This window comes from Pseudonocardia sp. P-1, from assembly GCF_058111925.1.
In genome coordinates, this window is sequence record NZ_CM176614.1 from 739,613 (window position 1) to 797,283 (window position 57,671).

Annotated in this window: 45 protein-coding genes, 3 rRNA genes and 3 pseudogenes (2 of these 51 running past the window's edge); 4 read left to right on the forward strand and 47 right to left on the reverse strand. The window is 73.7% G+C overall.

Annotation, left to right across the window (positions count from 1 at the left end):
* From AC0GKK_RS03540 to AC0GKK_RS03595, 12 genes and pseudogenes are all read right to left on the reverse strand, one after another.
* Window positions 1-656, reverse strand: partial view of a quinone oxidoreductase family protein gene (locus AC0GKK_RS03540; protein ID WP_489883158.1) — the 5' portion only. It extends 325 nt beyond the left edge of the window; 656 of the gene's 981 nt are visible here — the first part of the coding sequence; it begins with the start codon at window positions 654-656; the stop codon falls past the left edge of the window.
* Entirely contained in the window at window positions 656-2,068 is a 1,413-nt protein-coding gene (der, locus tag AC0GKK_RS03545) for a ribosome biogenesis GTPase Der (RefSeq protein WP_208824014.1), read from the reverse strand. Before der ends, AC0GKK_RS03540 begins: the two co-directional genes overlap by 1 nt.
* An 83-nt stretch (window positions 2,069-2,151) precedes the next feature.
* Window positions 2,152-2,847 carry a lysophospholipid acyltransferase family protein gene (locus tag AC0GKK_RS03550; RefSeq protein ID WP_208823969.1) on the reverse strand — a complete coding sequence of 232 codons (696 nt, stop codon included), beginning with the start codon at window positions 2,845-2,847 and terminating at the stop codon, window positions 2,152-2,154.
* Window positions 2,844-3,518 (reverse strand): (d)CMP kinase, encoded by a 675-nt coding sequence (gene cmk / locus AC0GKK_RS03555; RefSeq protein ID WP_224402974.1) that lies wholly within the window; start codon window positions 3,516-3,518, stop codon window positions 2,844-2,846. The genes AC0GKK_RS03550 and cmk overlap by 4 nt, the downstream gene beginning before the upstream one ends.
* Before the next feature lie 102 nt (window positions 3,519-3,620).
* Window positions 3,621-3,983, reverse strand: coding sequence for a chorismate mutase (gene aroH / locus AC0GKK_RS03560; RefSeq protein WP_062394311.1), 363 nt, complete (start codon window positions 3,981-3,983; stop codon window positions 3,621-3,623).
* Window positions 3,983-4,744, reverse strand: coding sequence for a pseudouridine synthase (locus tag AC0GKK_RS03565; protein ID WP_489883159.1), 762 nt, complete (start codon window positions 4,742-4,744; stop codon window positions 3,983-3,985). Before AC0GKK_RS03565 ends, aroH begins: the two co-directional genes overlap by 1 nt.
* A gap of 5 nt (window positions 4,745-4,749) precedes the next feature.
* Window positions 4,750-6,180 (reverse strand): SMC-Scp complex subunit ScpB, encoded by a 1,431-nt coding sequence (gene scpB / locus AC0GKK_RS03570; RefSeq protein WP_489883160.1) that lies wholly within the window; start codon window positions 6,178-6,180, stop codon window positions 4,750-4,752.
* Between the two features lie 355 nt (window positions 6,181-6,535).
* A pseudogene (locus tag AC0GKK_RS03575) lies at window positions 6,536-7,399 on the reverse strand (segregation and condensation protein A); the annotation flags it as partial.
* Between the two features lie 2 nt (window positions 7,400-7,401).
* A complete protein-coding gene (locus AC0GKK_RS03580) occupies window positions 7,402-8,295 on the reverse strand; it encodes a ParA family protein (RefSeq protein ID WP_482637328.1) in 894 nt (297 codons plus the stop codon).
* 190 nt (window positions 8,296-8,485) lie between these two features.
* On the reverse strand, window positions 8,486-9,160 hold the full coding sequence (locus AC0GKK_RS03585; RefSeq protein ID WP_489883161.1) for a DUF4097 family beta strand repeat-containing protein: 675 nt from the start codon (window positions 9,158-9,160) through the stop codon (window positions 8,486-8,488).
* Between the two features lie 55 nt (window positions 9,161-9,215).
* On the reverse strand, window positions 9,216-10,139 hold the full coding sequence (locus tag AC0GKK_RS03590; protein ID WP_178375003.1) for a site-specific tyrosine recombinase XerD: 924 nt from the start codon (window positions 10,137-10,139) through the stop codon (window positions 9,216-9,218).
* Between the two features lie 2 nt (window positions 10,140-10,141).
* The gene (locus AC0GKK_RS03595; protein ID WP_224402739.1) at window positions 10,142-11,134 is read right to left on the reverse strand and encodes an LLM class F420-dependent oxidoreductase; all 993 of its coding nucleotides are present in this window, start codon (window positions 11,132-11,134) and stop codon (window positions 10,142-10,144) included.
* Between the two features lie 345 nt (window positions 11,135-11,479).
* Between AC0GKK_RS03595 and AC0GKK_RS03600 the strand changes: the two genes are divergently transcribed.
* Both AC0GKK_RS03600 and AC0GKK_RS03605 read left to right on the forward strand, forming a co-directional pair.
* Window positions 11,480-11,797, forward strand: coding sequence for a hypothetical protein (locus AC0GKK_RS03600; protein ID WP_208823957.1), 318 nt, complete (start codon window positions 11,480-11,482; stop codon window positions 11,795-11,797).
* Between the two features lie 19 nt (window positions 11,798-11,816).
* The gene (locus AC0GKK_RS03605) at window positions 11,817-12,824 is read left to right on the forward strand and encodes a DUF1707 domain-containing protein (RefSeq protein WP_489883162.1); all 1,008 of its coding nucleotides are present in this window, start codon (window positions 11,817-11,819) and stop codon (window positions 12,822-12,824) included.
* Window positions 12,825-12,954: 130 nt separating this feature from the next.
* On the opposite strand, the gene AC0GKK_RS03610 is transcribed toward AC0GKK_RS03605, so the two are convergent.
* From AC0GKK_RS03610 to argC, 24 genes and pseudogenes are all read right to left on the reverse strand, one after another.
* Window positions 12,955-13,587 (reverse strand): NUDIX domain-containing protein, encoded by a 633-nt coding sequence (locus tag AC0GKK_RS03610; protein ID WP_489883163.1) that lies wholly within the window; start codon window positions 13,585-13,587, stop codon window positions 12,955-12,957.
* Window positions 13,588-13,755: 168 nt separating this feature from the next.
* The gene (gene pyrG, locus AC0GKK_RS03615) at window positions 13,756-15,534 is read right to left on the reverse strand and encodes a CTP synthase (protein WP_083474023.1); all 1,779 of its coding nucleotides are present in this window, start codon (window positions 15,532-15,534) and stop codon (window positions 13,756-13,758) included.
* A gap of 22 nt (window positions 15,535-15,556) precedes the next feature.
* Complete coding sequence (locus tag AC0GKK_RS03620; RefSeq protein WP_489883164.1) at window positions 15,557-16,480, reverse strand: copper transporter; 924 nt, start codon at window positions 16,478-16,480, stop codon at window positions 15,557-15,559.
* Window positions 16,477-17,664 (reverse strand): putative cytokinetic ring protein SteA, encoded by a 1,188-nt coding sequence (steA, locus tag AC0GKK_RS03625; RefSeq protein WP_489883165.1) that lies wholly within the window; start codon window positions 17,662-17,664, stop codon window positions 16,477-16,479. Before steA ends, AC0GKK_RS03620 begins: the two co-directional genes overlap by 4 nt.
* 173 nt (window positions 17,665-17,837) lie before the next feature.
* On the reverse strand, window positions 17,838-19,811 hold the full coding sequence (gene recN, locus AC0GKK_RS03630; RefSeq protein ID WP_489883166.1) for a DNA repair protein RecN: 1,974 nt from the start codon (window positions 19,809-19,811) through the stop codon (window positions 17,838-17,840).
* A gap of 90 nt (window positions 19,812-19,901) precedes the next feature.
* Window positions 19,902-20,828, reverse strand: a complete 927-nt coding sequence (locus AC0GKK_RS03635; protein ID WP_476654512.1) for an NAD kinase — start codon at window positions 20,826-20,828, stop codon at window positions 19,902-19,904.
* Window positions 20,825-21,658, reverse strand: coding sequence for a TlyA family RNA methyltransferase (locus AC0GKK_RS03640; protein ID WP_251787150.1), 834 nt, complete (start codon window positions 21,656-21,658; stop codon window positions 20,825-20,827). The genes AC0GKK_RS03635 and AC0GKK_RS03640 overlap by 4 nt, the downstream gene beginning before the upstream one ends.
* Before the next feature lie 2 nt (window positions 21,659-21,660).
* The gene (locus tag AC0GKK_RS03645; protein ID WP_062402852.1) at window positions 21,661-21,867 is read right to left on the reverse strand and encodes a hypothetical protein; all 207 of its coding nucleotides are present in this window, start codon (window positions 21,865-21,867) and stop codon (window positions 21,661-21,663) included.
* Between the two features lie 70 nt (window positions 21,868-21,937).
* A pseudogene (locus AC0GKK_RS03650) lies at window positions 21,938-22,944 on the reverse strand (HAD-IIA family hydrolase).
* Window positions 22,941-24,455, reverse strand: coding sequence for a tetratricopeptide repeat protein (locus AC0GKK_RS03655; RefSeq protein WP_489884085.1), 1,515 nt, complete (start codon window positions 24,453-24,455; stop codon window positions 22,941-22,943). Before AC0GKK_RS03655 ends, AC0GKK_RS03650 begins: the two are co-directional and overlap by 4 nt.
* 225 nt (window positions 24,456-24,680) lie before the next feature.
* Window positions 24,681-25,997 (reverse strand): annotated as a pseudogene (locus tag AC0GKK_RS03660) (hypothetical protein); the annotation flags it as partial.
* 158 nt (window positions 25,998-26,155) lie between these two features.
* Window positions 26,156-26,272 (reverse strand): 5S ribosomal RNA (gene rrf / locus AC0GKK_RS03665).
* A 141-nt stretch (window positions 26,273-26,413) separates the two neighbouring features.
* Window positions 26,414-29,495, reverse strand: a 23S ribosomal RNA gene (locus AC0GKK_RS03670).
* Window positions 29,496-29,819: 324 nt separating this feature from the next.
* Window positions 29,820-31,339, reverse strand: a 16S ribosomal RNA gene (locus tag AC0GKK_RS03675).
* Together the 16S, 23S and 5S rRNA genes form the textbook arrangement of a ribosomal RNA operon.
* Before the next feature lie 435 nt (window positions 31,340-31,774).
* The gene (gene tyrS / locus AC0GKK_RS03680; protein WP_489883167.1) at window positions 31,775-33,058 is read right to left on the reverse strand and encodes a tyrosine--tRNA ligase; all 1,284 of its coding nucleotides are present in this window, start codon (window positions 33,056-33,058) and stop codon (window positions 31,775-31,777) included.
* 37 nt (window positions 33,059-33,095) lie between these two features.
* Complete coding sequence (locus AC0GKK_RS03685) at window positions 33,096-33,761, reverse strand: DNA-3-methyladenine glycosylase (protein WP_405417486.1); 666 nt, start codon at window positions 33,759-33,761, stop codon at window positions 33,096-33,098.
* Window positions 33,762-33,763: 2 nt separating this feature from the next.
* Window positions 33,764-34,987 carry an aspartate aminotransferase type Ic gene (locus AC0GKK_RS03690; protein ID WP_405417489.1) on the reverse strand — a complete coding sequence of 408 codons (1,224 nt, stop codon included), beginning with the start codon at window positions 34,985-34,987 and terminating at the stop codon, window positions 33,764-33,766.
* Window positions 34,984-36,429, reverse strand: coding sequence for an argininosuccinate lyase (argH, locus tag AC0GKK_RS03695; RefSeq protein ID WP_178375044.1), 1,446 nt, complete (start codon window positions 36,427-36,429; stop codon window positions 34,984-34,986). The genes AC0GKK_RS03690 and argH overlap by 4 nt, the downstream gene beginning before the upstream one ends.
* A complete protein-coding gene (locus AC0GKK_RS03700; RefSeq protein ID WP_062402841.1) occupies window positions 36,426-36,983 on the reverse strand; it encodes an arginine repressor in 558 nt (185 codons plus the stop codon). The genes argH and AC0GKK_RS03700 overlap by 4 nt, the downstream gene beginning before the upstream one ends.
* Entirely contained in the window at window positions 36,976-37,899 is a 924-nt protein-coding gene (argF, locus tag AC0GKK_RS03705; protein WP_251786452.1) for an ornithine carbamoyltransferase, read from the reverse strand. The genes AC0GKK_RS03700 and argF overlap by 8 nt, the downstream gene beginning before the upstream one ends.
* The gene (locus AC0GKK_RS03710; protein WP_489883168.1) at window positions 37,899-39,092 is read right to left on the reverse strand and encodes an acetylornithine transaminase; all 1,194 of its coding nucleotides are present in this window, start codon (window positions 39,090-39,092) and stop codon (window positions 37,899-37,901) included. Before AC0GKK_RS03710 ends, argF begins: the two co-directional genes overlap by 1 nt.
* Window positions 39,089-40,009, reverse strand: coding sequence for an acetylglutamate kinase (gene argB, locus AC0GKK_RS03715; RefSeq protein ID WP_062404726.1), 921 nt, complete (start codon window positions 40,007-40,009; stop codon window positions 39,089-39,091). The genes AC0GKK_RS03710 and argB overlap by 4 nt, the downstream gene beginning before the upstream one ends.
* A gap of 34 nt (window positions 40,010-40,043) precedes the next feature.
* A complete protein-coding gene (argJ, locus tag AC0GKK_RS03720) occupies window positions 40,044-41,216 on the reverse strand; it encodes a bifunctional glutamate N-acetyltransferase/amino-acid acetyltransferase ArgJ (RefSeq protein WP_489883169.1) in 1,173 nt (390 codons plus the stop codon).
* Window positions 41,213-42,247 carry an N-acetyl-gamma-glutamyl-phosphate reductase gene (gene argC / locus AC0GKK_RS03725; RefSeq protein ID WP_489883977.1) on the reverse strand — a complete coding sequence of 345 codons (1,035 nt, stop codon included), beginning with the start codon at window positions 42,245-42,247 and terminating at the stop codon, window positions 41,213-41,215. The genes argJ and argC overlap by 4 nt, the downstream gene beginning before the upstream one ends.
* A 166-nt stretch (window positions 42,248-42,413) precedes the next feature.
* On the opposite strand from argC, the gene AC0GKK_RS03730 reads away from it, so the two are divergent.
* Window positions 42,414-43,244 (forward strand): hypothetical protein, encoded by an 831-nt coding sequence (locus AC0GKK_RS03730; protein WP_489883170.1) that lies wholly within the window; start codon window positions 42,414-42,416, stop codon window positions 43,242-43,244.
* A gap of 39 nt (window positions 43,245-43,283) precedes the next feature.
* On the opposite strand, the gene pheT is transcribed toward AC0GKK_RS03730, so the two are convergent.
* From pheT to uvrA, 7 genes are all read right to left on the reverse strand, one after another.
* On the reverse strand, window positions 43,284-45,791 hold the full coding sequence (pheT, locus tag AC0GKK_RS03735; RefSeq protein ID WP_489883171.1) for a phenylalanine--tRNA ligase subunit beta: 2,508 nt from the start codon (window positions 45,789-45,791) through the stop codon (window positions 43,284-43,286).
* A gap of 38 nt (window positions 45,792-45,829) precedes the next feature.
* Window positions 45,830-46,885, reverse strand: coding sequence for a phenylalanine--tRNA ligase subunit alpha (gene pheS / locus AC0GKK_RS03740; RefSeq protein WP_226356502.1), 1,056 nt, complete (start codon window positions 46,883-46,885; stop codon window positions 45,830-45,832).
* A 37-nt stretch (window positions 46,886-46,922) separates the two neighbouring features.
* Complete coding sequence (locus AC0GKK_RS03745; RefSeq protein WP_062404719.1) at window positions 46,923-47,789, reverse strand: TrmH family RNA methyltransferase; 867 nt, start codon at window positions 47,787-47,789, stop codon at window positions 46,923-46,925.
* A gap of 16 nt (window positions 47,790-47,805) precedes the next feature.
* Window positions 47,806-48,189, reverse strand: a complete 384-nt coding sequence (gene rplT, locus AC0GKK_RS03750) for a 50S ribosomal protein L20 (protein WP_020623392.1) — start codon at window positions 48,187-48,189, stop codon at window positions 47,806-47,808.
* Window positions 48,190-48,266: 77 nt separating this feature from the next.
* Entirely contained in the window at window positions 48,267-48,461 is a 195-nt protein-coding gene (gene rpmI, locus AC0GKK_RS03755; protein WP_020623393.1) for a 50S ribosomal protein L35, read from the reverse strand.
* 94 nt (window positions 48,462-48,555) lie between these two features.
* A complete protein-coding gene (gene infC, locus AC0GKK_RS03760) occupies window positions 48,556-49,098 on the reverse strand; it encodes a translation initiation factor IF-3 (protein WP_405421851.1) in 543 nt (180 codons plus the stop codon).
* A gap of 314 nt (window positions 49,099-49,412) precedes the next feature.
* Entirely contained in the window at window positions 49,413-52,415 is a 3,003-nt protein-coding gene (uvrA, locus tag AC0GKK_RS03765) for an excinuclease ABC subunit UvrA (RefSeq protein ID WP_489883978.1), read from the reverse strand.
* 368 nt (window positions 52,416-52,783) lie between these two features.
* On the opposite strand from uvrA, the gene AC0GKK_RS03770 reads away from it, so the two are divergent.
* On the forward strand, window positions 52,784-53,458 hold the full coding sequence (locus AC0GKK_RS03770; RefSeq protein WP_405417507.1) for an MBL fold metallo-hydrolase: 675 nt from the start codon (window positions 52,784-52,786) through the stop codon (window positions 53,456-53,458).
* Between the two features lie 51 nt (window positions 53,459-53,509).
* On the opposite strand, the gene AC0GKK_RS03775 is transcribed toward AC0GKK_RS03770, so the two are convergent.
* The 4 genes from AC0GKK_RS03775 to AC0GKK_RS03790 form a co-directional block, all read right to left on the reverse strand.
* The gene (locus AC0GKK_RS03775; protein ID WP_405417510.1) at window positions 53,510-54,208 is read right to left on the reverse strand and encodes a hypothetical protein; all 699 of its coding nucleotides are present in this window, start codon (window positions 54,206-54,208) and stop codon (window positions 53,510-53,512) included.
* A gap of 443 nt (window positions 54,209-54,651) precedes the next feature.
* The gene (locus tag AC0GKK_RS03780; protein ID WP_405417513.1) at window positions 54,652-55,137 is read right to left on the reverse strand and encodes a hypothetical protein; all 486 of its coding nucleotides are present in this window, start codon (window positions 55,135-55,137) and stop codon (window positions 54,652-54,654) included.
* Complete coding sequence (locus AC0GKK_RS03785) at window positions 55,134-56,447, reverse strand: hypothetical protein (RefSeq protein WP_345647554.1); 1,314 nt, start codon at window positions 56,445-56,447, stop codon at window positions 55,134-55,136. Before AC0GKK_RS03785 ends, AC0GKK_RS03780 begins: the two co-directional genes overlap by 4 nt.
* Window positions 56,444-57,671: the end of a hypothetical protein gene (locus tag AC0GKK_RS03790; RefSeq protein ID WP_489883172.1), read on the reverse strand. 1,691 nt of this gene lie beyond the right edge of the window; only the last 1,228 of its 2,919 coding nucleotides appear in the window; its start codon lies off the right edge, out of view; its stop codon occupies window positions 56,444-56,446. Before AC0GKK_RS03790 ends, AC0GKK_RS03785 begins: the two co-directional genes overlap by 4 nt.

Here is a 57,671-nt window from a genome sequence, read left to right on the forward strand (position 1 = left end):
GCCAGGTGGTCGCCGCCGACGAAGTCCAGCACGACGTCGACGGGCCCGTCGAGGTCGCCCAGCGCGTCGACCCCGACGAGCGGGACCGCCCCCGCGTCGACGAGCGCGGCGCGCTTGGCGGGCGAGGTCGTCGTCGCGAGGACCGGTGCGGCCCCCAGCGCGGCGGCGAGCCGGATCGCGACCTGCCCGACCCCCGTACTGCCGCCGAGCACCAGCACGGCGCCGCCGTCGGCGCCGAACCCGGCCTGGGTGACCAGCGCGTCGTGCGCGGTCTCCAGCGCGACCGGCAGCGCGGCGGCGTCGGTCCAGGACAGGCCGGACGGGACCGGCAGGGCGCGGCGGGCGTCGACGACGGCGTACTCGGCGAACGCGGCGGGCGCCGACGCGAACACCCGGTCCCCCGGCCCGCGGCCCGGGGCACCGGTGACGCCCGGACCCGCGTCGACGACCTCACCGGCGAGCTCCATGCCCGCGGTGAACGAGCCGTCGTCGTCGGCGTGCGGGACGGGATAGCCGCCACCCAGCGCGAGCAGGTCGGCCCGGTTCACCCCGGCCGCCCGGACCCGCACGAGCAGCTCCCCCGGGCCCGGGACCGGGGTGTCGATCTCGTCGACCTCCCAGGTCCGGGCACCGGGACGGCCGCGCAGGGCCCGCATCACTTCTTCCGGGGGCGCTTCTCGCGGACCCGGACCGAGACGCGGATCGGCGTGCCGCCGAACCCGAACTCCTCGCGCAGCCGGCGCTCGACGAAGCGCCGGTAGCCCGCCTCGAGGAACCCGCTGGTGAACAGCACGAACGTCGGCGGGCGGGTCTGCGCCTGCGTCGCGAACATGATCTTCGGCTGCTTGCCGCCGCGGACCGGCGGCGGGGTCGCGGCGACGAGGTCGTTGAGCCACTGGTTGAGCCGCCCGGTCGGCACCCGGGTGTCCCAGGACTCCAGCGCGCGGTTCAGCGCGGGCGCGATCCGCTGGGTCGACCGCCCGGTCAGCGCGGAGACGTTGACCCGCTCCGCCCAGCGCACGCTGATCAGGTCGCGCTCCAGCTCACGGGTGAGCTGGTGGCGGCGCTCCTCGTCGACCTTGTCCCACTTGTTGAACAGGATGACCAGGGCGCGCCCGGACTCCACCACCATCGTCAGGACCCGCTGGTCCTGCTCGGCGATCGGCTCGGAGGCGTCGATCAGCACCAGCGCGACCTCGGCGGACTCGATCGCGGAGCTCGTCCGCAGCGAGGCGTAGTACTCCATGCCCGAGGCCATCTTGACCCGCTTGCGCAGGCCGGCGGTGTCGACGAAGCGGAACACCTGGCCGTCGAGCTCGACCAGGGAGTCGACCGGGTCGACGGTGGTGCCCGCGACGTCGTGGACGACCGACCGCTCCTCGCCCGCCAGCTTGTTCAGCAGGCTGGACTTGCCGACGTTCGGCTTGCCGACGAGCGCGACGCGGCGCGGACCGCCCCCGGAGGCACCGAAGTCGTCGCGCGGGGTCTCGGGGAGGATCTCCAGGATCGCGTCGAGCAGGTCACCGGAGCCGCGGCCGTGCAGGCCGGACACCGGGTGCGGCTCGCCGAGCCCGAGCCGCCACAGGTCGGCGGTGTCGGAGGTGAGCCGGTCGTCGTCGACCTTGGTGGCGCACAGCATCACCGGCACGTCGGCGCGGCGCAGGACCCGCGCGACGGCCTGGTCGGTCGCGGTGGCGCCGACCGAGGCGTCGACGACGAGCAGCACGGCGTCGGCGAGGCGCATCGCGGTCTCGGCCTGCTTCGCGACGAACCCCTGCAGGCCGGCGGCGTCGGGCTCCCAGCCACCGGTGTCCATCAGCTTGAACCGGCGACCGTTCCACAGCGCGTCGTAGACGACGCGGTCGCGCGTCACCCCCGGCACGTCCTGCACGACCGCCTCGCGACGGCCCAGCATGCGGTTGACCAGGGTCGACTTGCCGACGTTCGGGCGGCCGACGACGGCCAGGGTCGGGGTCGCCAGCATCTCGTCGGGGTCGATCCCCGCGGTGACGACGCCCTCCTCGTCGACGGCCACGAACTCCGTCGGGTCCAGCCCGAGCCGGTCCATCTCGGCCCGGTCGGCCGCGTCACCGATCTCGACGCCGCTGCGGTACGCCCCGCCGAGGCTCGTTCCGCGTTCGCTGCTCTCGCTCACTGCTCTCTCACGTCCCCGGCCGCGTCGGGCCGTGTCACTTGCCTGTGTTCGTTGTCCAGTTCGCGGACCAGTGTCCGCAGGGCCTCCGTGACCTCGGTGGTCGCGGCGGCCAGGCCGTTCCGTCCCGGCGCCGTCGGCGCCGGCAGCGGGTCGCCGACCAGCACGTCCACCCGGGGGCGGAGGCGGCGGGCCGCACCCGCCGGGCGGTGCGTACCGCGCACCGCCACCGGCAGCAGCGGCGCCGATGCCGAGCGGGCCAGCCAGGCCGCGCCCTGCCGGGCACTGCCGATGTCGCTGCCGACCTCGCCGGTGCCGCGGGTGCCCTCCGGGAAGACGGCGACCATGCCGCCGTCGCGCAGGACCTCCAGCAGGGTCGTCAGCGGCCGCCGGTCGACGACGTCACGCCGCACCGGCACCTGTCCCAGCCACCGCAGCAGTGTCCCCACGATCCCGGAGAACATCTCCGCCTTCACCAGGAACACCACGCGGCGCCCGAACATGCCGAAGAGCAGAGGTCCGTCGACGAACGCGCTGTGGTTCGCGACGAGCACCACCGGACCGGTCGCCGGGATCCGCTCCCGGTGCCGGATCCGCACCCGGAAGAACGGGACCCACAGCCAGGTGCCGATCCAGCGGCCGAGGTCGTGCAGCCACCCGAGAGCGTCCTCCGGCAGCGCACGCGCCCGGCTCACCCGTCCAGCCCCCGCGCGGACACGAGCTCGCGCAGCTTCGCCAGCACCGCGTCCGCCGACAGGTGGTCGGTGTCGAGCACCAGCGCGTCCGCCGCCGCGTAGAGCGGGGAGACGCGGCGCGACGAGTCGAGCCGGTCCCGGCGTTCGACGTCGGCGAGGGTGACGTGCAGGTCGGCCTTGCGGCCCGCCTTCTCGTCCTGCCGCCCGCGCCGCGCCGCGCGGACCTCCGGCGACGCCGTCAGGTAGACCTTGAGGGGCGCGTCCGGCACCACGACGGTACCGATGTCGCGTCCCTCGACGACCATCCCGCCGTTGCTCTCGACCGCCGCGCGGATCAGGGCGTGCTGGCGGGCGACCATCTCGGCCCGGACCTGCGGCACCGCGGAGACGGCCGAGACGAACCCGGTCACCTCGGGGCCGCGGATCGGGCCGGAGACGTCCTCGCCGTCCAGGGTGATCGTCGGGGCGACCGGGTCGGTGCCCGACTCCAGACGGGCCCCGATCGCGGCGCGGGCGATCTCGTCCTCCGCCGCACCCTCGCCCAGGCCGGCGCGCAGCGCGGCCAGCGTCGCGGCGCGGTACATGGCCCCGGTGTCCAGATAGGCCGCCGAGCAGGCCTGCGCCAGCCGTCGGGAGACGGTCGACTTGCCCGTCCCGGACGGACCGTCCATCGCGACGACGCCCCGCAAGGCCACCTTGTTCCCCCACCGTGTTCGAGTTGCTGCGTCCGGCATTGTCGCCGGTCGGCCCCCGACACGACGGGGCGGGGTGTCCTACTGGGGCAGATCGGTGCGCAGCGCCCGCGCCCCGTGCAGGTAGACGTGCCGCATCGCCGAGCGCGGCTTCGGGGTGTCGACGTGGGCGAGCAGCCGCAGCACCCGCGGCAGCGCGCCGGGCACCGACATCTCGGTGGCGCACATCAGCGGCACGTCGGTCAGCCCGAGCAGCCGTGCCGCGTACGCCGGGAACTCGGCGGTGAGGTCCGGGGTGGCGGTGAACCAGATCGAGATGATGTCGTCGGACACCAGCTCGTTGCGCTCAAGCACCGCGGTGACCAGCTCGGCGGAGCGGTCGAGGATCTGCCCGCGGTCGTCGGCGTCGACCTGGGTCGCGCCCCGCAGGGCCCGCACGGCCATCAGAGACCCACCGCCTTGTACAGGGAGCCCACCTCGACGCGGTCGAGGGGACGCAGCTTGCCGGGACGCTGGTTGCCCAGGGCCACGGTCCCCACGTGGGTCCGGACCAGGCGCTGCACCGGGTGGCCGACCTCCGAGAGCATCCGCCGCACGATGTGCTTGCGGCCCTCGTGCAGGACCAGCTGCACGGTGGCCCGGCCGGGGACGGCGTCGACGAGCTTGAACGAGTCGACACGGGCGATGCCGTCGTCCAGCTCGATGCCGTCGCGCAGGCGTCGCCCGAGGTCGCGGGCGATCTTGCCCTCGATCTCGGCGAGGTAGGTCTTGGGCACCTCGTAGGACGGGTGCATCAGCCGGTGGCCGAGCTCGCCGTCGTTGGTGAGCAGCAGCAGCCCCTCGGTCTCGGCGTCGAGCCGGCCGACGTGGAACAGCCTCTGCGCGGTGTTCATGATCTCGACACGGTCGGCGAGCAGGTCACCGACGCAGGGCCGGCCCATGTCGTCGGACATCGTGGAGTGCAGCCCGAACGGCTTGTTCAGCGCCAGGTAGACCTGGTCGTCACGCAGGGTGACCCGGGCGCCGTCGACGTGGACGACCGCGGTGTCCGGGTCGATCCGGCGGCCCTGCTCGCGGACGGTCTCGCCGTCGACCTGCACGCGTCCCTGCGCGATGAGGTCCTCGGCCGCGCGCCGGGAGGCGACGCCCGCGCGGGCCAGCACCTTCTGGAGCCGGACGCCGTCGGGGTCGTGTGTGTTGCTCATGGTGCCTAGCTTTCCAGGTCGTCGATCGCGTCGATGTCGGGCAGCAGCGGTGCCAGCGGGGGCAGCTCGGCCACGGAGGAGATCCCGAGCCGTTCGAGGAACAGCTCGGTCGTCCGGAACAGTGTCCCCCCTGTGTGTTCCTCGGTGCCGGCCTCCTCCACCAGTCCACGGGTGAGCAGGGTGCGGAGCACGCCGTCGCAGTTGACGCCGCGGACCGCGGAGACCCGTGCACGGGTGACCGGCTGGCGGTAGGCGACGACCGCGAGGGTCTCCAGCGCGGCCCGGGTCAGCCGGGCGCGCTGGCCGTCCATCAGCATCTTCTCGACGTAGGGGGCGTAACGGTCGCGGGTGTAGAATCGCCAGCCCTCCCCCGCGCGGCGCAGGTCGATGCCGCGCCGGTCGGCGGTGTAGGCCAGCGACATCCGGTGCAGCGTCTGCCGGATCCGCGACGGCGTCTGGTGCAGCGCCGTGGCCAGGGACGGCTCGTCGACGGGGGCGTCGACGACGAGCAGCAGCGCCTCCAGTGCGTGCTCGAGCTCGGTGTCGTCGGCGAGCTCGTGGAACTCGGGCTCCTCGGGTTCCGGCTCGTCCCGGGTTCCGGGTTCCTCGGTTCCGGGTTCCTCGGTTCCTGGGTCCGCTGTTCGCGGGCCCTCGGCTCCGTGGGCTGTGTTCTCCGGCCCGGCCGCGTTGGCCGGCCCGGCTGCGTTGGCCGGCCCGGCCGCGGCGCCGGTCGCGGTCCCGGCTGCCGGGACAACCGTTGTGTCACCGGGCCCCGCCGCGGGGTGCTCGGTCGCCGGGGCGGCGTGGCCGGACTCGCGCCCGCCGGGGCGCCCGGACCAGTCGCCGTCGGCGTCGAGCGTTGCGAATGCGTCGTCGCGAGCACGGTTTCGCAGCGCTCGATGGTCCGCCGACGTGTCGGAGGCGGTGGCATCGCCGACGGTGAGGTCTCCGAACCCATCGAGATGCACGTTTCCGCCCTCGGCAGGGCCGGAACGCGCGTCTCGATCGCCCGGACGGGGCGTCACAGGTGTGGCGGTGGCGGGCTCGGGCTGCTCCGAGGTGTGCGCCCCGGCCGCCCCGGTGGCGGCGCCGGCATCTGTGTGATGTGCCCCGGCTCGATCAACAGCGACGCCGTCGGCAGCCGCGCGATCGGCGACGACGCCATCTGCCACGGCGCCGTCGCTGTCGGCCGACGGATCCACGTCGTCGGCGGGCTCCGCGGTGCGGGCGAGCTCGGCGTCGGCAGTGGTCGCGTCCTCGTCGGCGGCGTCGGCCGTGGCCTCCGGCTCCGGGGCGGCTCGCTCGTCCGCGCCCGGCGCGACCTGCGGCGACGCGGTGGCGTGCGGGCTGCGCGGCACCGTACGGCCGATCAGGCGCAGCAGCTCGGACGGGTCCTCCGGGTCGTCGGAGCCCGGCCGGTCGTCCGGCTCAGTCACCGGTGGTTCCGGTCCTCTCGTCGTCGGGTTCGGGACGGTGCGCGTGCAGATCGTCGAGGTCCTCGTCCGGGCCGACCGGATCCGCCTCGTCCGGGCGGTCGAGGTCGGAGTCCGGACCGCCGAGGTCGTCGAGGTCCGTGTCCGTGTCCGTGTCCGTGTCCGTGTCCGTGTCCGTGTCCGTGTCCAGATCGTCCGCGTCCCGAGCATCCGGGTCCGCTCCGGAACCGGAGTCCGCATCGGGATCGGAGTCCGGGTCGGAGTCGGCGACGGAGTCAGGGGCGGAGCCGGGGCCGGACGCGACCGACTCGTCGACGCGGTTCCTCTTCCGGCGGCGCCGGTTGCGCGCCCGCACCGCCTCCTCGGCGGCCGCGGCCTCGTCCTCCAGCGCGGCGGCGTAGGCGACCGGGTCGTCCTCGCGGTCCGCGGTCCAGGTGACCGTCAGGTCGGCGAACGCCTCCGGCTGCTCCAGGGCGACCGAGCGCTCCCGGTACAGCTCCAGCAGCGCCATGAACCGGGCGATGACCTCCAGCGTCGCGACGCAGTCGGCGGTCAGGTCGGCGAAGGTGGCCGTCCCGGCGAGCGCGAGCCGCTCCCGCAGGATCGCCGCGTGCTCGGGCACCGACACGTGCACCGCGTGCAGGTGGTCGACGCCGACCTCGTCGGGCGGGCGGGGCCGGAACACCGCGGCGGCGAGCTCGGCGAAGGCCTGCGCGTCGACGCCGAGCAGCACCTCGGGCAGGAGCTCGGCGTAGCGGTCCTCGATCGCGACCGAGCGCGGGAAGCGGCGCATCGCGCCGTTCTCGAGCTCGACGAACAGCGCCGCGGCCTCCTTGTAGGCGCGGTACTGCAGCAGCCGGGCGAACAGCAGGTCACGGGCCTCGAGCAGGGCGAGGTCGTCCTCGTCGTCGACCTCGGCGCCGGGCACGAGCCGCGCGGCCTTCAGGTCGAGCAGGGTCGCCGCGACGACCAGGAACTCGGTGATCTCGTCGAGGTCGGCGTCGTCGCCGAGGTCGGTGAGATGGGCGATGAAGTCGTCGGTGACCTTGTGCAGGGCCATCTCGGTGAGGTCGAGCTCGTGCTTGCCGATCAGCTGCAGCAGCAGGTCGAACGGGCCCTCGAAGTTGTACAGCCGGACGGTGAAACGACGGGTCCGCGGCGCGGCGACGTCGTTGTCGTCGAGACCGTCGCCCAGACCTTCGGGAGCACCGTCGGCGAGCAGTGTCACCGGGCGATGACCTCGCGGGCGAGCATCCGGTACGCCTCCGCGGCGTACGACGTGGGCGCCCACGTCGTGATCGGCTCACCGGCGACCGTGGTCTCCGGGAACTTGATCGTCCGGTTGATGACGGCGTCGAACACCTTGTCCCCGAACGCCTCCACCACGCGGTCGTGGACCTCACGGGTGTGCAGCGTGCGGGTGTCGAACATCGTCGGCAGCACGCCGAGCAGGCGCAGGTCCGGGTTGAGCCGCTCGGTGACCTTGTCGATGGTGTCCATCAGCAGTGCCACGCCGCGCAGCGAGAAGAACTCGCACGCCAGCGGGATGAGGACCTCGTCGGCGCAGGCGAGCGCGTTGATCGTGAGCAGGCCCAGCGACGGCTGGCAGTCGACGAGGACGATGTCGTAGTCGGGCAGGAACCGCTTGAGGGCACGGCCGAGTGCCTGCTCCCGGCCGACCTCGGTGACGAGCTGGACCTCGGCCGCCGACAGGTCGATGTTCGACGGCAGCAGGTCCAGGTTCTCGACGCCGGTGTCCTGGAGCACCTCGTCGGCCTCGACGCCGCGTTCCATCAGCAGGTTGTAGACGGTGGACTCGAGCTGGTGGGGCTGCACGCCGAGGCCCACCGACAGCGCGCCCTGCGGGTCGAAGTCGACGAGCAGGACCCTGCGGCCGTACTCGGCGAGCGCGGCCCCGAGGTTGATCGTCGACGTCGTCTTCCCGACGCCGCCCTTCTGGTTCGCCACCGCGATCACGCGGGCCGGGCCGTGCACCGACAGCGGTGCGGGCTCGGGAGCGCGCGCGCTGGTGGTCTGGGTGCCTCGCCCGTGATCCGGCGTCGGCTCGTCGCTCGGGTCGTCGAGCCTGCCCTGGGCCTCCGGCCGCGTCGGGTTCATGCGGTCTCCGGTCTCGTCGCGGGTACCGTGCCGGGTCCCGGGTCCCGGTCAGGGCCTGAGACCGCACTGCAGGAGATGTCCCCACGTGCGGCGACGTCCCCGTCGGGCCACGTCGCGGTATGGATTTCCAGGTCACCCTACCTGCGGGCGGGCGCCGTCCGGCCGACGGTGCGCCCCGGCGTGTCGCGCCTCAGCGGGCGGGCAGGACCGAGACCCCGCCCGCGCTGCTCTTCGCGGTGATCCGGTGGTCGGCACCGGGCTGGTCGGGGACGCCGACCTCGGTCGATCCGGCGGAGCTCTCGGCGGTCACCTCGTAGGCCGGACCGACCGGGACCCGGATCCCGACGCCGCCGGCGCTGGACTCCGCGGTCACGTCCGCGGCCGCCGCGGCGAAGGTCAGCTCGACCGCGCCGGCGCTGGACCTCGCCCGCACGTCGCCCGGTCCGGCACCGGTGGCGCTGACCTCGCCCACCGACGACGTCAGGTCCAGCGCCCCGGTCAGCCCCTGGACCTCGATGCCGCCCGCACGCACGTCGACCAGCGCCGACGACGCGGCGGGCGCGGTCACCACGAGACCGGCCTGGCAGCGGTCGCTGCCCTGGTCCGGGCAGCGGACGGTGATCCGCAGGACGCCGCCGTCGACCTTCTGCTCGACCTGCGGGCGGGCCTCGCCGGTCCACCGCAGGTCCTGCTCGACCGACGCCTTCTCCCCCGCGACCAGGCGCAGCGCCCCGGCGTCGGAGTCGACCTCGACCCGGGTGACCGTCCCGTCGACGGGCTCGTTCACCGCCTCCTGCCGCTCCTGCCCGGCGGCGACACCACCGCATCCGGCCAGGAGGAGTCCGGCCGCCGCCAGTGTCGTCACCCGTGTCGCCCACGCTCCGTGCCGCATGGGTCCCGGAACGTAGTGCCCGCGCCCCTCAGCCGCGGGCGCGGGGGTGCGCGGTGGCGTAGACCTCGCGCAGCGTGTCGACGGTGACGTGGGTGTAGATCTGCGTGGTCGCGACGCTCGCGTGCCCGAGCAGCTCCTGCACCACCCGCACGTCGGCGCCGCCGGAGAGCAGGTGGGTGGCGAAGCAGTGCCGCAGGGTGTGCGGGGAGACCGCGGCGACGACGTCGCCGGGCAGCCCGGACGCCTCGGCGGCGGCGCGCAGCACGTGCCAGGCGCTCTGCCGGGACAGCCGGTTGCCGCGGGCGTTGAGCAGCAGCGCCGGGCTGCCCGTGCCCCGTCCGGCGAGGTCGGGCCGGGCCCGGACCCGGTAGGCGTCGACGGCGGCCAGCGCGGGACGCCCGACGGGCACGATCCGCTGCTTGTTCCCCTTGCCGTGCAGCAGGATCGTCCGCGCGTCCGGGTCCAGGTCGTCGAGGTCGGCGCCGACGACCTCGGAGATCCGGGCGCCGGTGGAGTACAGCAGCTCCAGCAGGGCCCGGTCGCGCAGCCCGACCGGGCCGTCGGACACGCAGCCGGCGAGGAGCTGGTCGACCTGGTCGACCGACAGCGCGGACGGCAGCCGCGAGCCCAGTGCCGGCGGCGCCACTCCGGCCGCGACGTCGGTCGGGGTGAGTCCCTCGTGCAGCGCGAACCGGTGCAGCCCGCGCACCGCGGCCAGCGCCCGCGCCGCCGAGGACGCGGCCAGCGGGCGCTCCCCCGTGCGCAGCGCCGTGACGAACGCGGCGACGTCGGCCTCGGCCACCTGGGTCAGCTCCGCGCGTCCCAGGTGGTCGAGGTGGTCGAGGTAGCGCCCGAGGTCGAGCCGGTAGGAGCGCAGGGTGTTCTGCGCCCGCCCCCGTTCGACGGCCAGGTGGTCGAGGTAGTCCTCGGCCACCCGGCGCACGGTCGGCACCGTCAGTCCCGCAGGGCCGGGACGACCTCGCGCTCGAACAGCTCGATGCCCGACCGGTCGTAGGCGGCCTCGGGAAAGTAGAAGATGCCGTAGCTCATGCCGACGGCCTGCAGCGCGGAGAGCTTGTCCACGATCTGCTCCGGGGTCCCGACACCGGGCATCCCGCGGAACGCACCCAGCGCGCCCTGGGCCTTCTCCGCACCGACGATCGGCTCCAGCCGGGCGACGAGCCGGGCGAGCCGCTCCTCCACCTCGGCCTCGGTGTGCCCGATCGCGACGTTGTAGTTGGCCGAGCGGACGATGGCGTCGTAGTCGGTGCCGACGTCGCGGCAGTGGTCGGCGAGCAGCGCCGACTTGTGCCGGAAGCCGTCGAGGGTGCCGTCGAAATTGGTGTACTGCGCGTACTTCGCGGCGATCTTGAGGGTCACCTTCTCGCCGCCGCCGGCGATCCACAGCGGGATGCCGCCGTCCTGGAGCGGGCGGGGCGCGACGATGGCGTCGTCGACGGTGTAGTGCTTCCCGTGCAGGGTGGCCCGGCCCTCGCGCCAGGCCTGGGCGAAGATCTGCACGCCCTCGTCGAGCATGCCGAGCCGCTCGCCGGGCCGGGGGAAGCCGTAGCCGTAGGCGCGCCACTCGTGCTCGTACCAGCCGCCGCCGATGCCCATCTCGACGCGGCCCTTGGAGATGACGTCGGTGGTGGCGGCGACCTTCGCCAGGTACGCGGGGTTGCGGTAGGCCATGCAGGTGCACATCTGGCCCAGCCGCACCCGCTCGGTCGTCGCGGCGAAGGCGGCCATCAGGCTCCACGCCTCGTGGCAGGCCTCGTCGGTGGGCGCGGGGACGGTGTGGAAGTGGTCGTAGACCCAGACCGACTCCCAGACGTCGCCGCGGTCGGCGTGCTCGGCGAGGCCGCGCATCACGTCCCACTGGGCGGCGGGGTCGATGCCGACGAGGTCGAGACGCCAGCCCTGGGGCACGAAGAGTCCGAAACGCATGCGCAGAGCCTAGGACGGCCGTCGCGCGGCGGCCCGTGAGGGCAGTCTGCACAGTGGTCGGCCCCGGGACGGGCACATCGCCCCGTGACTCTCTGACCTGCACCTACCGTTCTCGCAACCAGGCGGGAGTCGGCCCTGAGCCAGTTCCTGCTCGGCTCGACACCCGGTCTCGGGATGGGTTCTGGGACGCCTTCGTCGCCGTCACCCTCGGCGCGGTGATCCTGGAGCTGGTCTCGATCCGCGTCGGGGTCATCGGCTGCGAGGAGGGCCTGAACACCTCGCTGCCGGCCCGCTGGACCGGCTGCGGCCACGGCGGCGGCGCGCTGATCGGCGTCGCGATCGGGGGTGAGCCTCGTCGACTGGTTCGGCGTGCGGTCCGGGGTCTCGGCCGAGGGCCTGGTCACGCTGATCGGCGGGCTGCCGGTCCGGGCGTGGTCGCTGGTGTTCGGCCTGGTCGTCACCATGATCGTGCTGTGGGGCTTCGGCTCGACCGGGGTGGTACGGGTGCACCGCGGGGCGGGCGGGCCGGCCCGCACCCTCGGCGAGGCCGGGGACGCGGCCCGGCCCGAACGGGTACGCCACGTGCTCGGCGCCGACCTCGCCGACCCGGACGAGCGCCTCGCCCTGCATCGCGCGTGTCGCAGCGTGCTGTTCCACAGCTGATCGCGGCTACGGTCGGGGTATGAGCGCGGACCCGATCGGCTACGCCGAGCAGGAGGAGACGGTGCGGGCGCTGTCCCGCCACTACACGGGCGGGGCGCTGGACGTCGACGCGTTCGACGCGCGGGTGCGCCGGGCCCGGGCGGCGACGACGCGGTCGGAGCTGGCGGCCCTGTTCACCGACCTGCCCGAGCCGCACCCGGCGTCGCTCACCGGGGTGGCGCCGTCCCCGTCCGCGGCCGGCGACGACCCGGGCGGCGGTCCCGCCGGTGCGGGTCCCGCGACCACCGGTCCCACCGGCGCGGATCCCACCTCCGCAGATCCGGCCACCACCGGCGCGACCGCGCGCACCGGGACGTCCACCGGCAGCGGCTCCGCGGACGCCCACGACGACGGGCACGGCGGTGACGCCGAGCGCACCGCGCGCTTCGCGGTCCCCGGCCCGACCCGGGCCACCCCGTACCCGGATCCGTCGGGTCACCCCGCGGCGGGCCCCTACCCGGACCCGTCGCCGACGACCGCCGGTCCCCGCCCGCCGTGGCCGGCCCCCGGGGCGCCCGGGTACCCGGGCGCGGGGTACCCCGGCGGGACGTACCCGTCCGGGCCGTACCCGGACGGCGGCCCCGCGGGCATGTCCCCCGGCGGCGGGTTCCCCGGCGGGTCGGCGTGGGCGGCCGGTGCGCCGGGCTGGGCGTCCGGGCAGCCGCAGCACCCGGGCGCGGCCTACCCGCCGCACCCCGGGCCCCCGTCCTACGGCTCCTACGGCTACGACCCGTCCGCGCCCTACGGCCGCGAGCCCTACTCGGGGCTGCCGTACTCGGACAAGCAGAAGATCGTGGCGGGGCTGCTGCAGCTGTTCCTGCCGTTCGGCATCGGCCGGTTCTACTCGGGCCACACCGGGCTGGCCGTTGCGCAGCTGCTGGTCACGTTCCTGACCTTCGGGATCGGTGCGATCTGGTCGTTCGTGGACGGGATCGTGGTGCTCGCCGGATCGCCCCGGGACCCGGCGGGTCGTCCGCTGCGGCCCTGACCACCGCCCGGCGCGGTCACCCGTGGGCGCCGCCGGGCGGACACCCGCCGGCCCGGCAGGCCGTCACCCGGAGACCCGGCGCGGTGACGCGTCGCCGCGGCCCGCGGTCACCCGTCGGCGCGGCGGAGGATCACTCGTCGGCGCGGCGGGCGAAGCGGAACGGGCGGTCGGCCCACTCGGCGTCGACCGGGCGCGGGTCGAACTCCCCGGCCAGCACCGCGCGGGCCGCGAGCAGCCCGGCGCAGGACACCGCGTTGACGATCTCGCCGGAGAACACCATCCCGACGGCCTCGGCGATCGGGATCCAGCGCAGCTCGAGGTCGGCCTCCTCGTCGTCGCCCAGGTCGGGGCGGGGCTTCTCGACGAGCTCGCGGGCGAGGAAGATGCGGACCGACTCGTCGGAGAACCCGGGTGAGGGCACGACGTCGAGCAGCACCGACCAGTCCGACGCCGACAGCCCGGCCTCCTCGGTCAGCTCCCGGTCGGCGGTGACCGCGGGGTCCTCCCCCGCCACGTCGAGCAGGCCGGCGGGGAGCTCCCACAGCCGTCGCCGGACGGCGTGGCGGTACTGGTGCAGCATCCGGACCCGCCCGGCCTCGTCCACCGCGACGACGGCGACCGCCCCCGGGTGCTCCAGGATCTCGCGGGTCGCGACCCGGCCGCCGGGCATGATGACGCGGTCCGACCGCAGCGCCATGACGCGGCCGGAGTAGATGTCGGTGGCCGAGCGGACCGGGAAGTCGTGCTCACCGGGGCGGGTCACCGGGTCACCGCCCGGCGGATGCGCAGTTCGATCACCCGTCGGACAGTAGTCGCCGGGCCCGGCCCGTGCGGGGCGCGCGGGCCGTGCGGGCCGCGTGCCGCGCCCGGCGGCAGGGCCCCGGGCCGCCGTGCCGGACCGGGCCACCGTCGGCGGCCCGGTCCGGTCGGGTCAGCGGGCGGAGGTGCTCTCGGCCCGGGCCACGCCGTTGCCGCCCGCGCCGACGGCGACGTCGTCGCCCTCGACCGTCTCGGCATCGTCGGCGTCGGTGTTGTCCCGGCCGGGCAGGTGCACCGGCAGCCGGTCCTCGGCCCGGTAGCGCAGCGCCGCCTTCACGAACGCCGCGAACAGCGGGTGCGGCCGGGTCGGGCGGCTCTTGAGCTCGGGGTGCGCCTGGGTCCCGACGAAGAACGGGTGCTGCGACGACGGCAGCTCCACGAACTCCACGAGCGTCCCGTCCGGGGAGGTCCCGAACACCAGGCCCGCCTCGGTGAGCTGCTGCCGGTAGGCGTTGTTCACCTCGAAGCGGTGCCGGTGCCGCTCGGAGATCTCGCGCGACCCGTAGGCCTTCGCCGCGACCGAGCCGGGCTGCAGCACCGCCGGGTAGGCGCCCAGGCGCATGGTCCCGCCCATGTCCCGCTCGCCCGCGACGACGTCGCGCTGGGTCGCCATCGTCGAGATCACCGGGTGCGCGGTCTCCGGGTCGAACTCGGTCGAGCTGGCGTCCTCCAGGCCGGCGACGGTGCGCGCGGTCTCGATGACCATGCACTGCAGGCCCAGGCACAGCCCCAGGGTGGGGATGCGCCGGGTGCGGGCGTGGGTGATGGCGCCGAGCTTGCCCTCGATCCCGCGGATGCCGAAGCCGCCGGGGACGAGCACCCCGTCGACGCCGTCGAGCGCCTCGGCCGCGCCGGCCGGGGTCTCGCAGGAGTCCGACGGCACCCAGCGGATCGCCACCTTGGCGTGGTGGGCGAAGCCGCCGGCCCGCAGCGCCTCGGTGACCGAGAGGTAGGCGTCGGGCAGGTCGACGTACTTGCCGACCAGCGCGATCGTCGCGGTCTCCCGCGGGTGGTGGACGCGGTCGAGCAGGTCGCCCCACACGGTCCAGTCGACGTCGCGGAACGGCAGCCCCAGCCGGCGCACGACGTAGGCGTCGAGGCCCTCGCCGTGCAGCACCTTCGGGATGTCGTAGATCGACGGGGCGTCCGGGCACGCGGCGACGCCGTCGAGCTCGATGTCGCACATCAGGGAGATCTTGCGCTTCATGCCCTCGGGGATCTCCCGGTCGGCACGCAGGACCACCGCGTCGGGCTGGATGCCGATGTTGCGCAGCGCCGCGACGGAGTGCTGGGTCGGCTTGGTCTTCAGCTCGCCCGACGGCGCCAGGTACGGCACCAGCGACACGTGCAGGAAGAAGCAGTTGTCCCGGCCGACCTCGTGGCGGACCTGGCGGGCGGCCTCGACGAACGGCAGCGACTCGATGTCGCCGATGGTGCCGCCGACCTCGGTGATGACGACGTCGGGGGCCAGGCCCTCGGCGTCGGGCTCGGCCATCGCGAGGACGCGGTCCTTGATCTCGTTGGTGATGTGCGGGATCACCTGGACGGTGTCGCCGAGGTACTCGCCGCGACGCTCCTTGGCGATGACCTCGGAGTAGACCTGGCCGGTGGTGACGTTGGCCCGCCCGGCGAGGTCACGGTCCAGGAACCGCTCGTAGTGGCCGACGTCGAGGTCGGTCTCGGCACCGTCCTCGGTGACGAACACCTCGCCGTGCTGGAACGGGTTCATGGTCCCGGGGTCGACGTTCAAGTAGGGGTCGAGCTTCTGCATGGTGACGCGAAGCCCGCGCGCGGTGAGCAACTGACCGAGACTGGAGGCGGTCAGGCCCTTACCCAGCGAGGACGCGACCCCACCGGTGACGAAGAGATGACGGGTGGCGCGAGTCTGCACGGAGTTTCAGCCTACCGATCGGTCAAGGGGCGGCGGGAACCGGCCCCACCGTTCCGGCCCCGGAACCGTAGCGGCCGGTGCCTCCTGCCTGTCGTTCGGCGAGCGCGAGCACGGTCGCGACCCGCCCGGCCCCGGTACCGACGCCGTCGACGGTGGCGAGGCGTCCCACCGGACCGGCCCCGGACGAGCGGGCGGCGGCGACGGCCGAACCGTCCGCGGAGTCCCGCCCGGCCAGCACGGCTCCCGCGCCACGACGGTCGAGCTCCGCGGCCAGTGCCGCCGCGGTGGACGCCGAGGCGCCGGCGTCCACGCCGGAGTACGCGGCACCGGTGACGACGACGGCCACCCGCCCGGCCGCGGGACTGCCCTGCGGTGCCTCGGCGAAGCCGCCGCCGGCGAGCCCGGCGAGCACCGCGCCGGCCCCGTCCGGGGCGGGTGCGGGACCGTCGGGCGGGGCCAGCAGCGCGGAGCCGAGCAGGCCCCCGGCGAGCGCACCGGCGTCGGTGGCGGTGGGGAGCTGGGCCCCCGACGGCAGCAGCCGTGCGGACAGGTCGCGCAGCTGGTCGGCGCGGGCCGGGTCGGTGACGGCCGGGGTGAGCACGACCTCCCCCGCGACGCTGCCCCCCGCGGCGACGACGAGCTCCGCGACCGCGCGCGTGTCGGCCGGGTCGGCACCGAGCGCCACGACGGTCACGGGCACCCCGGTGAGCTTCCCGCGCACCAGATCGGGTCCGACGCGGCCGGCGAACTCGTCACTGGCGTGCAGCTGCGCGGCCAGGGTGTCGCGTTCGACGCTCAGCCGGGCGGTCTCGCCCGTGTCCGTCCCCGAGGCCGCGACGTCGGCGATGCGCTGCGGCAGCCCGACGACGGCGAGGACGAACCCGGCCGCGAGGGCCAGCACGAACACCGCGACCAGGGCGATGCGGTGGTGGCGCCGCGAGATCACGCCGGGAACCATCCGGCGACCAGGGCCCGCACGCTCTCCAGCACGCCACGCAGCCACTCCAGCACCGCGGGGCCGCCGCCAGACACGAGCACGGCGACGACGACCGCGACCACCGCGGCCGCGACGAGCAGCAGCAGCGGGGCGAACGAGGTCCGGCTCCGGTACATCTGGGCGATCATCGCGCCGTCGACGACGCTGCCCCCCGCCTGCAGCCGGGTCAGGAACGTCGAGGCGTTGCTCCCCGACCGCCCGCGGTCGAGGAACTCCCCCATCGACGCCGACAGCCCGACCGTGACGATCATCGAGGCGCCGCGGTGGTGGGCGAGCAGCAGGGCGAGGTCCTCGGGGTTGGCCATCGACGGGAACGTCACGGCGCTGGCGCCCAGGTCCTGCACACGGTGCAGCCCCGGGGCGTGCCCGTCGGGGAATGCCGGGACGACGACGTCGGCGCCGCTGGTCAGCGCCTGGTTCGACACCTCGGACGGGTCGGCGACGATGAGGTCCGGGCGGTGGCGCGCGTTGAGCAGCGCGTCCGCGCCCGCCCCGACGCCGACGAGCACCGGCCGGTACTCCTTGATGTAGGTCTTGAGCCGCTTCAGCACGGCGAGGTGCTCGAACCCCGCGGCGACGACGAGCACCGGCCGCCCGTCGAGGGCGACGTCGACCTCGGGGACGCCGTGCCCGTCGAGGAGCAGCGAGCGCTCGCGGCGCATGAACTCGATGGTGTTCGCGGCGAACGCCTCGAGCTGGTGGGTCAGGCCCTGCTTGGCCTCGTCCAGGGCGTCGGCGACGGTGTCCTCGGTCTGCTCCCGGCCCTCGCACAGCGGCTGCTCGCCGGTGTAGAGCACGCCGTCGTGCAGCCGCACCCGGATGCCGTCCTTGACCGCACGCAGGGTGTCGGGACCGCAGTCGTCGACGAGCGGGATACCCGCCTCGACGAGCACCTGCGGGCCGAGGTTCGGGAACCGGCCGGAGATCGACGGGGCGGCGTTGACGACCGCGGCGACCCGGGCGGCGACGAGCGCGTCCGCGGTCGCCCGGTCCAGGTCGACCTGGTCGATCACGGCGATGTCGCCGGGGCGCAGGCGCCGGAGCACCGACTCGATGCGGCGGTCGGCGCGGGCCGGGCCGGTCAGGCCCGGCAGCTCCGGTCGGGAACGGTGCAGCAGGCCGGACAGCTTCATGTGGCGCACTGTGACAGGTGGGGCGTCCGTGACCACGCAGGCACGCCGCGCGAGACCGCGACGTCACCGGCCCGGACGATCCCCCGTCGCCCCCCGGGTGGCGGCGCCCGGAGCACCGCGCCGCTCACCCACAGCGACGGCAGGCCGCCCGGGCGGCCGTCGGCCGGGCCCGCTCAGCCGGCCCGGGCGACCCGGCGGCGCCGCGATGCGGCGGAGGGACGGCCCGCGGCAGCGTCCGGGTCGACGCCGCGGGAGTCGGTGCCGCGGGAGTCGGTGCTGCGCGGCCCGGGGACCGCACCCTCCGCCGGCGCGGTCGCGGCGCCGGTGTCCGTGTCCTGCACGGTCCGGCCGCGCCGGGACTGCGCGCGACGCGACCGGGCCTCGGCGAGGTCCGCGGGCCGTGCCGCCGCGCGGTCGGCCTCCCGGTGCGCGGTCGCGGCGCTGAGCAGCTCCTCCGCGTGCGCGCGGCCGGTGTCGGTGTCGTCCATCCCGGCCAGCATCCGTGCCAGCTCCCCGGTGCGTTCCTCCTCGGTGAGCCGCCGCACGCTGGAGCGGGTGACCCCCGCCCCGGACGCCTTCTGCACCACGAGGTGCCGGTCGGCGTACGCCGCGACCTGCGGCAGGTGGGTGACGACGATGACCTGGTGGCGGGCCGCGAGCTGCGCGAGCCGGCGGCCGATCTCCACCGCGGCCCGGCCGCCGACGCCGGCGTCGACCTCGTCGAACACCATGGTCGGCACCGGGTCGGCCCCGGCGAGCGCGACCTCCAGGGCCAGCATGACCCGGGACAGCTCACCGCCGGAGGCGCCCTTGTGCAGCGGCTGGGCCACCGCCCCGGCGTGCGGGACGAGCCGGATCTCGACCTCGTCGACGCCGCTGGACCCGGCCTGGCAGCGCCGCCCGCCGACCTCGAGCACCGGCCCGGTGTCGGCGGCGGGCCGCGGCTGCACGCCGACCTGCAGCGTCGCGTCCTTCATGGCGAGCCCGGCGAGTTCCGCCGTGGTCGCCTCGGCCAGCCGGGACGCGGCGGCGGTGCGCGCCGCGGTGACCGCGGCGGCGTGACCGGCCAGCTCACCGGCGAGTGCGTCACGGCGGGCCGACAGCTCGGCGAGCGCCTCGTCGGAGGTGTCGAGCCCGGACAGCCGGTCGCGAGCGGTGTCCGCCCAGGCCAGCACGCCGTCGGTGTCCGCCGCGTACTTGCGGGTGAGTGCCTTGAGCTCGGCCTGGCGGGTCAGGACGCGGGACAGCAGCTCGGGGTCGGCGTCGAGCCGGTCGAGGTAGCCGCTCAGCTCGGCCGCGGCGTCGGCGAGCACCGCGATGGCCTCGGTGAGGCGCGGGCCGAGCTCCTCCAGCGCGGGGTCGCCGCTGCCCTCGGCGAGCCCCTTGGCCTGTCCGGCGAGCCCGACCGCGCCGGGGGCCTCGCCGTCGTCCGACCCGGACAGTGCGAGGTGTGCGCTCTCGGCGGCGGCTCGCAGGTCGTCGGCCTCGGCCATCCGGCGGGCCTGTTCGACGAGCTCGCGGTCCTCACCGGGCTGCGGGTCGGCGGCCTCGATCTCGGCGAGACCGTGGCGCAGCAGGTCCGCCTCCTGGGCGAGCCGGCGGGCGTTGTCCCGCCGCTCGGCGAGCTCGGTGACCACCTGCAGCCACTCGGTGCGCACCGTCCGGTAGGCGGCCAGCGGGACGGCGACGGGGTCCCCGGCGAAGCGGTCGAGCAGGGCCCGCTGGTCGGAGCCGCGCAGCAGCCGCAGCTGGTCGTTCTGCCCGTGCACGGCGAGTTGGGTCTCGGCGAGCCTGCCCAGCACCCCGTTGGGCACCGACCGGCCGCCCAGGTGGGCCCGGGAGCGCCCGTCGGCCGACACGGTGCGGGCCGCGATCAGCGACCCGTCGTCGTCGGCCTCGGCGCCCACCTCCTCGGCCAGTTCCAGCGCCCCCGGCGAGGCCGCGAACAGGCCCTCGACGACGGCGCGGCGCGCCCCGGCCGACACCCGCGAGGACTCCGCGCGGCCACCGCCGAGGAGGTTCAGCCCGGTCACGACCATGGTCTTCCCGGCGCCGGTCTCACCGGTGAGCACGGTCAGGCCCGGGTCGAGTTCCAGGGTCGCGTCGTCGATCACGCCGAGGCCCTGGATCCGCATCTCGGACAACATGCGTGGGACCATACGTTCGAACACCGACAGCGTTCGAGCCCCGACACGCGAACGGCACCGAACGGATGTTCCCGTGCGCCGAACGGTCGATCAGGTGTTCGAACCCGGTGGCTGGGTCCGGGCCCCGCGCCAGCCCCGGACGGGCAGGTCGAACTTGCGGACGAGCCGGTCGGCGAAGGGCTGCGCGGCCAGGCGCACCATCCGCACGGGCTCCGACGCGCGGCGCAGCTCCACCCGGGCCCCGGGCGGCACCGCGACGGTGCGACGGCCGTCGCAGTCCAGCACGGCGGACGGGCCGTCGGCGGACACCTCGATCGCGACGGTGCTCTCCGGCGCGATCACCATCGGCCGGGCGAACAGGGCGTGTGCGTTGCTGGGGACCACCAGCAGTGCCTGCACCTGCGGCCAGATCAGCGGCCCGCCCGCGGAGAAGGCGTAGGCGGTCGAGCCGGTCGGGGTGGAGCAGAGCACCCCGTCGCAGCCGAAGGAGGACACCGGGCGACCGTCGACCTCGAGGACGACCTCGAGGATGCGGCCGCGGGTGGTCTTCTCGACGACGGCCTCGTTCAGCGCCCACGCCCGGCCGAGCACCTGCCCGGCGGCGGTGACGACGGCCTCGAGGGTGGTCCGTTCCTCGACCTCGTAGTCGCCGTCGGCGAGCTTCTGCAGCGCCTCGGGCAGCGTGTCCTCCTCGGCCTCGGCGAGGAAACCGACGTGGCCGAGGTTGACGCCCAGCAGGGGCACGCCGGCGTGGCGGGCGAGGTCGGCGGCGCGCAGCAGGGTGCCGTCACCGCCGAGCACCAGGACCGCCTCGGCGCCGCGGGCGCACTCGGGGCTCCCGGGGACCGGGACCGGCTCGTAGCCCGCCGGGACGTCGGGGTCCGCGGCGAGCTCGGCCCACTCGTCGGCGAGCACCCGGGTGCGCAGGCCGAGCCGCCCGAGCTCGCCCATCACGTGCAGCGCGGTCTTGCGGTTGGTGGGCCGCCCGGTGTGCAGGACCAGCAGGACCTCCCTCATGCGGGGCCGTCCGCGACCGCGGCGGCCAGCATCGGCGCGAGCTCGGGCTGCTCGGGGGCGCCGCCGGCCGGGCCGGCGGCGGGCCGGCGCAGGTGCAGGAAGTACTCCACGTTGCCCGACGGGCCGGGCAGCGGACTCGCGGTCGCGCCGAGGACGTGCAGCCCGGCCGCGGCGGCGGCGGTCGCGACCCCGTGCAGCGCCTCGGTGCGCAGGCCCGGGTCCCGTACGACCCCGCCGGAGCCGAGTCGGTCCTTCCCGACCTCGAACTGTGGTTTCACCATGGGCAGCAGGTCGCCTCCGGGCGCGGTGCAGGCGGCGAGGGCCGGCAGCACGGTGCGCAGCGAGATGAACGACAGGTCGGCGACGGTCAGGTCGACCGTCCCGCCGATCTGCTCCGGTTCGAGGGCCCGGACGTTGGTGCGGTCGTGCACGTGGACGCGCTCGTCGGACTGCAGCCGCCACACCAGCTGGCCGTACCCGACGTCGACGGCGACGACCTCGGCCGCCCCGCGGGTGAGCAGCACGTCGGTGAAGCCCCCGGTGGAGGCGCCGGCGTCGAGGCAGCGCCGCCCGGCGGGGTCGACGTCGGTGAACGCGTCGAGGGCGCCGAGCAGCTTCTTGGCACCGCGGGAGGCCCAGTCGGGTTCGCCGTCGTCGTCCGGGCGGACGAGGACGGGTGCGTCCCGGTCCACCACGGTGGCGGGCTTCGCCGCCGGCATGCCGTTGACGACGACCCGGCCTGCGGCGATCAGCTCGGCGGCCTGGCCGCGGGAGCGGGCGAGCTTGCGGCGGACGAGCTCGGCGTCCAGCCGGGCGCGGGTGGGGCCCATCGTCACTCCCGTTCCGAGCCGGCGCTCAGCGCGCGGCCGAGCGCGGCGTGCACCCGCTCGAACGCGGCCGGGTGCTCGGAGACCGGACGGTCGTCCAGCGCGTCGAGCGCCGCGACGGCCGCGTCGACCTCGGCACGCAGGGCCGCGACGGGGCGGTCCTGCTCGGGCCGCGGGTCGCCCGGACGGGGTCCGGGTGCGGGAACGCTCATGGATGATCTCCGGGGACGGGGTTCTGACGCCACGGTAGCCGACGGTCCCCACCGCGGCCGCGACGCGGCGTCACCGCCCTGGCCGCTCCGCCAGGCCGAGGTCCGCCAGTGCCGCGGCGGCGGCCGCACCGTCGGGGCGGACGTCGTGGACGCCCTGCTCCCAGGCCACCGCGCACAGGGCACGCAGCGCGTCCACCATGGGTTCGGGCCCGTCCCGTCGCCGGACAGCACGAGCGTGCCGCCGTCGGCGCGGACGTCCCAGCCGGGCCGCGGCCCGGGGGCCAGCTCGTCCGGTGGGCGGGTGAGCGCGGCGAGGTCGGCGCCGATGTGGGTGGGCCGCAGCTCCGGGGCGGCGGCGAGCAGCTCCGCGGCGCCGCTGACCCCGGTCAGGACCATCAGCGACGGGGCGCCCATGGCGTTGGCACCCTCGATGTCGGTGTCGAGGCGGTCCCCGATGACGAGCGGGGCCCGCGCGTCGCCGCACCCCTCGCGGAGCAGCCGGGCGGCGGGCTTGCCCGCCACCTGCGGCCGCGCCCCGGTCGCCGTCCGCACGACCTGGACCATCGAGCCGTTGCCGGGCAGCGCCCCGCGCTCGGTGGGCAGGGTGGGATCGACGTTGGAGGCGACCCACAGTGCTCCGGCCCGGACGGCGACGACCGCCTCGGCCAGGATCCGCCACCCGGTGTCGGGCGAGTGCCCCTGGACGACGGCGTCCGCGCCCTCGGCGTCACCGACGACGGCGAGCCCGCGGGCCCGGACCTCGTCGGCCAGCGCCGACGTGCCGACGACCAGCACCCGCGCGCCCGGCGGGAGCTGCTCGGCCAGCATCGCGGCCGCGGCCTGTGAACTGGTGCGGACGTCCTCGACGCGCGCCGGGAAGCCGAGCTCGGCGAGGTGCGCCGCGACGTCGGCGGGGCTGCGCGAGGCGTTGTTGGTGACGTACACCGTGGGCACGCCGCGGTCCGCCGCCCCGCGCACCGCCTCGACGGCCCCCGGGACGACCTCGGGGCCCCGGTAGAGGGTGCCGTCGAGGTCGGCCAGGAGGACGTCGTGGCGGGACAGGAGGTCGTCGGTCACCGGTCGCCGGCCCCGGTGTCCCGGCCCTGCTGGTGGTTCGTGGCGGGAGCCGCCCCGGAGGCGTCCGGCGCCTCGGCCACGGCGCCTCCGTCGGTCGCGTCGGTGTCGCCGCGGACCTCGTCGGTCCCGTCGAGGTCGGTCCCGTCGACGTCGGTCCCGTCGGCGCTCGGGGCGTCGGCCCCGGACGCGTCGTCGGCGCCGGGATCGCCGATCGCGCCGGCGTGGTCGTCGGCGTCGATCCGGCCGGACGGCGCCGGGGCGTCGGTGTGCGGCGCCTCGGTGTGGTCGTCGGCGGCCGGGGGCACGTCCTCCCAGCCGACGGAGAGCTCGTCGTCGGCGCCCTCGAGCTCGTCACCGGTCAGCTCGGCGATCCGCGCGGCGGCGTCGGTCTCCCGGTGCTGGTCGGCGTCGTGGGCGTGGACGAACCACTGCACGGCCTCCGACTCCCGGCCCGCGGCGAGCAGGTTGTCGGCGTAGGCGTAGAACAGCCGGGCGCTCCACGGATCGCGGCGGACCGGGTCGAGCTCGGGGACCTGGAGCCCGACGACGGCGGCGTCGGCCTCGCCCAGGTCGCGCCGGGCTCCCGCGGCGACGATGAGCAGCTCGATCCGCTCCTCGTGGCCGAGGTCGCGGGCCTCCGGGCTGCGGGCCAGGTCGAGAGCACGCTCGGGACGGCCGAGGGCGCGCTCGATGTCGGCCATGACGTGCACGTGCCCCGGTCCGCCGCCCATCCGGCGGGCGGCGCGGAACTCGCCGAGGGCCTCGTTCCACTCCCCCGCGTGGTAGGCGACGATGCCGGCGGCCTCCCGGACGACGGCGATCCGCGACGCCCGGCGCCGCGCGTAGCGCACGTGCTCGAGCGCCTGCACGGCGTCCTCGTCGACGAGCAGCCCCGCGGCGACGAGGTGCCGCGCCACGACCTCGGCGGTCTCCTTCTGGAGGCCGCGCAGGTCCCGGCGCACGCTCGGGTCGAGCTCGGCGGCCGTCACCGAGTCCGGCAGGTCCGGCTCGGCGACGAAGGTCCGCTCGGCCGACTCCGGGATCGCCCGTCGCGGACGGGCGTCGCGGTCACGGCGGTCGTCGCGGCCACGGTCGTTCCGGCCACGGTCGTCGCGCCTGCGGTCGTCACGGTCGTCGCGCCTGCGGTCGTCACGGCCGGAGCGCGGGCCCCGGTCGTCCCGGCCGCCACGCGGGCCACGGTCGTCACGCTCCCGGCGCGGGCCACGGTCGTCACGGTCACGGAGCGGGCGACGCTCGTCGCGCCCGACGGGACGCTCGGCACGGTCGGTGCGCGGACCGTCGACGGTGTCGCCGTCCGATCCGATCGTGCCCGAGGCGGTCCCGGCGCGGTCGACGGCGTCGGTTCCGATACCGGCCCCGCGGGCGTCGGTCACGGGGGTGTCGGTCCGGTCCCCGCTGCCGGACCGGGGTCCGTCGGGCGCGGTGCTGCCCGTGCCGACCGCGTCGTCGGTGGGCACGTCGCGGGTGACCGGCGCGTCGGCCGCCTCCACGGGCGGGGTCTCGGGAACCCGGACCGCGGTGTCGGAGGCGGTTGCGCCGGTCGACGTGGCCGCCTCCCGTGTGTCGGTCGTCGACGGCGTCACGGCAGGCGCGTCACCGGCCGGCTCGGCCTGCACCGCGGCCGGCTGCGCGACGTCCCGGGGCTCGACGGCCGCAGACCGCTCGGCCGGGCGGTCGTGCGACGGGCGCTCCTCGCGGGCGCGGTACGGGCGGTCGTCCCGGTCCCAGGACGAGCTGCGCCGGTCGTCGCGATCGCGGGGCGCGCGGTCGTCACGGTTCCGGTGGGGACGGGCGCCACGGTCGTCGTCGCGCTGCGGACGGGGGCCACGGTCGTCACGACCACCGAAAGAACGGCCGCCACGGTCGTCACGGTCCCGGGACGGCCGACCGGCCCGGTCGTCACGACCACCGAAAGAACGGCCGCCACGGTCGTCACGGTCCCGGGACGGCCGACCGGCCCGGTCGTCGCGACCACCGAAAGAACGGCCGCCACGGTCGTCACGGTCCCGGGACGGCCGACCGGCCCGGTCGTCGCGATCACGGAACGAACGGCCGCCACGGTCGTCGCCGCGCTGCGGACGGGCGCCACGCTCGTCGCGGTCCCGGAAGGAACGGGCACCGCGGTCGCCGGACGGACGTCCCCCGCGGTCGTCACGGTCGCGGAACGAACGGCCACCGCGGTCGTCGTCGCGCTGCGGACGGGCGCCACGGTCGTCACGGCCACCGAAGGAACGGGCACCGCGGTCGTCACGGTCGCGGAAGGAGCGGGCACCACGGTCGTCACGGTCCCCGGAGGGCCGACCGCCACGGTCGTCACCGCCACGGAACGGACGGCTGCCCCGGTCGTCACTGCCCCGGGCGGGACGGCGGTCGTCTCGGCCGCCGAAGGAGCGACCGTCACGGCCCCCGGACGGACGCTCCCCGCGGTCGTCGCGACCGGGGAAGGAACGCCCGCCACGGTCCTCGCGACCGGAGAACGAGCGGCCACCACGGTCGTCACGGCCGGAGGAGGGACGACCGGCGCGGTCGTCGCGGTCCCGGTACGAGCGCCCGCCGCGGTCGTCGTCGCGCTGCGGACGGGGGCCACGGTCGTCACGGTCACGGTAGGGACGGCGGTCGTCACGGCCCCCGGAGGGCCGGCCACCGCGGTCGTCGCGGCCACCCCGGAACGAGTCACGCCGGCCGGTGCCGCCGGAACGGCGGTCGTCGTCGCGGGCGGGACGACGGTCGTCGTCACGACGCGGCCCGCGGTCGGAGCGGTCGTCGCCGCGGAAGCCGCTGTCGCGCCGGCCGGTGTCGCGTCCACCCCGGTCGGACCAGGAGCGGCCCTCGGTGCGGCGCTCGCCCGGACGTCCCCGGTCGTCGCGCGCACGGTCGCCGCCGCCACGGGTGCCCCGGTCGTCGCGACGCGTGCGGTCGTCGCCGTCGCGGCGCCGTCCCCGCTGGTCGTCACCACGCGACCATCCCGACCCGCTGCGCGAACCGCGCTCCTCGCCTGCCCGGCCGTTGCCGGGACGTTCCCCGTCCGTCACGTGGTCAGGGTACAAACCAACACCGTCACTTCCGCGGTCGGCGACCGCACTGGGCGAACCGGTCCGCGCAGAGAGGCGGACACGGCTGCAGACATACGAAAAAAGGGGAGTCCACAGCGGCTTCTACACCGTTGCGGACTCCCCTTTCAGAGGTTGAATGTCGGCGACGACCTACTCTCCCACACCCTGGCGAGTGCAGTACCATCGGCGCTGGAAGGCTTAGCTACCGGGTTCGGAATGGGACCGGGCGTTTCCCTACCGCAATGACCACCGACAACACTATCCAACTATCACCCCACCCCGAACCCGGGACAGGGGTCGAGCACACAAACCAACTCCACACCGGCCCGGGCATACCCGGGAACAGTGTGGATGGTTGTGGACTCAGGGTCACACAGTGGATGCGAACAACTCGTTGTGGCAAGCCCTCGGCCTATTAGTACCGGTCAACTCCACCCCTCACAGGGCTTCCATCTCCGGCCTATCAACCCAGTCATCTACTGGGAGCCTTACCCACTCGAAGGTGGTGGGAGACCTCATCTTGGAACAGGCTTCCCGCTTAGATGCCTTCAGCGGTTATCCCTCCCGAACATAGCCAACCAGCCGTGCCCCTGGCGGGACAACTGGCACACCAGAGGTTCGTCCGTCCCGGTCCTCTCGTACTAGGGACAGCCTTCCTCAAGTCTCCAACGCGCGCGGCGGATAGGGACCGAACTGTCTCACGACGTTCTAAACCCAGCTCGCGTACCGCTTTAATGGGCGAACAGCCCAACCCTTGGGACCTACTCCAGCCCCAGGATGCGACGAGCCGACATCGAGGTGCCAAACCATGCCGTCGATATGGACTCTTGGGCAAGATCAGCCTGTTATCCCCGGGGTACCTTTTATCCGTTGAGCGACACCCCTTCCACAAGGTGGTGCCGGATCACTAGTCCCGACTTTCGTCCCTGCTCGACCCGTCAGTCTCACAGTCAAGCTCCCTTGTGCACTTACACTCAACACCTGATTGCCAACCAGGCTGAGGGAACCTTTGGGCGCCTCCGTTACTCTTTGGGAGGCAACCGCCCCAGTTAAACTACCCACCAGGCACTGTCCCTGAACCAGATCATGGCCCGAGGTTCAGACACCCAATTCGACCAGAGTGGTATTTCAACAACGACTCCACCACCACTGGCGTGGCGATTTCACAGTCTCCCACCTATCCTACACAAGCCGAACCGAGCACCAATACCAAGCTATAGTAAAGGTCCCGGGGTCTTTCCGTCCTGCCGCGCGTAACGAGCATCTTTACTCGTAGTGCAATTTCGCCGAGTCTGTGGTCGAGACAGCGCCCAAGTCGTTACGCCATTCGTGCAGGTCGGAACTTACCCGACAAGGAATTTCGCTACCTTAGGATGGTTATAGTTACCACCGCCGTTTACTGGCGCTTAAATTCTCCGCTTCGCCCCGAAGAGCTAACAGGTCCTCTTAACGTTCCAGCACCGGGCAGGCGTCAGTCCGTATACATCGTCTTGCGACTTCGCACGGACCTGTGTTTTTAGTAAACAGTCGCTTGGGCCTGGTCTCTGCGACCGGCCGTCCCTAGCCCGCAAGGAGCCTCAAGACAACCGGCCCTCCTTCTCCCGAAGTTACGGAGGTATTTTGCCGAATTCCTTAACCACAGTTCGCTCGATCGCCTCGGTATTCTCTACCTGACCACCTGTGTCGGTTTGGGGTACGGGCCGCAACAGCACTCGCTAGAGGCTTTTCTCGACAGCATGGGATCACCCTCTTCGCCTCAATCGGCTACGCATCACCTCTCACCCTTAAATGAGCCCCGGATTTACCTAGGACTCGGGCTACAGGCTTACACCACGACAACCACCGCGTGGCGGAGCTACCCTCCTGCGTCACCCCATCACTTGCCTACTACCAGATCGGATCCCACGCTCCCCACAAACAACACTCCCGAAGGAACGAAGGTGGGTTCGGATGGTTAGCATCACCAGCCTCGGCATGGACGCACTATCACGAGCACGGGAATATCAACCCGTTGTCCATCGACTACGCCTGACGGCCTCGCCTTAGGTCCCGGCTCACCCTGGGCGGAACAACCTGGCCCAGGAACCCTTGGTCATCCGGCGGCAGAGATTCTCACTCTGCATTCGCTACTCATGCCTGCATTCTCACTCCCACACCCTCCACCCGTAAATCACTCCCGGGCTTCACCAGATGCAGGACGCTCCCCTACCCAACAACACCTAAGTGTCATTGCCACGGCTTCGGCGGTGCGCTTGAGCCCCGCTACATTGTCGGCGCAGGACCACTTGACCAGTGAGCTATTACGCACTCTTTCAAGGGTGGCTGCTTCTAAGCCAACCTCCTGGTTGTCCGGGCGATCCCACATCCTTTCCCACTTAGCGCACGCTTAGGGGCCTTAGCCGGTGATCTGGGCTGTTTCCCTCTCGACCACGAAGCTTATCCCCCGCAGTCTCACTGCCGCGCTCTCACTCACCGGCATTCGGAGTTTGGCTGACTTCGGTAAGCTTGTCGGCCCCCTAGGCCATCCAGTGCTCTACCTCCGGTGAGAAACACACGACGCTGCACCTAAATGCATTTCGGGGAGAACCAGCTATCACGAAGTTTGATTGGCCTTTCACCCCTACCCACAGCTCATCCCCCAGGTTTTCAACCCTGGTGGGTTCGGGCCTCCACGACGTCTTACCGACGCTTCACCCTGGCCATGGGTAGATCACTCCGCTTCGGGTCTACACCCCGCGACTATGGCGCCCTATTCGGACTCGCTTTCGCTACGGCTACCCCACACAGGTTAACCTCGCCACGAAGCATAACTCGCAGGCTCATTCTTCAAAAGGCACGCCATCACCCCGAAAGGCTCTGACGGCTTGTAAGCACACGGTTTCAGGTACTATTTCACTCCCCTCCCGGGGTACTTTTCACCTTTCCCTCACGGTACTTGTCCGCTATCGGTCATCAGGTAGTATTTAGGCTTGACGGGTGGTCCCGCCAGATTCACAGCAAATTTCACGGGCTCGCTGCTACTCGAGAACACGCCCACAACAGAACCCAGTGTTTTCGCGTACGGGGCTATCACCCACTACGGCCGACCATCCCAGAGTCGTTCCGCTAACACAGGCACTTGCTGTCCCACCCTCGGCAGAAGATGAACGACACGTCTCACAACCCCGCACCCGCAACGCCTGCCGGCTTGACACGGACACGGTTTAGCCTCTTCCGCTTTCGCTCGCCACTACTCACGGAATCACTATTGTTTTCTCTTCCTGTGGGTACTGAGATGTTTCACTTCCCCACGTTCCCTCCACGCACCCTATGAATTCAGGTACGGGTAACGCCCCATGACGGGCGCTGGGTTTCCCCATTCGGACACCCTCGGATCACAGCTCGGTTGACAGCTCCCCGAGGCCTATCGCGGCCTCCCACGTCCTTCATCGGCTCCTGATGCCCAGGCATCCACCATGTGCTCTTAACAACTTGACCACAACAAGATGCTCGCATCCACTATGCAACACTCAACCCACAACCACACCCAACCAAGAAACAACCACCACCCACACACGCAGGCGTTAGGAAGCCCTCAACCAGAGCGGCCAAAGAAAACAACCCCAGCTCCGAAGAACCACAAGGTGTCCTCTCAGGACCCAACAGTGTGCCAAGCCAAACGGTCCGACGTACTGCGTTCCACCCAACGCACCCGACCCACGAACGAGGCCGCAAATGCGATTCAATGAAGGAACCACAGACTCACCATGAGCAGAACTCACAGAGTATCGTGGCGCCCCATCACATGATGGGACTCCTTAGAAAGGAGGTGATCCAGCCGCACCTTCCGGTACGGCTACCTTGTTACGACTTCGTCCCAATCGCCAGTCCCACCTTCGACAGCTCCCTCCACAAGGGTTGGGCCGCCGGCTTCGGGTGTTACCAACTTTCGTGACGTGACGGGCGGTGTGTACAAGGCCCGGGAACGTATTCACCGCAGCGTTGCTGATCTGCGATTACTAGCGACTCCAACTTCACGGGGTCGAGTTGCAGACCCCGATCCGAACTGAGACTCACTTTAAGGGATTCGCTCCACCTCACGGTCTCGCAGCCCTCTGTATGAGCCATTGTAGCATGTGTGAAGCCCTGGACATAAGGGGCATGATGACTTGACGTCATCCCCACCTTCCTCCGAGTTGACCCCGGCAGTCTCCCATGAGTCCCCACCATTACGTGCTGGCAACATGGAACAAGGGTTGCGCTCGTTGCGGGACTTAACCCAACATCTCACGACACGAGCTGACGACAGCCATGCACCACCTGCACACCAACCACAAGGGAAGCCCTATCTCTAGGGATGTCTGGTGCATGTCAAACCCAGGTAAGGTTCTTCGCGTTGCATCGAATTAATCCACATGCTCCGCCGCTTGTGCGGGCCCCCGTCAATTCCTTTGAGTTTTAGCCTTGCGGCCGTACTCCCCAGGCGGGGCGCTTAATGCGTTAGCTGCGGCACAGAAACCGTGGAATGGTCCCCACACCTAGCGCCCAACGTTTACGGCGTGGACTACCAGGGTATCTAATCCTGTTCGCTCCCCACGCTTTCGCTCCTCAGCGTCAGTATCGGCCCAGAGACCCGCCTTCGCCACCGGTGTTCCTCCTGATATCTGCGCATTTCACCGCTACACCAGGAATTCCAGTCTCCCCTGCCGAACTCAAGTGATGCCCGTATCGACCGCACGCTCAGAGTTAAGCCCCAAGTTTTCACGGCCGACGCGACACACCGCCTACGAGCTCTTTACGCCCAATAATTCCGGACAACGCTCGCACCCTACGTGTTACCGCGGCTGCTGGCACGTAGTTGGCCGGTGCTTCTTCTCCAGGTACCGTCAATCGCTCTTCGTCCCTGGCGAAAGAGGTTTACAACCCGAAGGCCGTCATCCCCCACGCGGCGTCGCTGCGTCAGGCTTCCGCCCATTGCGCAATATTCCCCACTGCTGCCTCCCGTAGGAGTCTGGGCCGTGTCTCAGTCCCAGTGTGGCCGGTCGCCCTCTCAGGCCGGCTACCCGTCACCGCCTTGGTAGGCCATCACCCCACCAACAAGCTGATAGGCCGCGGGCCCATCCCCCACCGAAAAAACTTTCCACCACCAACCATGCGATCAGTGGTCCTATCCGGTATTAGACCCAGTTTCCCGGGCTTATCCCAGAGTGGAGGGCAGGTCACCCACGTGTTACTCACCCGTTCGCCGCTCGTGTACCCCCGAAAGGGCCTTACCGCTCGACTTGCATGTGTTAAGCACGCCGCCAGCGTTCGTCCTGAGCCAGGATCAAACTCTCCAACAAAACCCTGACTTGCAACAAACAACTAGCCACAACACCCGACGGGATCGAATGCTGCAACCAAACAAACAATTTGGCACAAAACGCCAAACCGAATCAAAATAGCTCGACACACTGTTGAGTTCTCAAAAGACACCCGCACTCGAGGACCGGGCCTGATGACCGTCGCCCCGGGGCGCCAGAGTCGTCCTCGCTAGGAGGCAACTCTCTTATGCTACGTGTACCGGAGAGCAGCGTCAAGCCTTACTCCGGGCGGCCGGATCTCCACCGAGATGGAGTTCGTGGGCCGTCGCCTCCGGGCCGGATCAGCGTCCCTGGCCTCTCGGCCGGTCTCGCTCTCGTCCGTCCCGTCCTGGCGACAACGAGAAAGTTACAGGACTGCCCGGAGGCGATTCACAGGGGGGTACCTGTTCAGCGTTTCCGCAGGTCAGCGGCCGATCATGCCAATCCGACCCGCACACCGGCCAGGTTGCGCTTCCCCCGCCGCACCACCAGCCAGCCGCCGTCGAGGACGTCCCCGGCACCCGGGACCCACTCCTCGTCGACGACCTTGACGTTGTTGACGTACGCCCCGCCCTCCTTCACGGCGCGGCGCGCGGCTCCCTTGCTGTCGGTCAGACCGGTGGCGACGAGCAGGTCGACGATCGTGTCGGCCGGGCCTGCGTCGGCCGTCGGCACCTCGGCGAGCGCAGCACCGAGGGTGGCCGCGTCCAGGTCGGTGAGCTCCGCGCGGCCGAACAGGGCCTGGCTCGCCGTCGTCACCTGCTTCGTCTGCTCCTCGCCGTGCACCAGCGTCGTCAGCTCGGCGGCGAGACGTCGCTGCGCGCCACGCAGATGCGGCTTCTCGGCGAGCTCGGTCTCCAGTGCCTCGATCTCGGCGCGGTCGAGGAAGGTGAACAGCTTGAGGTAGGTGATCGCGTCGGCGTCGGCGACGTTCACGAAGTACTGGTACCAGGCGTACGGCGAGGTGCGCTCCGGGTCGAGCCAGACGTTGCCGCCCCCGGTGGACTTGCCGAACTTGCGGCCCTCGGAGTCGGTGACCAGCTGCAGCGTCAACGCGTGGACGTGGTCGCCGGTCACCCGCCGGACGAGGTCGACACCGCCGACGATGTTGCCCCACTGGTCGGAGCCGCCGATCTGAAGCCGCACCCCGAGCTCGCGGTACAGGTGCAGGTAGTCCTGGGCCTGGAGCAGCAGGTAGCTGAACTCGGTGTAGGACATCCCGTCGCCGGCGAGGCGGCGCTTCACCGTGTCCCGCGAGATCATCGTGCTGACCGGGAAGTGCTTGCCGAGATCGCGCAGGAACTCCAGGACCGTCTGCTGCCCGGTCCAGTCCAGGTTGTTGACGGCGACGGCGCCGGTCGGCCCGTCGTCGAAGGACACGAACCGCTCCAGCTGACCCCGGATGAGCACCGTCCAGTCGGCCACGGTCGAGGCGTCGTTGAGCGTCCGCTCCCCCACGTCGCGCGGGTCCCCGATCATCCCGGTCGCCCCGCCGGCGAGGATGACCGGACGGTGCCCGGCCTCCTGGAAGCGACGCAGGGTCAGCATCGGGATCAGGTGCCCGGCGTGCAGGCTCGACGCGGTCGGGTCGAAGCCCGCATAGATCGACACCGGGTCGTCGGCGGCGAGCTCCTTCGCGAGCGCGTCGCGGTCGGTGCTCTGCGCGATCAGGCCGCGCCACTCCAGGTCGTCGAGGATGTCGGTACCCACGGTGCCCATCTTGGTCGGGCCGCCGCGGCCCGTGCACGCGGGTGCCTCAGGCGCTGCGACGACGGCGCGTCCCGGCCCGGTACGGACTGACCGCCGGTGAGCCGTCGACCCAGTGGCGCCACGGCAGCTCGGCCGCCGCGGCGACGCCCACCCGGGGGCCGGTCCGGACGAGCTCCGGGGCGACCGGGGCCCCGGCGCGCAGCCGCACCCGGGAGGCAGGGTCGGTGACGTCGGTCCCGTCGTCCTCACGGCGCAGCCCGAGGAGCGCGGCGAGGCGCGCGGGTCCGCGGGCCAGGTCCGCATCGCGACGGGCGGTGGGCCGGCGCTCCCGGGCCACCCCCGGGTCGGTGAGCAGCTCCCCGGCGCGCAGCAGCACCGCGCCCGGCTCGCCGTCGGACAGGCACGAGACGTTCGCGCAGAAGTGCATGCCGTAGACGAAGTAGACGTACAGGTGCCCGGGCGGGCCGAACATCACCGCGTTGCGCGGGGTCCGGCCGCGGTAGCAGTGCGACGCGGGGTCGTCGCGGCCCCGGTAGGCCTCCACCTCGACGAGGCGCACCGCGACCGTGCCGTCGGGGGTGTCGGCCTCGAGGACGCAGCCGAGCAGGCGTCGTGCGGCGGGCAGGACGTCGACGGCCAGGGCGGACCGGTCCAGCAGACCGGCGGGGCCCGGCCGGTCGTCCCGGCCGGGCCCCGCCGTGTGGTCGTCCACCGTCAGCGGCGCGCGAGCGCCAGCTGCACGCAGGTCACGACACCGGCCATGGCCTTCTCGACCTCGTCGAGCGGGGGCAGGGTCGGGGCGAGGCGGATGGTCGCGTCCTGCGGGTCCTTGCCGTAGGGGTGCGTCGCACCGGCCGGGGTCAGGACGACGCCCGCCTCCTTCGCCAGCCGCACGACCTCCGAGGCGAGGCCGTCCGGGACGGTCAGGCTCACGAAGTAGCCGCCCCGGGGCTTGGTCCAGGACACGCCCTCGACGTCGGAGAACGCCTCGGTCAGCAGCCGGTCGACCGCGGCGAACTTCGGCGCGATCAGCTCGCGGTGGGCGGCCATGTGCGCCCGCAGCCCGGCGGCGTCCTTGAGGAACAGCGCGTGCCGCAGGTGGTTGACCTTGTCCGGGCCGATCGTCTTCTTCGACGCCAGCTTCAGCCACCAGTCGACGTTCGCCGGCGAGGCACCGAAGAACGCGACGCCCGCACCGGCGAGGGTGATCTTGGAGGTGGACCCGAAGACGAACGGGCGGTCCGCGTTGCCCGCGTCGGCGGCCAGGGTGAGGACGTCGGCGATCTCGACCTCCTCGGTGGTCAGGTGGTGCACCGCGTAGGCGTTGTCCCACATGATCCGGAAGTCCGGCGCGGCCGTCGGCATGGTGGCCAGCCGGCGCACGACCTCGTCGGAGTAGACGACCCCGTCGGGGTTCGAGTACTTCGGCACGCACCAGATGCCCTTGATCGACGGGTCCTCGGCGACGAGCCGCTCGACCTCGTCCATGTCGGGGCCGTCCGCGGTCATCGGGACGGTGACCAGGTCGATCCCGAGCCGCTCGCACACGCCGTAGTGGCGGTCGTAGCCGGGGACCGGGGCGATGAACGCGACCCGGCCGGCGTCGACCCAGCGGGTCGGGGCGCCGGGCAGCGCGGTCAGCAACGCGTGCACGAGCGTGTCGTGCATCAGCTCCAGGCTGGAGTTGTTCGATGCCACCAGCTGCCCGACCGGGACCTGCAGCGACGGCGCGAAGATCTCCCGCAGCTCGGGCAGACCCTGGCCGCCGCCGTAGTTGCGGGTGTCGGTGCCGTCGGCCGCGCGGAACTGTCCCGCGCCCGGCAGACCGAGCAGCTCGTGGGACAGGTCCAGCTGCTGCGCGGACGGCTTGCCCCGCGTCAGGTCGAGCTTCAGGCCGGCGGCCTTGAGCTCCTCGTAGGCTGCGGCAGGGTCGGTCATGCGGTTCCTCCGGTGAACTCTCGCGCTGCTGCGACCGCGGTACGCAGGTCGGTGAGCTGCTCGGCGACCCGGTCGCCGGCCGTCCCACCGCGCGCGTTCCGCGACGCGATGGAGCCTTCCACGGTCAGTACGTCGCGGACACTCGGGTCGAGTGCCGGGTGCACGGCGGCCAGCTCGGCGTCGGTCAGGTCCTCCAGCCCGACGCCGCGGGCCTCGGCGGCGCGGACGCAGCCGCCCGCGGCCTCGTGCGCCACGCGGAACGGGACGCCCTGCCGGACGAGCCACTCGGCGACGTCGGTGGCGAGGGTGAACCCGGCCGGGGCCAGCTCGGCGAGCCGCCCGGTGTGGAAGGTCAGGGTGGCCACCATCCCGGCGACCGCGGGGAGCAGGAGCTCCAGCTGCGCGACGGAGTCGAACAGCGGCTCCTTGTCCTCCTGGAGGTCCCGGTTGTAGGCCAGCGGGAGCCCCTTGAGGGTGGTCATGAGCCCGGCGAGGTTGCCGACGAGCCGGCCGGACTTGCCGCGGGCCAGCTCGGCGACGTCGGGGTTCTTCTTCTGCGGCATGATCGAGCTGCCGGTGGAGAACGCGTCGTCGAGGGTGACGTAGCCGAACTCGGCCGTCGCCCAGAGGATGATCTCCTCCGACAGCCGCGACAGGTCGACGCCGATCATCGCGAGGACGAACGCGGCCTCGGCGGCGAAGTCCCGCGAGGCGGTCCCGTCGATCGAGTTGGCCGAGGACCCGGTGAAGCCGAGCTCGGCGGCGACGGCCTCCGGGTCGAGCCCGAGCGAGGACCCGGCGAGCGCGCCGGAGCCGTAGGGCGACCAGGCGCTGCGCCGGTCCCAGTCGGCGAGCCGGTCGACGTCGCGCAGCAGGGCCTGGGCGTGCGCGGCCAGCTGGTGGCCGAGCAGCACCGGCTGGGCGTGCTGCAGGTGGGTGCGGCCGGGCATCGGCGCGCCGGGGTGGGCCTGCGCCTGGGCGACGAGGGCGTCGACGACGTCGAGCACACCGGAGCCGACCCGTCGCGTGGCGTCGCGCAGCCACATCCGGAACTGGGTGGCGACCTGGTCGTTGCGCGAGCGACCGGCCCGCAGCTTGCCGCCCAGGTCGGCACCGGCCCGCTCGATGAGGCCGCGCTCCAGCGCGGTGTGCACGTCCTCGTCGCCCGGGTCGGGGCCGAACGCCCCGGAGGCGACGTCGGCGGCGAGCTCGTCGAGCGCCTTGTGCATCCCCGACAGCTCCTCGTCGGTCAGCAGACCGGCGCGGTGCAGGACCCGGGCGTGCGCCTTCGAGCCGCGGATGTCGTAGGGGGCCAGTGCCCAGTCGAAGTGGGTGGACTTCGACAGCGCCGCGAGCGCGTCGGCCGGACCGGACGCGAACCGGCCACCCCACAGCGCTCCGCCACCGGCGACCGCGCCCTGTCGGGGGTCCGCGTCGGTCATGTCGGGTCTCCTTCTCGTTCGTCGTGCGTCCCGGCGGCCGCGTGGGCCCTCCGGGGCAGGTCCTGCAGCCGTTCGGCCAGCTCCGCCCCGGTGAGGGGCTCGCGGGCGACGACGATGACCGTGTCGTCGCCGGCGATGGTGCCGACGACGTCGTGCAGTGCGGCCCGGTCGAGTGCGCTCGCGAGGTAGTGCGCCGCGCCCGGCGGGGTCCGCAGGACCGCCAGGTTCCCACTCGCGTCGGCGGACACGAGCAGCTCCCCCAGCAACCGGGCGACCCGCCCGGTGCCGCCCTCGACCCCGCGCACGGGGCTGCCGTCCTCGGGGATGCGGTAGACCGGCTGCCCGCCGTCCGCGCCGCGGAGCTTCACCGCGCCCAGTTCGTCCAGGTCTCGCGAGAGCGTGGCCTGGGTCGTCTCGATGCCGTGCCGCTCGTGGAGCAACCCGATGATCTCCACCTGGCTGCTCAGCTCGTAGTTCCAGACCACGTCGATGACGGCCGCCTGCCGGCTGGCCCGGCTCACCGGGTTCCTGCGGTCGCGGTCCGCCTCACCCATGCCGCAGGAGCCAGGTGAGCAGAGCCTTCTGCGCGTGCAACCGGTTCTCGGCCTCGTCCCAGACGGCGCTGGCGGGGCCGTCGAGGACCTCGTCGGTGATCTCGTCGCCCCGGTGGGCGGGCAGGCAGTGCAGCACGATCGCGTCCGGTGCGGCGCGCTCCAGCAGCGCGGCGTTCACCTGGTAGGGCCGGAACGGCGCCACCCGGTCCAGCCCGTCGTCCTCCTGGCCCATCGAGGTCCAGGTGTCGGTGACGACGACCTGGGCGCCGTCGACGGCGGCGACCGGGTCCGCGACGAGCGTGACCGATCCCCCGGTCTGCTCGGCCCGGGTCTTCGCATCGCGCAGCACGTCGTCGTCGGGGGTGAACCCGGCGGGTGCGGCGATCCGGACGTGCAGCCCGGCGGTGGCCCCGCCGAGCAGCAGCGAGTGGGCGATGTTGTTCGCGCCGTCGCCGAGGTAGGTCAGGGTGAGCCCGGCGAGGCGGCCGAACCGCTCCCGCACGGTCTGCAGGTCCGCCAGGATCTGGCACGGGTGGAACAGGTCGGTGAGCGCGTTGACGACCGGCACGGTCGCCGCGCCGGCCATCTCCCGGATCCGCTCCTGGCCGCTGGTGCGCCACACGATCGCGTCGACGTAGCGCGACAGCACCCGGGAGGTGTCGGAGATCGTCTCGCCGCGCCCCAGCTGGCTGGTGGTGCCGTCGAGGATGATCGCGGTGCCGCCGAGCTGGGTGATCCCGGCCTCGAACGACACCCGGGTACGGGTGGAGGACTTGTCGAACACGACCCCCACGGCGCGCGGCCCGGCGAGCGGGCGCTCGGCGAACGGGTCGGCCTTGAGCCGGTCGGCGAGGTCGAGGACCTCGGCCTGCTCGGCCGGGGTCAGGTCGTCGTCGCGGAGCAGGTGGCGGACCATCAGTTCCCCTGCCCCTCGTGCTGGGCGGCGGCCGCGTCGAGGACGGCGGGCAGCGCCGTCAGGAACTCCTCGGCCTCGTCGTCGGTCAGGGTCAGGGCCGGGGCCAGCCGCAGCCGGTCCGGGGTGGCGTTGTTCACCAGGATCCCGGCGTCGCGCGCGGCCGCGGCGGCCTGGGCGGCGACCGGCGCGGTGAGGCCGACGCCGATGTGCAGACCGGCGCCGGAGACGTCGCCGACCAGGGGGTGGCCGAATCCCTCGATCCGGCTGCGGATCTCCTTGCCGAGCCGGTCGACGTGGGCGAGCAGCCCCTCGGCGGCGACCGTGTCGAGGACGGCGAGCGCCGCGGCGCACGACACCGGGTTGCCGCCGAAGGTGGTGCCGTGCTGGCCGGGCTCGAGCAGGGCTGCGGCGTCGCCGAACCCGACGCAGGCCCCGATCGGGAGACCGCCGCCGAGGCCCTTGGCCAGGGTGATCACGTCGGGGACGATGCCGTGCGCCTGGTGGGCGAACCAGTACCCGGTACGGCCGATGCCGGTCTGCACCTCGTCGAGGACCAGCAGCGCACCGCGCTCGGCGGTGATCCGACGGGCCTGCGCCAGGTATCCCTCGGGCGGCACGATCACCCCGGCCTCGCCGAGGATCGGCTCCAGGAACACCGCGGCGGTCCGTTCGGTGACGGCGGCGTCGAGTGCGGCGGCGTCACCGAACGGGATGTGGGTCACCCCGGCGGGCATCGGCTCGAACGGGGCACGCTTGGCGGGCTGCCCGGTCAGCGCGAGCGCACCCATCGTGCGGCCGTGGAACGCGCCCTCGCAGGCGACGATCTCCGGCCGGCCGGTCCGGCGGGCGATCTTGAAGGCGGCCTCGTTGGCCTCGGTGCCGGAGTTGCAGAGCAGGGTCCGGGCGTCGTCGCGGCCGAGCAGTGCCTGCAGCCGCTCGGCGAGCTGCAGCGCGGGCTCGGTGATGAAGAAGTTCGAGGTGTGGCCCAGGGTGCGGACCTGCTCGGACACCGCCTCGACGACGGCCGGGTGCGCGTGTCCGAGCGCGTTGACCGCGATCCCGGAGTAGAGGTCCAGGTACGCGCGACCCTCGGCGTCCCAGACGCGGGCGCCCTCGCCGCGGACCAGGGTCAGCGGCGGGGTGCCGTAGTTGTTCATCAGTGCGGCCTGCCACCGCTGCGCGTGCGTGGTCATGTCGTTCCCCCAGCTGTGGCGTCCGGCAGCACCATGGTGCCGACGCCTTCGTGCGTGAACACCTCGAGCAGGACCGAGTGCGGCACCCGCCCGTCGATCACGTGGGCCTGTCCGACGCCCGACCGCACGGCGCGCAGGCAGGCCTCCATCTTCGGGGCCATGCCGCTCTCCAGGCGGGGCAGCATCGGCTCGAGCTGGTCCGCGGTCAGCGAGGTGATGATCGACTCCGGGTCGGGGTAGTTCGCGTAGAGCCCCTCGACGTCGGTGAGCACCACGAGCTTCGCGGCGTCCAGCGCGCCGGCGAGCGCCGCGGCGGCGCTGTCGGCGTTGATGTTGTGGACCTGGCCGTCGGCGTCCGGCGCGATCCCGGCGACGACCGGGATGCGACCCGCCGCGATGATGTCCAGCACCGCGTCCGGGTTGACCTTCGTGACGTCACCGACCAGGCCGATGTCGACGGGCTCGCCCCCGACCAGCGCGGTGCGCTTTTCGGCCGTGAACAGGCCCGCGTCCTCCCCGGACAGGCCGACGGCGAGCGGCCCGTGGGCGTTGATCAGCCCGACGAGCTCGCGCCCGACCTGGCCGAACAGCACCATCCGGACGATCTCCATCGTCTCCGGGGTGGTGACGCGCAGGCCGCCGCGGAACTCGCCGGGCATGCCGAGCCGCTTCAGCATCGCCGAGATCTGCGGCCCGCCGCCGTGCACGACGACCGGGTGGATGCCCGCGAGCCGCAGGAACACCATGTCCCGGGCGAAGGCCTGCTTCAGCTCGTCGTCGATCATGGCGTTGCCGCCGTACTTGACGACGACGATCCGGCCGTGGAAGCGCTGCAGCCAGGGCAGCGCCTCGGCGAGCACACCGGCCTTCTCCCCCGCCCGCTTCAGCCGGGCCGGGGTCTCCGGGGACGGCGCGATCTGCGGCTGAGGCAGCGCGTCCGGGGCGACCGGCTCAGGAGGAGTAGGCACTGTTCTCCTCCACGTAGGCGTGCGACAGGTCGGTGGTCCGGATCTCGGCGGTGTGCCCGTCGGCCCCGCCGGACAGGCCCAGCTCGACCTCGATCAGCACGTCCTTCCCGGACAGGTCGCAGTCGGCCCGGTCCCCGGCGACGACGGCGCCCTTGCACAGCAGCACGCCGTTGATCGTGACGTCGAGTCGCTCGGGGTCGATCTCGGCGTCGGCGTACCCGGCGGAGGCCGCGACCCGGCCCCAGTTCGGGTCGGACCCGAACATCGCGGTCTTGACCAGGGAGTCGCGGGCGATCGTGCGGGCGACGGTGACCGCGTCGTCCTCGGAGGCGGCGCCGGTGACCCGCACGGTGATCCGCTTGGTGACGCCCTCGGCGTCGGCCTGCATCTGCTCGGCGAGGTCGCGGCACACGCGGGTGAGCGCGGCGGTGAACACCGCCGGGTCGGCCTCGACGCCGGACGCGCCGGAGGCCAGCACCAGCACGGTGTCGTTGGTGGACATCGAGCCGTCGACGTCGAGCCGGTCGAAGCTGTAGCGGACCGCCTCGCGCAGCGCGGCGTCGAGCGTCGCCCGGTCGAGGACGGCGTCGGTGGTGAGCACGCTGAGCATGGTCGCCATCGACGGGGAGATCATCCCGGCGCCCTTGGTGGTGCCCCCGACGGTCCAGCCCGCCGGGTCGGTCACCACGGACTCCTTCGGGACGGTGTCGGTCGTCATGATCGCGGCGGCGACGGCGGAACCGGCCTCGGGCCCGGACGCCAGCTCCGCGGCGGCCGACCGGACCCCCGCCAGCACGGTCTCCCGCGGGAGCTGCTCACCGATCAGGCCGGTGGAGCACACGGCGACGTCGATCGCGCCGCAGCCGACCACCTCGGCGACCTGCTCCGCGGTGGCGTGCGCGACCTGGAAGCCCTCGGCGCCGGTGCAGGCGTTCGCCCCGCCGGAGTTGAGGACGACCGCGCGCAGCGAGCCGGTGGTCAGCACCTGCTGGGACCAGAGGACGGGGGCGGCCTTGACCTTGTTGCGGGTGAAGACCCCGGCGGCCTCGGCGCGCGGGCCGTCGTTGACGACGAGCGCCAGGTCGGCCCTCCCGGACTTCTTGATCCCGGCGGCGATCCCGGCGGCCCGGAAGCCCTGGGCTGCGGTCACGCTCACGGCGCCACTCCCGTCGTCGGCAGGCCGGTGGTCTCGGGCAGACCGAGGGCCAGGTTCATGCACTGGACGGCGCCGCCCGCAGTGCCCTTGGTGAGGTTGTCGATCGCGGAGACGACGACCAGCCGGGCGGCGTCGACGTCGACGGTGACCTGCAGCGCGACCATGTTGGAGCCGAGGGTCTGCGCCGTGGTGGGCCACTGGCCCTCGGGCAGCAGCCGCACGAACGGCTCGTCGGCGTAGGCCTTCTCGTAGACCGCCCGGACCGCCTCGGCGTCGGTCGCCGGGTCGGCCAGCGGGGCGGAGCAGGAGGCGAGGATGCCGCGCGGCAGCGGCGCGAGCACCGGGGTGAAGCTCACCGACACGGGAGAGCCGAGCGCGGTGGACAGGTTCTGTGCGATCTCCGGGGTGTGCCGGTGCACGCCGCCGACGCCGTACGCCGACAGCGACCCCATGACCTCCGCGCCCAGCAGGTGCGGCTTGGGCGACTTGCCCGCGCCGGAGGTGCCGGTGACCGCGGTGATCACGACCTCGGGGGCGACCAGGCCGGCGACCAGGGCCGGGACCAGCGCGAGGCTGGTGCCGGTCGGGTAGCAGCCCGGCACCGCGACGCGACGGGTGCCGGTCAGCGCGGCCCGGGCACCGGGCAGCTCGGGCAGCCCGTAGGGCCAGTGCCCGGCGTGCTCGCCGCCGTACCAGCGGTCCCAGGCGGCCGGGTCGGTGAGGCGGTGGTCCGCCCCGCAGTCCACGACGAGCGTGTCCGGCCCCAGCCGGGCCGCCAGTTCCGCGGACCTGCCGTGCGGGAGTGCGAGGAACACCGCGTCGTGTCCGGCGAGGTTCTCCGCCGTGCTCTCGCCCAGGACGCGGTCCGCGAGCGGGGTCAGGTGCGGCTGGTGCTCGCCCAGACGCGTCCCCGCGTTCCCGCCGGCCGTGAGGGCGCCGATCTCCACCTCGGGATGTGCGAGCAGCAGCCGGAGGAGCTCTCCCCCGGCGTAGCCACTGGCTCCCGCCACTGCGATGCGTACCACGTGGATGAGTATGCACTTCCCCGGAAAGCCATGCAATCGGGATTCACGATCGCGACCGGCCGGTGCGGAACCGGCCCGGCGGCCGCATGCGACGCCTAGTTTCCCGCGGGTGCGGCGACGGGTGACACGCGGGGTGGGACCGGGCGCGGGAGCGCCCGCACGGGGACGGTCGGTGGCGCGCACGGCGGCCGTCGCGGCGGTGCTCGCGGGGCTGCTCGGCGGGTGCGCGTCGACCGTGTCCGGGACGCCGTGGCCGACGGGGCAGGGACCCGCGCTGCCGTCGTCCGGGGCGGCGCCGGTGGAGCCCACGCGACGGCCGCCGACGTCGTTCACGGTGCCGGGGCCGCTGTCGAGCGGGCCGCTCGCCGCCCCGACCACCGACGGCCGCCCGACGGCGACGGTCCCGCCCGTCCCGGTGCCGCACCCGTCCGGGGTCCCGTCCGGTCCGCCCGACGGCGGGGCCGGTGTGGCGCGCACGGTGCCGCCGGTGCCGGTCGGGGACGGCGCGTCCCGTGTCCCGGACGGCCGGGTCCGGCCCTCCCCGGGTACGGCGCGCTCCACGGCCCGGCCCGCCTCTCCGGCCGCTCCGGCCCCGCTGACCTCGGACGTGGTGGCCGACGAGTGCCTGCTCGACCGGGCGGCGCTGACCGGGCTGCTGGGCGGGCCGCCGGTCGCGCCGGCGACGAACGCCGTCGTCACCCGCACCGACGGGACCCGCACCCGGGCCTGCTTCGCGCTCGCCGACGGCGTGACGGTGTCGGTCAACGTGTACACGACGAACCGGAGCACGCCGGCCGGCTACGTCGCCGGCGCACGGCACGGCAGCGCGGTGACCGGACTCCCGGCGGGGACCTCGGCGACGGTGCTCGACACCGTCGCCGGGCCGACCCTGCAGCTGGCCACCGCCCGGTACCTGGTGACGGTGGCGGTCGCGGGGCGGACACCGTCCCGCGACCGGTGGCGGGCCGCCGCGGTCGCCGCCGTCGCGGCGGCCCCGCGCTGAGCCGGCCGTGGCCCGGCGCGGGCCCGCCGCGGACCGGGGTCAGCGCAGCGCGGCTCCGTGCCGGGCGGTGGCCTCGGCGACCGCCGCGTCCCGCGCGGCGTTCGCCTCCTCGCTGGTCAGCGTGCGGTCCGCGGCGCGCAGGCGCAGCGAGAACGCCAGCGAGCGGCGGCCCTGTCCGACCTGGTCGCCGGTGTAGACGTCGAACAGCCGCACCGACTCCAGCAGCTCCCCCGCGCCCGCGGTGAGCGCGTCGGCGAGGTCCGCGGCCGGGACCGTCTCGTCGGCGACCAGCGCGACGTCCACGGCGACCGGCGGGAACGCCGACACCCGCGGCACGGGCAGGTTCTCCCGCAGCGGGACCGCGTCGAGGTCGATCTCGGCCGCGGCGGTGCGGGCCGGCAGCCCCAGCGCCTCGACGACCTTGGGGTGCAGCTCCCCGGCGTACCCGACGACGGTGTCGGTGCCCGCGACGACGAGCTCCGCGCACCGGCCCGGGTGCCACGGCGCCCGCTCGGCGCGACGCGGCCGCAGCTCCACCCCGGCGGCGGCACCGGTCAGCCGGGCCGCCTCGACGGCGTCGGACCAGGCGGCGGGACGGCCCCGGCCCCACCAGCCGCGCGGCTCGCGGTTCCCGGCGAGGACGACCCCGACGTGGACGGGCTGGTCGGGCAGCGCGGCGCGCAGGGCGGCGTACTCGGCGTCGGACGGACGGCCGGTCACGGCCGGGTCGGGCATCGCGGGGGTGCTCTCCCCCGGCTGCACCACCTGCGCGATCGCGTACAGCGCGAGGTCCTCGGCGCCGCGGGAACGGTTGCGCACCAGCATGTCCAGCAGCCCGGGGAGCAGGGTCGTCGTGAGCCGGGACCGCTCGGCGTCGAGCGGGTTGGTGACGGCCACGGTGCGGCGGCGCTCGTCGTCGGCGGGCAGGCCCAGGTCGTCCCAGACGGCGTCGGAGACGAACAGGAACGGCAGCACCTCGACGTGGCCGGCCTCGGCCAGCGCGCGCGACACCGCGCGGCGGCGCCGCTGGGCGGCGGTCAGACCACGGCCGGCCGGGGCGGTGGGCAGCACGGAGGGGATGGCGTCGTAGCCCTCCAGGCGCAGCACCTCCTCCACGAGGTCGGCGGCCATGGTGAGATCCGGGCGCCAGGTCGGCGGGGTCGCGACGACGACGCCCTCGCCGCCGGCACCGGTGTCCAGCGAGACGGCGCAGCCGACCTGGGTCAGGCGGCGCACGGTGGCCCCGCGCGGGTAGTCGACGCCGGCGACACGGTCGGGCATCGACAGCGGCATCCGCACGCTCGCGACGGCGGGGACCCCGCCGGCGTCGGTGCGGCCGTCGGCGAGGGTCCCGCCGCCGAGCTCGACGAGCAGCTGCGCGGCGCGCTCGGCCGCGACCGGCGGCAGCGCCGGGTCCACCACCCGCTCGAACCGCTTGGACGCCTCGCTGGGCAGCTTGTGCCGGCGCGCGGCGCGCGCGATCACCGGTGGGGAGAAGTGCGCGGCCTCCAGCAGCACGTCGACCCGGGCGCCGTCGGCGAGGTCCCCCGGCGCGGGGATCTCGGTGGACGCGCCGCCCATGACACCGGCGAGCCCGATCGGGCCGGAGTCGTCGGTGATGAGCAGGTCGTCGGTGTCCAGCGCACGGGTGTGGCCGTCGAGGGTCTGCAGCTTCTCCCCCGTCGTCGCGCGGCGGACCTCGATGGCGCCGGTCAGGCGGGTCGCGTCGTAGGCGTGCAGCGGCTGGCCGAGGTCGAGCATCACGAAGTTGGTGACGTCGACGATCAGCGAGATCGGCCGCATCCCGGCCGAGAGAAGCGCGCGCTGCATCCACCAGGGGCTGGGCGCGGCCGGGTCGACGCCGTCCACCCGGCGGGCGACGAACCGCGGGCAGGCATCGGTGTCGGCGAGCCGCACCGGCCACGCGTCGCCGGTGGTGTCCGGGACGGTGACCCGGGTGACCGGGTCGGTGTAGTCGGCGTCGAGCGAGGTCGCGAGCTCGCGGGCGAGACCGCGGACGGCGAAGCAGTAGCCCCGGTCCGGGGTGACGGCCAGCTCGACGACGGGCTCGGACAGGCCGAGGACGTCGAGGGCGTCGTCGCCGGGCTCGGCGGTGCCGGGCGGCAGCACGAGGATGCCGCCGCTCTCGGCGCCGAGGCCGAGCTCCTTCGCCGAGGCGATCATGCCGTCGGAGACCTTGCCGTAGGTCGTGCGCTGGGCGATCGCGAAGTCACCGGGCAGCACCGCACCCGGCTCGGTGACGACGACGAGGTCGCCGACCGCGAAGTTGCGGGCGCCGCACACCACGTAGCGGTGGCGCTGCCCCTCGAAGCCCACCCGGCAGTACCGGATCGGCTTCTTGAACCCGGTGAGCTCCTCGATCTCCTCCACCCGGGCGACCGTGACCGGCCCGGTGACCGCGGGGGCCGGGTGGATCTCCTCGACCTCCAGCCCGACGCGGACGAAGGCGTCGCCGATCGCCTCGGGACCGGCGGGCAGCGCCGCCGGGTCGATGTGCCGGGCGAGCCAGGACGCGGACACTCGCACTGCTCAGAACTCCTCGTGTGGAAGCGGGGTGGGCCGGGTCAGACGCCGAACGCGGTCGAGAAGCGCACGTCGCCCTCGACCATGTCCCGCATGTCCGGGATGCCGTTGCGGAACATCAGGGTCCGCTCGATGCCCATGCCGAACGCGAAACCGGAGTAGACGTCGGTGTCGACGCCGCAGGCGCGCAGGACGTTGGGGTTGACCATGCCGCAACCGCCCCACTCGACCCAGCCGGGGCCGCCCTTCTTCTGCGGGAACCACAGGTCCACCTCGGCCGAGGGCTCGGTGAACGGGAAGTACGACGGCCGCATCCGGGTGCCGGCCTCCGGGCCGAACACCGCGCGGGCGAACGCGTCGAGCGTCCCCTTGAGGTGGGCCATGGTCAGCCCGCGGTCGACGGCGAGGCCCTCGACCTGGTGGAACACCGGGGTGTGGGTGGCGTCGAGCTCGTCGGTGCGGAAGGTCCGGCCGGGGCAGGCCACGTAGACCGGCAGCTCGCGCTCCAGCAGCGACCGGACCTGGACCGGCGAGGTGTGCGTGCGCAGCACCGTGCCCGAGTCCTGCCCGCGCTCGGGGTCACCCAGGTAGAAGGTGTCCTGCATGGTGCGGGCGGGGTGGTCCTTGCCGAAGTTGAGCGCGTCGAAGTTCAGCCACGACGCCTCGACCTCGGGACCCTCCGCGACCTCCCAGCCCATCCCGACGAAGATGTCGGCGATCCGCTCGGACAGCTGTGTGATGGGGTGGCGCGCGCCGCGCGGGCGACGGTCCCAGGGCAGCGTGACGTCGACGGCCTCCTCGGCCAGCACCCGGGCGTCGCGCTCGACGAGCAGGACCTCGCGGCGCGCGTCGAACGCGGCCTGGGCCTCCACGCGGGCGGCGTTGACCCGCTTGCCGGCGTCGGCGCGCTCGGGGCCGGGCAGCTGCCCGAGCGACCGGCGGGCCATCGGGATCGGGGCGCGGTCGCCGAGGTGCGCGGGCTTCGCCGCGGCCAGCGCGTCGAGGTCGCCCGCCTCGTCGAACGCCGTGCGGGCGGCCTCCACCGCGGCCTTCAGTGCATCCGGGTCGAGAGGGCTCGCCGTGTCGTTCTCACTCATGGTGCCCACGATCGTAGAGGGCGGCCGCGAGGCGGTTTCAGTCGCGCGCCGGGGACAGCTGCGGGGCGACGCCCGCGCGGGCCCCGACCGTCGCGTACAGGCAGATCGCCGCGGCGGTGGCGAGGTTCAGCGACTCGGCGCGGCCGTGGATCGGGACGCGGACCCGGTGGTCGGCGGCGGCGTGCACCTCGGCCGACGGGCCGTGCGCCTCGCTGCCGAGGATCCAGGCGACGGGCCCGGCGAGGGTCGGGGTGACGGCGGGGTCGTGCAGGTCGACCTCGCCGTGCCCGTCGGCGACGAGCGTGGTCAGCCCGGCCGCGCGGCACATCTCGACGACGGCGGGCGCGTCCCGGTCGCGGGCCAGCGGCAGGTGGAACACGCTGCCGGTGGAGGCCCGGACGGCCTTGCCGTTGTGCGGGTCGACGGTGTCCCCCGCCAGGAGGACCGCGTCGCAGCCCGCCGCGTCGGCGACCCTGATCACGGTGCCGACGTTGCCGGGGTCGGAGATGCCGTCGCAGACCGTGACGAATCCGGGGACCCCGGCCAGCGCGGTGGCGACCGGGACGTCGAGCAGGTCGCAGACGGCGACGATCCCCTGCGGGGTGACCGTCTCGGACAGACCCGCGGCGGCCTTGTCCGTCACCGGGGACACGCGGGCGCCGGAGCGCTCCGCGGCCTCGACCAGCTCGGGGTGGCGCTCGGCGGCGACGGCGGTGACGAACAGCTCGTGCACCGTCACGGCGGCGAGGGCCTCGCGGACGGCCTGGGCGCCCTCCACGAGGAAACGCCCGGCCCGATCGCGCCCCGCGCGCCGCAACAGCTTGCGTGCTGCGGCAACGCGGGGAGTGCGTTCGGTACCGGGCGTGGAGTCCGCGGAGCGCTCGCCGGCGCCGCGCGACTCGATGTCGCCTCGGGTCACCTCAGGCCGCGGAGCCCTGCTCGGTGCCGACCGGCAGGTTCTCCTTCGCCACCGCGACGAGCGCGGCGAAGGCAGCCGGGTCGCTGACGGCGATCTCGGCGAGGTTCTTGCGGTCGACCTCGACACCGGCGGCCTTGAGGCCCTGGATGAACCGGTTGTAGGTCATGTCGTTGGCGCGGGCCGCGGCGTTGATGCGGGTGATCCACAGCTGCCGGAAGTCGCCCTTGCGCGCACGACGGTCCCGGTAGGCGTAGTTCATCGAGTGGAGCATCTGCTCCTTGGCCTTGCGGTACAGCCGCGAGCGCTGCCCGCGGTAGCCGGCGGCCGACTCCAGCGTGGTGCGGCGCTTCTTCTGGGCGTTCACGGAGCGCTTCACGCGTGCCATGGGGTATCTCCTGGGGCTTCTCCGGCACTACCGCGATGGGGGTACGGCGTGCCGGGGTTCGTGAAAGGGGCGGAAGGTCAGTGACCGAGCAGCTTCTTGACGCGCTTCACATCGGCCTTGGCGAGCTCGACGGTGCCCGACAGGTCGCGCTTCTCCTTGCGCGACTTGACCTCGAGACGGTGCCGCAGCCCGGCCTGCTGGCGCATGAGCTTGCCGCCACCGGTGATGCGGACGCGCTTCGCGGTCCCCTTGTGCGTCTTGTTCTTCGGCATGACGTATCCGTTCGATGTCGGCCCCCGAGGTTCCGGGGGTCGGTGCGGGTACTGCGTGTCCGTTCCGTGCCCGGCTGCGGCCGGGCACGGGACCTCACGCCTCGGCGTCTGCCGGGGCGTCGGAGCTGGCTGCCGCCGTCGTCTTGCGGGACGCCGGCTTCTTGGTCGGCGCCAGCACCATCGTCATGTTGCGGCCGTCCTGTTTCGGAGCGGCCTCGACGACGGCCATGTCACCGATGTCCTCGGCCAGGCGCTGGAGCAGGCGGTAGCCCAGCTCGGGACGCGACTGCTCGCGACCACGGAACATGATCGTGACCTTGACCTTGTTGCCGCCTTCGAGGAAGCGGATGACGTGACCGCGCTTCGTCTCGTAGTCGTGCTTGTCGATCTTCGGCCGGAGCTTCTGCTCCTTGATCACGGTGAGCTGCTGGTTGCGCCGGGACTCCCGGGCCTTCTGCGCGCTCTCGTACTTGAACTTTCCGTAGTCCATGAGCTTGCAGACCGGCGGGCGGGCCTGGCCGGCGACCTCGACGAGGTCGAGGTCGGCGTCCTGGGCCAGCTTGAGGGCGTCCTCGATGCGCACGATCCCGACCTGCTCGCCGTTCGGGCCCACGAGGCGGACCTCGGGCACGCGGATGCGGTCGTTGATGCGGGGCTCTGTGCTGATGGGGTCTCCTGTGTGACTCGCTGTGTCGCTACTACCTGCTGCCGGCGACGACAAGCGAAGACCCGTTGATCGGCCCGCGACAGAATGCCGCCGCGAAGCCGGACCATGGACCCGGACACCGTTACGATCACGGCGCGGGTGGGAGCGGGGCTCCACTTGACGCCCGGAACACACGTGTCAACGCGATCCCGGGTGGTCGCATTCCCGAGGGTAACAGGCTGCCGGTGCGCCGGGAACGCGGGGTCCGGGCCGGGACCTGCGCGGACCCCTGGCTGGGGCCGGGCTCAGCCCGCGCTGGCGGCCTTGGCCCGGCTGCGCCGTGCGGTCGCCGGCCGCCCCGCGCCCGCGGTGCCGTTGCCGTTCGACGACGAGGTCCGCCGCCGGACCGGCTTGACCGGTGTGTCGTCCGGGGTGACCAGGTCGCGCAGGAACCGGCCGGTGTGGCTGTCGGGGTGTGCCGCGATCTGCTCCGGCGTCCCCTGGGCCACCACGGTCCCGCCGCCCGAGCCGCCCTCCGGGCCCATGTCGATGACCCAGTCCGAGGTCTTGATGACGTCGAGGTTGTGCTCGATCACGATCACGGTGTTGCCCTTGTCCGCCAGCCCCTGGATGACGGCGAGGAGCTTGCGGATGTCCTCGAAGTGCAGACCGGTGGTCGGCTCGTCGAGGATGTAGACGGTGCGGCCGTTGCTGCGCTTCTGCAGCTCACTGGCGAGCTTGACGCGCTGGGCCTCACCGCCGGACAGCGTCGGCGCGGGCTGCCCGAGCCGGACGTAGCCGAGGCCGACGTCGACCAGGGTCCGCAGGTAGCGGGCGATCGAGGTGATCGGCTCGAAGAACTCGGCGGCCTCCTCGATCGGCATGTCGAGGACGTCGGCGACGGTCTTGCCCTTGTAGTGGACCTCGAGGGTCTCCCGGTTGTACCGGGCTCCCTTGCAGACCTCGCACGGGACGTAGACGTCCGGCAGGAAGTTCATCTCGATCTTGATCGTGCCGTCGCCGGTGCACGCCTCGCAGCGGCCGCCCTTGACGTTGAAGGAGAAGCGGCCCTCGGCGTAGCCGCGGACCTTCGCCTCGGTGGTCGCGGCGAACAGCTTGCGGACCTTGTCCCACACGCCGGTGTAGGTCGCCGGATTGGACCGCGGGGTCCGCCCGATCGGCGACTGGTCGACCCGGACGAGCTTGTCGAGCTCGTCGATGCCGTTGATACGGGTGTGCCGGCCCGGCACCTGGCGGGCGCCGTTGAGCCGGTTCGCCAGCACCGTGGCGAGGATGTCGTTGATCAGTGTCGACTTGCCGGACCCGGACACCCCGGTGATCGACACCAGGCCGCCGAGCGGCACGTCGACGTCGATGCCGCGCAGGTTGTGCTCGCGGGCGCCGACGATGGTCAGCCTGCGGTCGTGGTCGAGCGCGCGGCGCTCGGGCAGCGGGATCGACTTGCGCCCGGACAGGTAGGCACCGGTCAGTGAGGTGTCGTGCGACTCCAGGTCGGCGATGGTGCCGGAGTGCACGACGCGGCCGCCGTGCTCACCGGCGCCGGGGCCGATGTCCACCGCCCAGTCCGAGGCGCGAATGGTGTCCTCGTCGTGCTCGACGACGATCAGGGTGTTGCCCAGCTCCTTGAGCCGGGTCAGCGTGTCGATCAGCCGCCGGTTGTCGCGCTGGTGCAGCCCGATCGACGGCTCGTCGAGCACGTAGAGGACCCCGACCAGGCCGGAGCCGATCTGGGTGGCCAGCCGGATGCGCTGCGCCTCGCCGCCGGACAGCGTGCCCGCGGCGCGGTCCAGCGACAGGTAGTCCAGCCCGACGTCGAGCAGGAAGCCCAGCCGGGCCTGCACCTCCTTGAGCACCGCGCCGGCGATCATGGCCTGCCGGTCGTCGAGGACCATGCCGTTCAGGAACTGCGAGCACTCGGCGACCGACATGTTCGACACCTGCGCGATCGACCGCTCCCCCAGGTCGCGGTGCGGCAGGGTCACCGACAGCACCTCGGGGCGCAGCCGGGCGCCGTTGCAGGCGGGGCAGGGGATGTCGCGCATGTAGCCCTCGTAGCGCTCCCGCTGCGACTCGGACTCGGTCTGCTCCAGGCGGCGCTCGAGGAACGGCATCACGCCCTCGAAGTTCGCGTAGTACGAGCGCTCGCGGCCGTAGCGGTTGCGGTAGCGCACGTGGACCTGGTCGTCGCTGCCGTGCAGGACCGCCTTCTGGGCGGCGGCGGGCAGCTTGCGCCAGGGGGTGTCCATCCGGAACCCGACCGCGGCGGCCAGGCCGGACAGCAGCCTGCCGAAGTACTCCGCGTTGTGCCCGGACGACCAGGGCGCGATCGCGCCGTCGCCGAGGGACAGGTCCGGGTCGGGGACGACCAGCTCGGGGTCGACCTCCTTCTTGATGCCGATGCCGGAGCAGGCCGGGCAGGCGCCGTAGGGCGAGTTGAAGGAGAACGTGCGGGGCTCGAGGTCGTCGACGGCGAGGGTGTGCCCGTTCGGGCAGGCCATCTTCTCGGAGAAGCGGCGCTCGCGCTGCGGGTCGTCGTCGGGCAGGTCCACGAAGTCCAGCACGACCAGGCCGTCGGCCAGCCGCAGCGCGGTCTCCACCGAGTCGGTGAGGCGCTGCTTGGCGGTCGCCTTCACCGAGAGCCGGTCGACGACGACGGAGATGTCGTGCTTCTCCTGCTTCTTCAGCTTCGGGGGGGCCGAGAGCGGGTGGACCGTGCCGTCGACGAGGACGCGGGAGTAGCCCTGCGCCTGCAGGTTCCCGAACAGGTCGACGAACTCGCCCTTGCGAGTGCGCACGACCGGCGCGAGCACCTGGAAGCGGCTGCCCTGCTCCATCTCCAGGACCTGGTCGACGATCTGCTGCGGGGTCTGCTTCTCGATCCGCTCGCCGCAGGTCGGGCAGTGCGGGATGCCGGCGCGGGCGTAGAGCAGCCGCAGGTAGTCGTGGATCTCGGTGATCGTGCCGACCGTCGACCGCGGGTTGCGGTTGGTCGACTTCTGGTCGATCGAGACCGCCGGGGACAGTCCCTCGATGAAGTCGACGTCGGGCTTGTCCATCTGCCCGAGGAACTGGCGCGCGTAGGCCGAGAGGGACTCGACGTAGCGCCGCTGGCCCTCGGCGAAGATCGTGTCGAACGCGAGGCTGGACTTGCCGGACCCGGACAGCCCGGTGAAGACGATCATGCTGTCGCGGGGCAGGTCGATGTCGATGCCCTGCAGGTTGTGTTCGCGCGCGCCACGCACGACCAGCTTCGGCCCGTCCGGGACCGGCGACGCGCCCGGGGACAGGGCGGTGCCGGCGTCGCGGCGGTCGGTGCTGTGGTCGCTCACGTTTCGCGCCTCCTGGGGTGGCGGTGCCGTCCGGGTGATACCCGGTCGTAGCGCCCGCAGGGCTGGGGACATTCCGCGACCGGGCACCTGTGGCCGGTGAGGTTCGTCCCCACGTCAGCCGCCGATGCTAGGTCGACCCACCGACGGCGAGCCCGTCGAGCCGGCCCCGCAGGCGGTCCGGCGCGGTGGATGCACACCGGGACGCGCCGGTCGGTCCGCAGCGCACGGTACTCGCACGTCCGTTCGACCCGTCAGCGGCCCCGTGGGTGCGACCGGCGGGTTCTCCCCACCGCCGGATGTCGGTGCGGGCCGCTACCCTCCCGCTCGTGGACGTCCTGGAGAACTACACCGGTCACACCGACCCCGGCGGCGCGGCCATCCGCCGCGACCTCGAGCGCCTGAGCATCAGCAAGGTCTCGGTCGGCGAGATGGACAACAACGCCTACCTGCTCGTGTGCAAGCAGAGCAACGAGGCGCTGCTGATCGACGCGGCGGCCGAGCCGACCCGCATCGCCGACCTCGTCGGCGCCGCCGACGAGCGCCCGGACCTGCGTCACCTGGTCACCACCCACCGCCACGCCGACCACTGGCAGGCGCTCGGCGCGATCGCGGGCATGTTCGAGCCGCGGCTGATCGCCCACCCGCAGGACGCCCCGGAGCTGCCGGCCCCGATGGACGAGTTCGTCGAGCACGGCGACACGATCACCTTCGGCGAGATCGAGCTGGAGGTCATCCACCTGCGCGGGCACACGCCGGGCTCGCTGGCGCTGCTCTACCGCGGGGAGGACCGGCCGCACCTGTTCACCGGGGACAGCCTGTTCCCGGGCGGGCCGGGGAAGACCTGGTCGGCGGAGGACAACGCACAGCTCATCGGCGACCTCGAGGAGCGGGTGTTCGACGTGCTGCCCGACGACACCTGGTTCTACCCCGGCCACGGGGACGACTCCACGCTCGGCGAGCAGCGGCCTGACCTGCCGGAGTGGAAGTCCCGCGGCTGGTAGCCGACACCGTACGGCCCGACGGCCGGGCCGGTGACGGCCCCGGGCTCCGGGTCAGCCGGCCGGGCCGGGACGGCGCAGCGCGCGGAGCCGCAGGTCGACCGCGGCCGCCACGGCGGGCAGCCCGGCCCATGTGGTGCGGTCACCGTGGCGGACCAGCGGGCACGCCGTCACGACCAGGCCCGGATCCAGGTCGCCCGCGGCGGCGTGCACGGCGGCGGGCGGCGGGTCGGCGACCGACTGCACGCCCGGGGCGTCCAGCAGGATCCGGATCCGCCTGCCGTGGCAGCGGGCCGCGGCGAGCGGATCCCGGTGCCGGGCGAGCTCGGTCCGCCAGGCCGTCCCGGCCAGGGCCGCGGCGCCGTTGCCGGAGCCGCCGGGGCGGCCCGAGGCGCCGGCCGGCACGGCGACCTCGTCCCGGACGTCGTCGTCGACGAACCAGGCCACGACGACCGCCCCGTTCCCGGCACCGGCCGTCCGGGCGAGCTCCAGGTCGACCGCGAGCGGGTTGCCCCGGGCCCGGTCCCCGGTGGCCCGGGACAGCGGCACGAGTAACAGGGCGTGCCCGCCGGGGCGGAACCCGTCCGCGTCCCGGACCCGGGCCAGCCCGGCCAGTGCGGGCCGCAGCGCCGCGGCCGTCCCGAGCCCGGTCGCGTCGACGACGGTGAGCAGCGGCCGGGCATCCGCGGGAGCGCGGCGCCACCCCGGCCCCGCCCCGCGGACCGGCCACTGCTCCCGGCCGGGACCGACCACGGGGTGCTCCGTCGCCGGACCATCCGGGAACCGGGCGGTGCCGGCGGCCCGCTCCGTCCCTGTCCCCGACCCTGGCCCGGGCCGGGGCGCCGGGTCGGCCGGGTACCGGTCCCCGGAGCCCGCTCCCGGACGCGCCGGGCCACTCGCCCGGCCGCGGCCCGACCCACCTGCCCCGCGACCGCCGCCGCCGGGCCCGTCAGCGGGTGCGGTGCCGTCGTCGAACCCGGGCCACTCACCGGACGCGGCGACGGGGACGCCGCGGCGGCCGACCCCGTCGCTCGGGCCGCCGTGCGCGCCGGGCCGGGCCGGACCGGCCCCCGCACCGGGCCGCCGGACCGGCCGGGTCCCCCCGGCACCTGGGCACCCCGGAACCCGGCCGCCCGTTCCGCGCCGTGCCGGCGGCCGCCACCCGATCCACCGGAGCAGCCGGCGCAGGCGGGCCCTCACGACCCGGTCAGGAGGAACAGCTCCACCCGGACCTCCCCCGGCGCGCCGTCCTCGCTGTCGCCCAGGTAGGGCCGGATGTCCGCGGCCCGTTCCAGCTCCGGCAGGTCCCGCACCAGCTCCACGAGCCGGCGGGACACCGCGGTGCCCGCGAGCGGCCGGCCCGGGTCGCGGGACACCCCGAACATCAGCGCCAGGCCGACCGACCGGTCCGGTCCGACGACCCGGGCCAGGTCGGTCCGGAACCGGGCGACGGTCCCGCCGCCGTCGTCGCCGGCGGGCACCGGGAGGACGAAGGTCACCGGGGTGAGCAGGACCCCCTGGTCCTCCCGGCCCGCCCCGGGTCCCTCCTGCCGGGGCACCTCCTGGGGCGAGTCCGCCGACGCGAAGGCGACGATCATCAGGATCGCCGCGAGCTCCGCGAACAGCCAGCCGGCGATCGCGAACGCCGGCGGTCCGGCCGCCGCGCGCGACCGTCGCCTCATCGGGGCTCCTCCGCCGGCCGGCCGGGGCGGGCCGCCGGGGCGGGCCGGGAGCCGTTGCCGTCGGGTCCGGGGGTGTCGTGGTGCGGGGCGTCGCGCTCCGGGGCGTCGTGGTCCGGATCGTCGTGACCGGGGGCGTCGTCGGGGTGCCGGAGCCCGTCGGCGACGAGCCCCAGCCAGTTGACCCGGCGCACCACGGCGCGCAGGTCGGCGGCCGTCGTCGCCAGCGTGGTCGCCGTCTCGGCGAGCCGGTCGCTGGTCGAGGTCATCGTCTCGCCGGCCGCGGTGACCGGCGCCCGCGCCTCGGCGAGGGCCGACCGGAAGTGCTCGGCGCGCTCGGCGAGCTCCGCGGTGCGGTCGGCGAGGTCGGCGGCCTCGTCGCGGGCGCGGCCCGCGTCGTGCCCGGCGGCCCGGGCCGCCTCGGCGGCCGACTCGACCGTGTGCACGGCCTCGACCAGCGGTGCGGCCCGGCGGTCCAGGTCCGCCGCGGCGGCCCGCAGGCGCATGTCGGTCTCGCCCAGCGCGGCGGACTGCCTGCCCAGCTCGGGGACCGCCCGAGACAGCTCGCCCACCGACGACGCCAGCCCGGCCAGGGTCCGGCCCAGCTGGTCGACGACGCCGCGGCTGCCCGCCAGCGACGTCGCGGCGGCCTCCATCCGGTGCGCGGCCTGGGTCAGGGCCCGGCCGGACCGGTCGGTGGAGTCCGCCGCGGCCACGGCCGAGCGCAGCCGCTCCAGCGGCACCACCAGCGTGGTCTCCTGCTCCTGCGCCCACCGGTCGAGGTCGTCGGCGGCGCGCTGGTCGCGGGCCGCCCTGGCGTAGGACAGCATGATCAGCCCGAGACTGAGCACGATCAGCGCCGACAGCGCGGCGGGCCCCCGCCAGGCCGGCGCCGACATCCAGTCCGCGAAGAACGACGGGCGCAGGCCCGGCGCGGTCGCAGCGTGCTGCCGCGCGTAGTAGGCCTCCGCGGCGCCCAGCAGCAGCCAGGTCAGCAGCACCGGGACGAGGACCGCGACGGTGCTGGCCCGGCGGACCACCCGGTCGGCCGCGTCGCGCAGGCTGCCGGGGCCGTCCAGCCGCCACAGCGTCGCACCGGGGGTCGACGGGTCACCGAGGGCGATCCGGTCCGCCTCGGCACGCCCGGCCCGGAGCAGGGCGCCGAGCTGGCGCCCGTTGGGTCGCGCCGCGTCCGGACGGCGGGACAGCTCGCCGAGCATCGACGACAGCAGCGCCGAGACGGCCCGGGCCGCCGTCGGGCGGTCGGGCCGCTCGTCGTCGTGCGACGGCGGGGCCGCCTGCGGGCCGGTCACCGGTCGACCTCCGTTCCGCGGCCGGAGGCCGGGTCGGCCGCGCCACCGGGGGTGTCCGCCCCCGTCCCGGCCGCGCCGCCGGCCGGCCGGGTGCCGTCCGGCGCGACCGTCCCGCCCGGCGTCGCCGCCGTGTCCGGCGCCGTCCCCGCCGAGGACGGCGCCCCGCCCTGCGGCGCGGTGCCCGACGGTGCCGGGGCGGGCACCCCGGGTGCGGTCGAGGCGGGCGGCGACGACGGCGACGGGCCGTCCGCGCCGGGCCACCAGTACAGCCCCGCGACGATCACACCGAGCCCGAGCAGCACGGCGACGACGGCGACCACCCGGGCCGTCGTCCGGCCGCCGGCCGCGGGCGCACCCGGGATCCGCCGTGGGCGGCCCACCTCGAGCTCCGGGCCCGCGGCCGGGACGGCGCCGGTGCGCGCACCGGGGTCCGGCCGGCGCGACCAGCTGTCGGGATCGACCCGGTCGGGGAGATCGCGGCGGTCGGACCGGTCGGGGTGCACTGCCCGGTCCGGCCCGGCCGCGGCACCGGGTGGTTCCGCGTGATCCACCGGGCCGAGCCGATCCGTCGGGCCGAGCCCATCGGCCGGGCCGGACAGGTCCGCCGCACCGGGCCGGTCGGTCCGGGCATCTCGGGCGAGCCCCGGTGCGGTCCCGTCCCCCCGGAAGACCGGCAGCCGCGTGGTGGCGCCCAGGTCCGGACCCGACCCGGCGTCCGGGTCCGCCGGCGCCCGGTCCGCAGCATCGGCCGCCGGGTCCCGGCGCCACCAGCCGCGCAACCGTCCCAGCAGCGACCAGCCGGTCGGGACCGCGGCCCCGGCGGCGGCCGCCCCGGGCGTCGCTCCGGCGGTCGCACCGCGGGGCCGGGACGCCCGGGCCGAACCCCCCGGGCGTCCGGGCCCGGCGTGGGCGCCGGTGTTCCACGGCTCGGCGTCCGGGGCACCGCCGCGTGCCGCGCCCGGGTGGCTTCGGTGCGCCCGGCCGCCGACGGTCCGGTCCCGGTCGGCCGGGTCGCCCGGAGTCCCGGTCCCGCCGGTCCGGGCACCGGTGCCCCGGCCGTCGCCTGCCGGGTCGTCGCGGAGCGGGTCCGCGGCGGTCCGGCCGCCCGGCCGGAAGCGGCGCCGGACCGGCTCGCCGCCCCGGGCCCGGGCCGGGACGACGGCACCGGCCTGTGCCACGGCGTCTCCGGGCGGGCCGGGCGCCGGGTCGGCGAGCACGCTGCGC

Excerpts from the sequence above, each read along its gene's own strand:
- der (WP_208824014.1), bottom strand. The coding sequence starts at position 2,068 with ATGGACCGGCTCGGGCTGGACCCGACGGAGTTCGTGGCCGTCGACGAG.
- cmk (WP_224402974.1), bottom strand. The coding sequence starts at position 3,518 with ATGGACGGTCCGTCCGGGACGGGCAAGTCGACCGTCTCCCGACGGCTG.
- aroH (WP_062394311.1), bottom strand. The coding sequence starts at position 3,983 with ATGGCCGTGCGGGCCCTGCGGGGCGCGACCCAGGTCGACGCCGACGAC.
- AC0GKK_RS03565 (WP_489883159.1), bottom strand. The coding sequence starts at position 4,744 with ATGAGCAACACACACGACCCCGACGGCGTCCGGCTCCAGAAGGTGCTG.
- AC0GKK_RS03580 (WP_482637328.1), bottom strand. The coding sequence starts at position 8,295 with ATGAACCCGACGCGGCCGGAGGCCCAGGGCAGGCTCGACGACCCGAGC.
- AC0GKK_RS03595 (WP_224402739.1), bottom strand. The coding sequence starts at position 11,134 with ATGCGTTTCGGACTCTTCGTGCCCCAGGGCTGGCGTCTCGACCTCGTC.
- AC0GKK_RS03605 (WP_489883162.1), top strand. The coding sequence starts at position 11,817 with ATGAGCGCGGACCCGATCGGCTACGCCGAGCAGGAGGAGACGGTGCGG.
- steA (WP_489883165.1), bottom strand. The coding sequence starts at position 17,664 with ATGAAGCTGTCCGGCCTGCTGCACCGTTCCCGACCGGAGCTGCCGGGC.
- recN (WP_489883166.1), bottom strand. The coding sequence starts at position 19,811 with ATGTTGTCCGAGATGCGGATCCAGGGCCTCGGCGTGATCGACGACGCG.
- AC0GKK_RS03635 (WP_476654512.1), bottom strand. The coding sequence starts at position 20,828 with ATGAGGGAGGTCCTGCTGGTCCTGCACACCGGGCGGCCCACCAACCGC.
- AC0GKK_RS03640 (WP_251787150.1), bottom strand. The coding sequence starts at position 21,658 with ATGGGCCCCACCCGCGCCCGGCTGGACGCCGAGCTCGTCCGCCGCAAG.
- AC0GKK_RS03645 (WP_062402852.1), bottom strand. The coding sequence starts at position 21,867 with ATGAGCGTTCCCGCACCCGGACCCCGTCCGGGCGACCCGCGGCCCGAG.
- tyrS (WP_489883167.1), bottom strand. The coding sequence starts at position 33,058 with ATGGGCACCGTGGGTACCGACATCCTCGACGACCTGGAGTGGCGCGGC.
- AC0GKK_RS03690 (WP_405417489.1), bottom strand. The coding sequence starts at position 34,987 with ATGACCGACCCTGCCGCAGCCTACGAGGAGCTCAAGGCCGCCGGCCTG.
- argH (WP_178375044.1), bottom strand. The coding sequence starts at position 36,429 with ATGACCGACGCGGACCCCCGACAGGGCGCGGTCGCCGGTGGCGGAGCG.
- AC0GKK_RS03700 (WP_062402841.1), bottom strand. The coding sequence starts at position 36,983 with ATGGGTGAGGCGGACCGCGACCGCAGGAACCCGGTGAGCCGGGCCAGC.
- argF (WP_251786452.1), bottom strand. The coding sequence starts at position 37,899 with ATGGTCCGCCACCTGCTCCGCGACGACGACCTGACCCCGGCCGAGCAG.
- AC0GKK_RS03710 (WP_489883168.1), bottom strand. The coding sequence starts at position 39,092 with ATGACCACGCACGCGCAGCGGTGGCAGGCCGCACTGATGAACAACTAC.
- pheS (WP_226356502.1), bottom strand. The coding sequence starts at position 46,885 with ATGAGTGAGAACGACACGGCGAGCCCTCTCGACCCGGATGCACTGAAG.
- rplT (WP_020623392.1), bottom strand. The coding sequence starts at position 48,189 with ATGGCACGCGTGAAGCGCTCCGTGAACGCCCAGAAGAAGCGCCGCACC.
- rpmI (WP_020623393.1), bottom strand. The coding sequence starts at position 48,461 with ATGCCGAAGAACAAGACGCACAAGGGGACCGCGAAGCGCGTCCGCATC.
- AC0GKK_RS03780 (WP_405417513.1), bottom strand. The coding sequence starts at position 55,137 with ATGAGGCGACGGTCGCGCGCGGCGGCCGGACCGCCGGCGTTCGCGATC.